The sequence below is a fragment of the Rhodococcus globerulus NBRC 14531 genome, from assembly GCF_001894805.1.
GTDB lineage: Bacteria > Actinomycetota > Actinomycetes > Mycobacteriales > Mycobacteriaceae > Rhodococcus_F > Rhodococcus_F globerula.
Map to the genome: position 1 here is coordinate 1,383,499 of NZ_BCWX01000002.1, position 57,671 is coordinate 1,441,169.

At 61.9% G+C, this 57,671-nt stretch carries 53 protein-coding genes, 3 tRNA genes, 2 pseudogenes and 1 riboswitch (2 of these 59 only partly in view); of the genes and pseudogenes, 18 read left to right on the forward strand and 40 right to left on the reverse strand.

Going from position 1 to position 57,671, the window contains the following annotated elements:
• Positions 1-325 carry the 5' portion of a M20/M25/M40 family metallo-hydrolase gene (locus RG2_RS14905; protein WP_033231920.1) on the reverse strand. Its footprint begins 1,028 nt before the window's first position, so only the first 325 of its 1,353 coding nucleotides appear in the window; its start codon is at positions 323-325; its stop codon lies off the left edge, out of view.
• 117 nt (positions 326-442) lie between these two features.
• Here RG2_RS14905 and RG2_RS14910 point away from each other — a divergent pair.
• From RG2_RS14910 to RG2_RS14950, 9 genes are all read left to right on the forward strand, one after another.
• A tRNA-Leu gene (locus tag RG2_RS14910) sits at positions 443-528 on the forward strand.
• A 105-nt stretch (positions 529-633) separates the two neighbouring features.
• A complete protein-coding gene (locus RG2_RS14915) occupies positions 634-1,155 on the forward strand; it encodes an Rv2253 family sensor-like surface protein (protein ID WP_072782541.1) in 522 nt (173 codons plus the stop codon).
• A gap of 97 nt (positions 1,156-1,252) precedes the next feature.
• Positions 1,253-1,338 (forward strand) — tRNA-Leu (locus tag RG2_RS14920).
• Between the two features lie 181 nt (positions 1,339-1,519).
• Positions 1,520-2,962 (forward strand): SDR family NAD(P)-dependent oxidoreductase, encoded by a 1,443-nt coding sequence (locus RG2_RS14925; protein ID WP_033232183.1) that lies wholly within the window; start codon positions 1,520-1,522, stop codon positions 2,960-2,962.
• A 144-nt stretch (positions 2,963-3,106) separates the two neighbouring features.
• A complete protein-coding gene (locus tag RG2_RS14930; protein WP_033232182.1) occupies positions 3,107-3,520 on the forward strand; it encodes a universal stress protein in 414 nt (137 codons plus the stop codon).
• Positions 3,521-3,564: 44 nt separating this feature from the next.
• Positions 3,565-4,857 (forward strand): saccharopine dehydrogenase family protein, encoded by a 1,293-nt coding sequence (locus tag RG2_RS14935; protein ID WP_033231919.1) that lies wholly within the window; start codon positions 3,565-3,567, stop codon positions 4,855-4,857.
• Between the two features lie 106 nt (positions 4,858-4,963).
• The gene (locus RG2_RS14940; protein WP_033231918.1) at positions 4,964-7,147 is read left to right on the forward strand and encodes a malate synthase G; all 2,184 of its coding nucleotides are present in this window, start codon (positions 4,964-4,966) and stop codon (positions 7,145-7,147) included.
• A 130-nt stretch (positions 7,148-7,277) separates the two neighbouring features.
• The gene (locus RG2_RS14945) at positions 7,278-8,939 is read left to right on the forward strand and encodes a VWA domain-containing protein (RefSeq protein WP_033231917.1); all 1,662 of its coding nucleotides are present in this window, start codon (positions 7,278-7,280) and stop codon (positions 8,937-8,939) included.
• A complete protein-coding gene (locus RG2_RS14950) occupies positions 8,939-10,084 on the forward strand; it encodes a metallophosphoesterase (protein ID WP_033231916.1) in 1,146 nt (381 codons plus the stop codon). The genes RG2_RS14945 and RG2_RS14950 overlap by 1 nt, the downstream gene beginning before the upstream one ends.
• 22 nt (positions 10,085-10,106) lie before the next feature.
• Here the strand turns inward: RG2_RS14950 and gcvP are convergent, their stop codons facing one another.
• From gcvP to RG2_RS15005, 11 genes are all read right to left on the reverse strand, one after another.
• Positions 10,107-12,965, reverse strand: coding sequence for an aminomethyl-transferring glycine dehydrogenase (gcvP, locus tag RG2_RS14955; protein WP_033232181.1), 2,859 nt, complete (start codon positions 12,963-12,965; stop codon positions 10,107-10,109).
• Positions 12,966-13,017: 52 nt separating this feature from the next.
• A riboswitch (glycine riboswitch) is annotated at positions 13,018-13,146 on the reverse strand.
• Between the two features lie 213 nt (positions 13,147-13,359).
• The gene (locus RG2_RS14960; RefSeq protein WP_230590041.1) at positions 13,360-13,911 is read right to left on the reverse strand and encodes a MerR family transcriptional regulator; all 552 of its coding nucleotides are present in this window, start codon (positions 13,909-13,911) and stop codon (positions 13,360-13,362) included.
• Between the two features lie 407 nt (positions 13,912-14,318).
• Positions 14,319-14,792: a bifunctional nuclease family protein gene (locus tag RG2_RS14965; protein ID WP_033231914.1), complete on the reverse strand. Its 474-nt coding sequence runs from the start codon at positions 14,790-14,792 to the stop codon at positions 14,319-14,321.
• Positions 14,793-14,881: 89 nt separating this feature from the next.
• Positions 14,882-15,619 carry a transcriptional regulator FtsR gene (gene ftsR / locus RG2_RS14970; protein WP_033231913.1) on the reverse strand — a complete coding sequence of 246 codons (738 nt, stop codon included), beginning with the start codon at positions 15,617-15,619 and terminating at the stop codon, positions 14,882-14,884.
• The gene (gene garA, locus RG2_RS14975; protein ID WP_033231912.1) at positions 15,619-16,110 is read right to left on the reverse strand and encodes a glycogen accumulation regulator GarA; all 492 of its coding nucleotides are present in this window, start codon (positions 16,108-16,110) and stop codon (positions 15,619-15,621) included. The genes ftsR and garA overlap by 1 nt, the downstream gene beginning before the upstream one ends.
• A 199-nt stretch (positions 16,111-16,309) precedes the next feature.
• Positions 16,310-16,714, reverse strand: coding sequence for a glycine cleavage system protein GcvH (gene gcvH, locus RG2_RS14980; protein WP_033231911.1), 405 nt, complete (start codon positions 16,712-16,714; stop codon positions 16,310-16,312).
• A gap of 46 nt (positions 16,715-16,760) precedes the next feature.
• A complete protein-coding gene (locus RG2_RS14985; RefSeq protein WP_033231910.1) occupies positions 16,761-17,513 on the reverse strand; it encodes a DUF881 domain-containing protein in 753 nt (250 codons plus the stop codon).
• A gap of 3 nt (positions 17,514-17,516) precedes the next feature.
• The gene (locus tag RG2_RS14990; RefSeq protein ID WP_033231909.1) at positions 17,517-17,867 is read right to left on the reverse strand and encodes a small basic family protein; all 351 of its coding nucleotides are present in this window, start codon (positions 17,865-17,867) and stop codon (positions 17,517-17,519) included.
• Between the two features lie 14 nt (positions 17,868-17,881).
• Entirely contained in the window at positions 17,882-18,748 is an 867-nt protein-coding gene (locus tag RG2_RS14995; RefSeq protein WP_033231908.1) for a DUF881 domain-containing protein, read from the reverse strand.
• Positions 18,745-19,278, reverse strand: a complete 534-nt coding sequence (locus RG2_RS15000; RefSeq protein ID WP_371851319.1) for a CDP-alcohol phosphatidyltransferase family protein — start codon at positions 19,276-19,278, stop codon at positions 18,745-18,747. Before RG2_RS15000 ends, RG2_RS14995 begins: the two co-directional genes overlap by 4 nt.
• 202 nt (positions 19,279-19,480) lie before the next feature.
• Complete coding sequence (locus RG2_RS15005; protein ID WP_033231907.1) at positions 19,481-20,095, reverse strand: NUDIX hydrolase; 615 nt, start codon at positions 20,093-20,095, stop codon at positions 19,481-19,483.
• Positions 20,096-20,196: 101 nt separating this feature from the next.
• Between RG2_RS15005 and RG2_RS15010 the strand changes: the two genes are divergently transcribed.
• Positions 20,197-22,413, forward strand: a complete 2,217-nt coding sequence (locus RG2_RS15010; RefSeq protein ID WP_033231906.1) for a DUF2254 domain-containing protein — start codon at positions 20,197-20,199, stop codon at positions 22,411-22,413.
• A gap of 1 nt (position 22,414) precedes the next feature.
• Here RG2_RS15010 and pepN read toward each other — a convergent pair whose 3' ends face one another.
• The 5 genes from pepN to RG2_RS31820 all read right to left on the reverse strand — a co-directional run bounded on the left by pepN (position 22,415) and on the right by RG2_RS31820 (position 28,561).
• Positions 22,415-24,901, reverse strand: a complete 2,487-nt coding sequence (pepN, locus tag RG2_RS15015; protein WP_033231905.1) for an aminopeptidase N — start codon at positions 24,899-24,901, stop codon at positions 22,415-22,417.
• A 38-nt stretch (positions 24,902-24,939) separates the two neighbouring features.
• Positions 24,940-25,740, reverse strand: coding sequence for a bifunctional hydroxymethylpyrimidine kinase/phosphomethylpyrimidine kinase (gene thiD / locus RG2_RS15020; RefSeq protein ID WP_033231904.1), 801 nt, complete (start codon positions 25,738-25,740; stop codon positions 24,940-24,942).
• 97 nt (positions 25,741-25,837) lie between these two features.
• Positions 25,838-27,142 (reverse strand): DUF1254 domain-containing protein, encoded by a 1,305-nt coding sequence (locus RG2_RS15025; RefSeq protein ID WP_116538738.1) that lies wholly within the window; start codon positions 27,140-27,142, stop codon positions 25,838-25,840.
• 88 nt (positions 27,143-27,230) lie between these two features.
• Positions 27,231-27,851, reverse strand: coding sequence for a class F sortase (locus RG2_RS15030; protein WP_230590018.1), 621 nt, complete (start codon positions 27,849-27,851; stop codon positions 27,231-27,233).
• Positions 27,848-28,561: a hypothetical protein gene (locus RG2_RS31820; RefSeq protein ID WP_033231902.1), complete on the reverse strand. Its 714-nt coding sequence runs from the start codon at positions 28,559-28,561 to the stop codon at positions 27,848-27,850. Before RG2_RS31820 ends, RG2_RS15030 begins: the two co-directional genes overlap by 4 nt.
• Positions 28,562-28,973: 412 nt before the next feature.
• Here RG2_RS31820 and RG2_RS15040 point away from each other — a divergent pair, with 412 nt between their 5' ends.
• Positions 28,974-30,419 (forward strand): UDP-N-acetylmuramoyl-L-alanyl-D-glutamate--2,6-diaminopimelate ligase, encoded by a 1,446-nt coding sequence (locus tag RG2_RS15040; protein WP_230590017.1) that lies wholly within the window; start codon positions 28,974-28,976, stop codon positions 30,417-30,419.
• A gap of 38 nt (positions 30,420-30,457) precedes the next feature.
• On the opposite strand, the gene RG2_RS15045 is transcribed toward RG2_RS15040, so the two are convergent.
• Positions 30,458-30,814, reverse strand: a complete 357-nt coding sequence (locus RG2_RS15045; RefSeq protein ID WP_033231900.1) for a hypothetical protein — start codon at positions 30,812-30,814, stop codon at positions 30,458-30,460.
• A gap of 299 nt (positions 30,815-31,113) precedes the next feature.
• Here RG2_RS15045 and RG2_RS15050 point away from each other — a divergent pair, with 299 nt between their 5' ends.
• Entirely contained in the window at positions 31,114-31,785 is a 672-nt protein-coding gene (locus RG2_RS15050) for a HemK2/MTQ2 family protein methyltransferase (RefSeq protein ID WP_033231899.1), read from the forward strand.
• Positions 31,786-31,790: 5 nt separating this feature from the next.
• On the forward strand, positions 31,791-32,012 hold the full coding sequence (locus tag RG2_RS15055; protein ID WP_033232178.1) for a CDGSH iron-sulfur domain-containing protein: 222 nt from the start codon (positions 31,791-31,793) through the stop codon (positions 32,010-32,012).
• A gap of 136 nt (positions 32,013-32,148) precedes the next feature.
• Here RG2_RS15055 and RG2_RS15060 read toward each other — a convergent pair whose 3' ends face one another.
• Positions 32,149-32,460 (reverse strand): MerR family transcriptional regulator, encoded by a 312-nt coding sequence (locus RG2_RS15060; protein WP_033231898.1) that lies wholly within the window; start codon positions 32,458-32,460, stop codon positions 32,149-32,151.
• 804 nt (positions 32,461-33,264) lie between these two features.
• On the opposite strand from RG2_RS15060, the gene RG2_RS15065 reads away from it, so the two are divergent.
• From RG2_RS15065 to RG2_RS15080, 4 genes are all read left to right on the forward strand, one after another.
• Positions 33,265-34,410, forward strand: a complete 1,146-nt coding sequence (locus tag RG2_RS15065) for an alkane 1-monooxygenase (RefSeq protein ID WP_045067861.1) — start codon at positions 33,265-33,267, stop codon at positions 34,408-34,410.
• A complete protein-coding gene (locus RG2_RS15070) occupies positions 34,407-34,736 on the forward strand; it encodes a hypothetical protein (protein WP_051730309.1) in 330 nt (109 codons plus the stop codon). The genes RG2_RS15065 and RG2_RS15070 overlap by 4 nt, the downstream gene beginning before the upstream one ends.
• 129 nt (positions 34,737-34,865) lie before the next feature.
• Entirely contained in the window at positions 34,866-35,576 is a 711-nt protein-coding gene (locus RG2_RS15075) for a GAF and ANTAR domain-containing protein (protein WP_033231897.1), read from the forward strand.
• Positions 35,577-35,752: 176 nt separating this feature from the next.
• Positions 35,753-36,208, forward strand: a complete 456-nt coding sequence (locus RG2_RS15080) for a hypothetical protein (protein ID WP_230590040.1) — start codon at positions 35,753-35,755, stop codon at positions 36,206-36,208.
• Positions 36,209-36,302: 94 nt separating this feature from the next.
• On the opposite strand, the gene RG2_RS15085 is transcribed toward RG2_RS15080, so the two are convergent.
• The 4 genes and pseudogenes from RG2_RS15085 to RG2_RS15095 all read right to left on the reverse strand — a co-directional run.
• Entirely contained in the window at positions 36,303-36,701 is a 399-nt protein-coding gene (locus RG2_RS15085) for a hypothetical protein (RefSeq protein ID WP_033231896.1), read from the reverse strand.
• Positions 36,702-36,722: 21 nt separating this feature from the next.
• Entirely contained in the window at positions 36,723-37,166 is a 444-nt protein-coding gene (locus RG2_RS15090; protein ID WP_033231895.1) for a DUF6389 family protein, read from the reverse strand.
• 114 nt (positions 37,167-37,280) lie between these two features.
• Positions 37,281-37,493, reverse strand: a complete 213-nt coding sequence (locus RG2_RS32825) for a response regulator transcription factor (RefSeq protein WP_443096518.1) — start codon at positions 37,491-37,493, stop codon at positions 37,281-37,283.
• Positions 37,494-37,507: 14 nt separating this feature from the next.
• Positions 37,508-39,790: pseudogene (locus RG2_RS15095) on the reverse strand (protein kinase domain-containing protein); the annotation flags it as partial.
• A gap of 134 nt (positions 39,791-39,924) precedes the next feature.
• Here RG2_RS15095 and RG2_RS15100 point away from each other — a divergent pair.
• Positions 39,925-40,755, forward strand: a complete 831-nt coding sequence (locus RG2_RS15100; protein ID WP_172935593.1) for a class II glutamine amidotransferase — start codon at positions 39,925-39,927, stop codon at positions 40,753-40,755.
• 83 nt (positions 40,756-40,838) lie between these two features.
• On the opposite strand, the gene RG2_RS15105 is transcribed toward RG2_RS15100, so the two are convergent.
• The 17 genes and pseudogenes from RG2_RS15105 to RG2_RS15185 all read right to left on the reverse strand — a co-directional run.
• Positions 40,839-40,912: transfer RNA gene (locus tag RG2_RS15105), tRNA-Pro, on the reverse strand.
• Positions 40,913-41,013: 101 nt separating this feature from the next.
• Positions 41,014-42,441 carry a ribosome biogenesis GTPase Der gene (gene der, locus RG2_RS15110; RefSeq protein ID WP_033231894.1) on the reverse strand — a complete coding sequence of 476 codons (1,428 nt, stop codon included), beginning with the start codon at positions 42,439-42,441 and terminating at the stop codon, positions 41,014-41,016.
• Positions 42,438-43,118: a (d)CMP kinase gene (cmk, locus tag RG2_RS15115; RefSeq protein ID WP_174557368.1), complete on the reverse strand. Its 681-nt coding sequence runs from the start codon at positions 43,116-43,118 to the stop codon at positions 42,438-42,440. The genes der and cmk overlap by 4 nt, the downstream gene beginning before the upstream one ends.
• An 11-nt stretch (positions 43,119-43,129) precedes the next feature.
• Positions 43,130-43,999, reverse strand: a pseudogene (locus RG2_RS32710) (pseudouridine synthase); the annotation flags it as partial.
• Between the two features lie 751 nt (positions 44,000-44,750).
• The gene (scpB, locus tag RG2_RS15125; protein ID WP_033231890.1) at positions 44,751-45,458 is read right to left on the reverse strand and encodes an SMC-Scp complex subunit ScpB; all 708 of its coding nucleotides are present in this window, start codon (positions 45,456-45,458) and stop codon (positions 44,751-44,753) included.
• Positions 45,455-46,270 carry a segregation and condensation protein A gene (locus tag RG2_RS15130; protein WP_051730308.1) on the reverse strand — a complete coding sequence of 272 codons (816 nt, stop codon included), beginning with the start codon at positions 46,268-46,270 and terminating at the stop codon, positions 45,455-45,457. Before RG2_RS15130 ends, scpB begins: the two co-directional genes overlap by 4 nt.
• Positions 46,270-47,148, reverse strand: a complete 879-nt coding sequence (locus tag RG2_RS15135; protein ID WP_371851320.1) for a ParA family protein — start codon at positions 47,146-47,148, stop codon at positions 46,270-46,272. Before RG2_RS15135 ends, RG2_RS15130 begins: the two co-directional genes overlap by 1 nt.
• A 277-nt stretch (positions 47,149-47,425) precedes the next feature.
• A complete protein-coding gene (gene xerD, locus RG2_RS15140) occupies positions 47,426-48,349 on the reverse strand; it encodes a site-specific tyrosine recombinase XerD (RefSeq protein ID WP_033231888.1) in 924 nt (307 codons plus the stop codon).
• Position 48,350: 1 nt separating this feature from the next.
• The gene (locus RG2_RS15145; protein ID WP_033231887.1) at positions 48,351-48,983 is read right to left on the reverse strand and encodes an NUDIX domain-containing protein; all 633 of its coding nucleotides are present in this window, start codon (positions 48,981-48,983) and stop codon (positions 48,351-48,353) included.
• Positions 48,984-48,990: 7 nt separating this feature from the next.
• Entirely contained in the window at positions 48,991-50,751 is a 1,761-nt protein-coding gene (pyrG, locus tag RG2_RS15150; protein ID WP_033231886.1) for a CTP synthase, read from the reverse strand.
• Between the two features lie 143 nt (positions 50,752-50,894).
• Complete coding sequence (locus RG2_RS15155; protein WP_033231885.1) at positions 50,895-51,842, reverse strand: copper transporter; 948 nt, start codon at positions 51,840-51,842, stop codon at positions 50,895-50,897.
• Positions 51,839-53,023 carry a putative cytokinetic ring protein SteA gene (gene steA / locus RG2_RS15160; RefSeq protein WP_033232172.1) on the reverse strand — a complete coding sequence of 395 codons (1,185 nt, stop codon included), beginning with the start codon at positions 53,021-53,023 and terminating at the stop codon, positions 51,839-51,841. Before steA ends, RG2_RS15155 begins: the two co-directional genes overlap by 4 nt.
• 88 nt (positions 53,024-53,111) lie before the next feature.
• On the reverse strand, positions 53,112-54,887 hold the full coding sequence (gene recN, locus RG2_RS15165; protein WP_033231884.1) for a DNA repair protein RecN: 1,776 nt from the start codon (positions 54,885-54,887) through the stop codon (positions 53,112-53,114).
• A gap of 3 nt (positions 54,888-54,890) precedes the next feature.
• The gene (locus RG2_RS15170; RefSeq protein WP_033231883.1) at positions 54,891-55,838 is read right to left on the reverse strand and encodes an NAD kinase; all 948 of its coding nucleotides are present in this window, start codon (positions 55,836-55,838) and stop codon (positions 54,891-54,893) included.
• Positions 55,835-56,665 (reverse strand): TlyA family RNA methyltransferase, encoded by an 831-nt coding sequence (locus RG2_RS15175; protein WP_033231882.1) that lies wholly within the window; start codon positions 56,663-56,665, stop codon positions 55,835-55,837. The genes RG2_RS15170 and RG2_RS15175 overlap by 4 nt, the downstream gene beginning before the upstream one ends.
• A gap of 1 nt (position 56,666) precedes the next feature.
• Complete coding sequence (locus tag RG2_RS15180) at positions 56,667-56,909, reverse strand: hypothetical protein (RefSeq protein ID WP_033231881.1); 243 nt, start codon at positions 56,907-56,909, stop codon at positions 56,667-56,669.
• 75 nt (positions 56,910-56,984) lie between these two features.
• Positions 56,985-57,671, reverse strand: the 3' portion of a protein-coding gene (locus RG2_RS15185; RefSeq protein ID WP_033231880.1) for an HAD-IIA family hydrolase. The gene runs 297 nt beyond the window's last position; the window shows 687 of its 984 coding nt (coding positions 298-984); its start codon lies off the right edge, out of view; it ends in the stop codon at positions 56,985-56,987.

Below are 57,671 nucleotides of genomic sequence, written 5' to 3' on the forward strand. Positions count from 1 at the left end.
CGGAGAAGGGGTGAACACTCCAGTCGGCGGGCTCGGCCGGGACGACGTCCAAGTGCCCGTGCAGCATGAGAGCCCCACGGCCGGACTCGGCGCCTTTCAACCGGGCAAACACATTGCCGCGTCCGGGCGCGCCGGATTCGACGTACTCGGTCTCGTATCCCACTTCCTGAAGTTGGGCGGCGACCCATTCCGCGCACGCCCGTTCACCCTTGGTTGTTTCGAGTTCTCCCGTATTGGATGTGTCGAACCGGATCAGTGAGCTGACAAGTTCGACAACTTCGCTTTCAGCGCGAGAAGGACCTGAGTTATTCGGCGATAAGGACATGTCACTTTCCTACCACCGAAACACCCGCCGCGGCGGCATGGACGTGGTCCGACCTGGCGATTTGGGCAACCTCACCGAATCGGATACTCTTTCCCAGCACCGAGAAATCGGGGCCGAGTCCGAGTGGCGGAATGGCAGACGCGCTAGCTTGAGGTGCTAGTGTCCTATTAACGGACGTGGGGGTTCAAGTCCCCCCTCGGACACTCGAATAAACAACCAATGACTCCAGCTGATGAAGCTGGGGTCATTTTTTGTTCACTATGTACCGAATGCCGGAAATCCGGACATTCCGTGTGCTTGACTCGTTTATGCGCAAATCACTGCTGGTCGCAGCGTTGCTCGGTACGTCCGTGATTGTCACGGCAATGCCGGCGGGAGCCGCTACGCAGACCTGGGACGGTGACTACTCGGTCAAGCGGTTCGCAGCCTCGAAAACGGGCACCAGTCTCGCGGCGAGTCAGTGGGAACCGGACTTCTCTGATATCTACACTTTCGAAACCGATTGCTCCGCCGAACCCTGTGTCGCCACCGTGATCGCCGGGCCGGCGCCGGCTAATCCGACTTTGCCTCAGCCTGCGCAATACACGTGGGACGGCACCAGTTGGGTTCATCCGTACGACTGGGAATGGGACTGCTATCAGGGTGAGGGTGTACCCAAAGTGATGGCGCCGGCTCATTCCTTGGCCTATTACACGCCACAGCCAGACGGCACCCTGGTCGGTTCGTGGCGCACCGACATCTACGGCGGCCCCTGCGACGGTTCGGTGATCATGGACGTCGCGGCCTACCCCGTCGCTCCGAATCCGGGACCATTCGGCAGCGGCAGCTGACACGTCTGAACAGGACAAACGTCCACACCGCCGACGCGATTTGGGAGAGCGGGACAGCATCGGATACTCTTTCCCAGCACCGAGAAATCGGGGCCGAGTCCGAGTGGCGGAATGGCAGACGCGCTAGCTTGAGGTGCTAGTGTCCTATTAACGGACGTGGGGGTTCAAGTCCCCCCTCGGACACTCTGTGTTGAGACAGACAGGAAAAGCTCCGGTTCATTGAACCGGAGCTTTTCTCGTAAAAGGCCAAGTTCCCACACCGGGAACAGACCGCGCGAGCGGCGATCGAGATGGAACAGAAGTTCACGTGGATACAGACACACGGCAGTTCGACGTAACGGATACAGAATCTGCGGGAGCAGAACTGGCCGGACTCGACCCCGCAGAACTCGAAATCTGCTTGAAGGTTCTGCGCGAAGCAGCCGAACTCGACGACGAGCATCCCGACTCGATCATCATGCAGCGTGCCGTCGGCCACCTGTTCAAACGACTCAAGAAGAAGCGTCGCCTCGCCTCGCGTGCGGCGGTCAACGACGCCGACCGCAGTGTCGTCGCCGCAACGGCGACGGGATCACCGGATCGAATCGACGACGAAACCGCCGGCATACCCATCACGTCCAACACTGCCGGGGCAATCGCGGGCACCCTTATCAAGGCGCGTCCCTGCTACATCTGCAAGCAGCGCTACACCCAGGTCGACGCGTTCTATCACCAGTTGTGCCCGGACTGCGCCGCAACTTCCCGCGCCAAGCGTGACGCCAGCACAGACCTGACCGGACGCCGCGCACTCCTGACCGGTGGCCGCGCCAAGATCGGCATGTACATCGCGCTTCGCCTCCTGCGCGACGGCGCCCACCTGACGATCACCACGCGATTCCCCAACGACGCGATCCGGCGCTTCAAAGCGATGGAAGACAGCGCCGACTGGATTCATCGCCTTCGCATCGTCGGCATCGACCTCCGCGACCCTGCGCAGGTAGTCGCCCTTGCCGATTCCGTTGCAGCACAAGGCCCTCTCGACATCCTGATCAACAACGCCGCCCAGACCGTGCGCCGCTCCCCCGGCGCGTACGGCGCTCTGGTCGACGCCGAATCCGGCGCACTGCCGGCGGGCGAACTCCCCGATGTCGTGACCTTCGGCAAAACCAGCGACGCGCATCCCGCAGCGCTCGCAGGCTCACTGTCCGACGTCGCAGCCATCACGTCCGGAAATCTCTCCGCCGACGCCGTCAGCTCGCTCGCGCTGGTCGCGAAATCCGCGTCACCCGATCGCATCGAGCAGGGCATCGCCATCGATGCCGGCGGACTCCTCCCCGACCTCGCACACACCAACAGCTGGGTTCAGACCGTCGAGGAAGTTGATCCGATCGAGCTTCTCGAAGTGCAACTCTGCAATTCGGTTGCTCCGTTCATTCTGGTCTCGCGCCTGCGCCCGTCGATGGCGGCAGCAGCAGCGCGTCGTAAGTACGTCGTGAACGTCTCCGCGATGGAAGGCCAGTTCAGCCGCGCGTACAAGGGTCCTGGTCACCCGCACACCAACATGGCGAAAGCAGCACTGAACATGCTCACTCGCACCAGCTCCAAGGAAATGCTCGAGGACGGCATCCTCATGACTGCCGTCGACACCGGGTGGATCACCGACGAGCGCCCCCACTTCACCAAGATGCGCCTCGCCGACGAGGGTTTCCACGCTCCGCTCGACCTTGTCGACGGCGCCGCCCGCGTGTACGACCCCATCGTTCAGGGCGAACTGGGCGTCGACATCCATGGCTGCTTCCTCAAGGACTACAAGCCCTCACCCTGGTGAGAGAGGTGACCGCACACACCTCACCGTCTCGATGTGGCGATCTCGACACCCCATATACGCCGTGTCGAGTACCGCATTTGAGGTAGCGCTCGGCAATACCGCGCGATAATGGACCCCGACACTGCCCACCGCCTCGGAGGAACCATGACGATTGCCGTCGTACACAAGGACAGCCCGGAGGGCCGCGCGGCAATTGTCCACGGAGCACGAGAATCCGTGAATCGGCGCGAGCAACTTGTTGTCCTGCACGTACTCGACGACGTCAATGTCCCGGACACCGACGAAGACAGCGCGGCTTTACGCGGCGAGATCCAGTCTGCGCTGGACGCCGGCGGATTCGCTCAAACACCGTGGGAGCTCCGCACCACCGAACACGACGGCGATCCAGTGACCGCGCTGGTCGAGTTGGTCGATGCCGTCGAAGCCGATCTGTTGATCGTGGGAACGCGTCGTATGTCCCCGATCGGCAAGTTCCTACTCGAGCGCCCGCTGCAGCGGCTACTGCTCGAAGTCGAGGTCCCGATCCTCGTCGTGAAGGAACCTCTACCTGCGGAGTGAGCTCACTCACACGCATTCGGGTCCCGCATTTGTAGGCTGACTACATGACCGGACCCGTGAGTGACCGCAATATCGACAGTCGACCCGAGCGCGAACTCGACATCATCGTCTACGGAGCTACCGGCTTCGTCGGCAAACTCCTTGCCGAATACCTCGTTCAGCATGCACCCGCCGGAACGAAGATCGGCCTCGGCGGGCGTTCCCTCGAGAAGCTGACCGCCGTGCGGGCCGGATTGGGTGCTGCGGCAGCCGAACTCCCCCTCGTTGTCGCCGACGCCGATGATTCGACCGCCTTGAAGGCGCTTGCCGAACGAACGCACGTCGTAGCTACGACGGTCGGTCCGTATGCCAAGTACGGCCATCAGTTGGTTCACGAATGCGCCGCCGCGGGAACCCATTACGTCGACCTCACCGGTGAGGTTCTCTTCCACCGCGAGAGCATCGACGCCAATCACGAACTTGCCGTGTCGACAGGTGCCCGCATCGTCCATTCGTGCGGCTTCGATTCCGTCCCTTCCGATCTTGGGGTCCATGTTCTTCACAAGCTGATCGAAGCGGACGGCGCCGGGGAGTTGACGGACACCACGCTGGTGGTCACGTCACTGCGCGGCGGCGTCAGCGGCGGGACCATCGATTCACTCCGCACGCAGATCGACGTGTCGAAACACGATGCACGGTTGCGGAAACTCGCGGCCTCGCCTTACTCGCTGAGCCCCGATCGCGCCAGCGAACCCGATCTGGGAAAGCAGAGTGACGCCACGGTGGTCGACGGCCGAAAGATCGATCCGTCGCTGCACGGCTGGAAGGCGCCCTTCTTCATGGCGTCCTACAACACCCGAGTCGTGCGACGCAGCAATGCCCTTCGCGAGTGGGCCTACGGCCGAAAGTTCAAGTACACCGAGGTGATGAACGTCGGTTCGTCTGTGGTCTCACCGGTGATCGCCGGCGGCGTTGCCGTGGGACTCGGCGCCTTGATCGCAGGCCTCGCACTGCCGCCGACGCGTTTCCTCCTCGACAAGGTTCTGCCGTCCCCGGGCGAGGGACCAAGCGAGGACACTCAGAGCAAAGGCCACTTCACCCTCGACGTATTCACGGTGACCACAACGGGCGCGCGCTACACCTCGCGTGTCCGGGCCAAAGGCGACCCGGGATATAGTGCTACCGCAGTGATGCTCGGCGAATCAGCGCTGAGTCTTGCTGTCAGTAACGCAGAATTGCCCGATAACGCAGCATTACCCAACGCTGCAGGCGTCCTCACCCCGGCCACAGCCTTGGGGGATGTCCTGGTCGAACGTCTGCGTCGTAGCGGTTTCGAGATCTCCGCAGGCCGGTTGTGATGTATCCATCGAGGCTCTGTCCACCTGCGAGATACTCACGAGTAACATTGATTGTGGTTCATGGCACCCGTCGTGGTGCTCCGATTTCGGAAAAGTGAGGCTATTCATGACTGAGCGCGTTCAGGTCGGCAGTCTGCAGGTTGCCAAGGTTCTCTACGACTTCGTGGTCGAGGAGGCTCTGCCAGGCACCGGTGTAGATGCCGAGACCTTCTGGGCCGGCGCTGACAAGGTCATCACCGAGCTCGCGCCGAAGAACCGCGCCCTGCTTGCCAAGCGCGACGATCTGCAGGCGCAGATCGATCAGTGGCATCGCAACCAGGCCGGCGCTCCCATCGACGCCGCCGCATACAAGGCGTTCCTGCAGGAAATCGGATATCTCCTGCCCACACCCGCCGAGTTCTCCGTGACGACCACCAACGTCGACACCGAGATCACCTCAACCGCGGGCCCGCAGTTGGTCGTCCCGATCCTCAATGCCCGCTTCGCGCTCAACGCCTCCAATGCTCGCTGGGGTTCGTTGTACGACGCGCTCTACGGCACCAACGCCATCTCCGAGGAGAACGGCGCCGAGAAGGGTTCGGGCTACAACAAGGTCCGCGGCGACAAGGTCATCGCCTGGGCTCGTGAATTCCTCGACGCGGCAGCACCTCTCGCGTCGGGATCGCACGCCGATTCGACCAAGTACTCGATCGACGGCAGTGAGCTGAAGGTCACCCTGGCGGATGGCACTGTCACGACGCTCGCCCAGCCGGAGAAGTTTGTCGGCTACCTCGGTGAGAAGGACGCGCCCACCAGCATTCTGCTGCGCAACAACGGACTGCACGCCGAGATCCAGATCGACGCGTCCTCCCCGATCGGCAGCACCGACGCGGCCGGCGTCAAGGACGTCGTTCTCGAATCCGCGGTCACCACGATCATGGACTTCGAGGATTCGGTCGCCGCTGTCGATGCCGACGACAAGGTCGTCGGTTACCGCAACTGGTTGGGCCTGAACCGCGGCGACCTGTCCGAGGAGATCAAGAAGGGCGCCAAGTCCTTCACCCGCACGCTCAACGGCGACCGTAAGTACACGGGGGTCGACGGCAGCGAACTCAGCCTGCACGGTCGTTCACTCCTGTTCGTCCGCAACGTCGGTCACCTCATGACCAACCCGGCGATCCTCGACGCCGACGGCAACGAGGTTCCCGAGGGCATTCTCGACGCGTTGATCACCAGCGCCTGTGCTGTCCACGGCTTGTCGATCAGCGACGCCAACGGCCCGCTCGACAACAGCCGCACCGGCTCGATCTACATCGTCAAGCCCAAGCAGCACGGTCCCGAGGAAGTTGCCTTCACCACCGAACTGTTCGGCCGTGTCGAGCAGGTCCTCGGTCTTCCGGCGAACACGCTCAAGGTCGGCATCATGGACGAAGAGCGTCGTACGACGGTCAACCTCGCTGCCTGCATCAAGGAAGCCGTCGACCGCGTTGTCTTCATCAACACCGGCTTCCTCGACCGCACCGGCGACGAGATCCACACCTCCATGGAAGCCGGCGCGATGGTGCGCAAGGCCGAGATGAAGAAGCAGAAGTGGATCGGCGCGTACGAGGACTGGAACGTCGACACCGGCCTGGCCTGCGGTCTGCAGGGCAAGGCTCAGATCGGCAAGGGCATGTGGGCCATGACCGAACTGATGGCGGACATGCTCGAGCAGAAGATCGGCCACCCCAAGGCCGGCGCCAACACCGCCTGGGTGCCTTCGCCCACCGGCGCCACCCTGCACGCGACGCACTACCACCGCGTCGACGTGTTCGCGGTTCAGGACGGCCTGAAGGGTAAGCCGCGCGCGAGCGTCGACGACATCCTGACCATTCCGCTCGCCCCCAGCACCGACTGGACGGACGCGGAGAAGAAGGAAGAACTCGACAACAACTGCCAGTCCATCCTCGGCTACGTCGTCCGGTGGATCGACGCGGGCGTCGGCTGCTCCAAGGTTCCCGACATCCACGATGTCGCCCTCATGGAGGACCGCGCAACGCTACGCATCTCGAGCCAGCTGCTCGCCAACTGGCTGCGTCACGGCATCGTCAGCGAGACCGATGTCGTGAGCGCACTCGAGCGCATGGCACCGGTTGTCGACCGCCAGAACGAGGGCGACGCGGAATACCGGAACATGGCACCCGATTTCGATTCCAACATCGCCTTCCAGGCCGCGAAGGAACTGATCCTCGAAGGCGCGAAGCAGCCCAGCGGATACACGGAGCCGATCCTGCATCGCCGCCGCCGCGAGTACAAGGCCGCCAACGCCTGATTCACCTCTCTCAACTCGAACAGCCTCGACGCCGCTCCCGGTGTCGAGGCTGTTCGCGTTGGCCCCGAAGATTCGTCACTAGACTGGCTCTCGGCAGAGATCGTCGAGTGAGCAAGGTAGGGCAGCGTACGTGGGCGAACATCGCGGCGGGTCAGGCGCCAGAGGTATCAGTAAGGGGCCGATCCTTGTTGTCGTGGCGGTCGTCCTGATCGTGGCCGGATTCTTCGGGTGGAAGGCCCTCGGTAATCGCATCGACGATCAAGGTCAGCAAGCAGCGGGGACGTGCGTCGAGGGCAACCGGACGCTCGACATCACGGTTGATCCGTCGATTGCACCGCAGGTCGAGCAGTTGGCCAAGCGATTCACCGACACTTCACCGGTGATCCGAGATCATTGCATCACCACTGCAATCAATGCGGTTCCATCGCCATTAATCGCAAATGCCCTGGCAGCAGGCGCCGAATGGGATTCCGCCGCGCTCGGACCGCGCCCAAATCTGTGGATTCCGACCAGTTCTTTCGAACTCGCCTCACTGTCCGGTAAAGCCGTGATCAACGGAGAGCCACGGTCCATCGCGAACTCGCCGGTTGTGCTGGCGGTTGCGCCGGAGACAGCAACTTCGCTGGAGTCCGCGAACGCGGGATGGCAGTCCCTCAGTGACACAACACTCGCACTTCCGGTTGGCAGCCCGCAGACCGTCATGGCAACGCAGGCAATTGCCGCGGCCGTGGCCGGCGCGGGTTCCGGACCGGTCACCCTCGAACAGGCTCAGTCCAGCCAAGTCACATCGGCATTGAGCGCTCTCGCGTCACAGTTTCAATCCCTCCCGACGCCGCCCGCCACCACCGCCGACGCACTAGCCGCCCTTACCAGCGGCGCCCCTGCCACTGTCACCGCCGTCCCGGCCATCGAACAGTCGATCGCCCAGTCGGCCAACGCTGACATGACGGCATTTTCCCCGAGCGGCGCAACTCCGCTCGCGGACTATCCGGCGGTGATCGTCGCGGGCGGCGGAATCGACGAAACCGCCGCACGCGCCGCCGCACAGTTCTCCGAGTTCATGCGCGATGCGGAGCAGTCCCAGATCTTCGTCGACGCCGGATTCCGCGTCGAGGGTAAGAGTGCCCCAGATCTGGGTGCACTCGAACCCGCGCAGATCACCTCAACCCTGACGCCCGCATCGGCGGAAACTGCCACTGCTCTGAACGCTGTTGTCGCCAACCCTGTTTCCGTTCGCAGCGCAACCATCCTGCTGGATACCTCGACGTCGATGAGCGCCAACTTGTCCGCAGTCGGTGCGGCGATCGAGTCTCAGTTGGTCCGCAGCCCGGACGCCTCCGATGTCGGGTTGCACGCGTTCCCTGGCTCGAGCGCCACGGCATCGGAGCGTGTAATCGTTCCCGGCGCACCCCTCAATGCTGATCAACGAACCAAACTCACCGCCGCTATGAGCAGTCTCAGCGCTGAAGGAAAATCATCGAAGTACCCCGCGTTGGCCGCAGCGTACAAAGACGCGGCAACCGGATACGACGCCGATCGAACCAACTCCGTTCTGCTGGTCACCTCTGCTGCCACCGACGAGTCGACGACGACGCGCGCCGAACTCCTCAGCGCCATCGCTTCGGCAACTGATCCAGCTCGCCCGGTGCGGGTCGACGTTCTGGTTATCGGTTCCAGTGGCGATGCCGCCACGCTGCAAGATGTCTCCGACAGAACTGGTGGAACATTGATTCGCGTGAACCCGGATGACTCCGCCGCGATGTCGGCTGCAGTCGCGGAACTGCTGTCCTGATGGCGCGGATTGCAGTATTTGCCGTTGTTCTCGCGCTTCTCACCTGGTTTCTGCACCGCAGGGTGGTCCGGGCAACCGGCATGCCGACGCGGTGGGCCCGCATCACCGACACCGCATTGGTGCTGTTGGCCGTTCTGACGCTCATCGGCATGGGCAGCGGCGAGGTCTTCGCCACGTCGTGGGCCCGCCCGGTCGGGTTTCTCGGGTGGGTCTGGTTGGCTTCGTGGTTGTATCTGATTCCGGGGCTGCTGATCATCGGAGTGTGCGCCGGGGTCAATCGTCTGGTGCGTAGACGCCGTGAGGAACCTGAGGTGGATCCGGCGAAGCGTCGTACTTTGCAGTTGGCAACCGCCGCGGTCACGGTTGCGGCGTTGGGCACTGCCGCATACGGGGTGTACGAGGCGTCGAACCCGAAGGTCTCCCGGATTCGGGTGCCGTTGGCCCGCCTGCCCGAAGGCTTCAACGGCTACCGGATTGCCTTGATCACCGACTTGCATGTTGGCCCGGCCCGCGGAGTCGACTTCACCCGCAAGGTGGTCGAGATCGTGAACTCGCAGAATGTCGATCTGATTGCGATCGGCGGTGACCTCGTGGACGGCACAGTCGCGAAGGTTGCTCCCGATCTTGGGCCGCTCGCCGATCTTCATGCGCCGGACGGGATCTTCGGGGTCAGTGGCAATCACGAGTTCTACGCCGACGACGGCGGCAAGTGGCTCGACGTGTGGGAAACCTTGGGGATCACCACGCTTCGTAACAGCCGAGCGTCGATCGAGCGTGGCGGCGACACCATCGACATCGTGGGTATCCACGACTACACGTCACCGGCCCCGTACGAGCCGGATCTGACAGCAGCACTGAACGGGCACGATCCGAACACGTTTGCGTTGCTGCTCGCCCACGAACCCCGCCAAGCGCTCGAAGCGTCGGAGATGGGCATCGATCTGCAACTGTCCGGGCACACGCACGGCGGACAGATGTGGCCGCTGCGCTATCTCGTCCCGCTGCAACAACCTTCGGTGCAGGGCCTGGACACGATCGGCAATACCGTTCTGTACACAACGCGCGGCGCCGGAGCGTGGGGTCCGCCGGTGCGCGTCGGCGCGCCGCCGGAGATCACCGTCCTCGAACTCGTTCGCGAGAACTGATGGTCTCCGGCGGGCACACGCCTTAGTTGCCTGCGAACGCTTCGATCGGCGGGCACGAGCAGATCAGGTTGCGGTCGCCGTGTGCACCGTCGATACGACGCACGGACGGCCACACCTTGGGACGAGCCTTACCGCGCGGGAACACTGCGATCTCACGCGAGTACGGGTGATCCCACTGCGCCGCGATGCTTCCGGCAGTGTGGGGAGCGCCGCGAAGCGGGTTGTCCTCCACAGTCCACTCACCGGCTCCCACGCGATCGATCTCGCCGCGAATGGCGATCATCGCGTCGCAGAACTCGTCGATTTCCTCGAGGTTTTCACTCTCGGTCGGCTCGACCATCAAGGTGCCGACCACGGGGAAGCTCATGGTCGGAGCGTGGAAACCGTAGTCGGCGAGACGCTTTGCGACGTCGTCGACGGTCACGCCGGTGTCCTTGGTCAGACCGCGCAGGTCGAGGATGCACTCGTGCGCGACCATGCCGTTCTCGCCGGTGTAGAGAACCGGGAAGTACTCGTCGAGTCGACGCGCGATGTAGTTGGCCGACGCGATGGCGGTCAGGCTGGCGCGGCGCAGGCCCTGAGCTCCCATCATCCGGATGTAGGTCCAGGTAATGGGCAGGATTGACGCACTGCCGTACGGCGCTGCCGAGATCGTGCCTCTACCACCGAGTTCGGGGGCCATCGGGTGTCCGGGCAGGAACGGCGTCAGGTGCGAGCGCACGCCGATCGGTCCGACGCCGGGTCCCCCGCCGCCGTGCGGGATGCAGAAGGTCTTGTGCAGGTTCAGGTGGCTGACGTCGCCACCGAATCGGCCCGGACGAGCAAGGCCGACAAGCGCGTTGAGGTTGGCGCCGTCGACGTACACCTGGCCGCCGGCGTCGTGTACTGCTGCGCAAATGTCGGAGATCTCGTGCTCGTAGACACCGTGGGTGGACGGGTAGGTGATCATGATCGCGGCGAGACGCTCGGCATGATCGGCGATCTTCGCGCGCAGATCGTCGACGTCGACGTCACCGTTGGGGCGGCACGCAACAACCTCGACGCGCATCCCGGCCATGACGGCCGAAGCCGCGTTGGTGCCGTGAGCACTTGACGGGATGAGGCACGTGTCGCGGTGATCGTCGCCGCGGCTGAGGTGGTAGTTACGGATCGCGAGCAGGCCCGCGTACTCCCCCTGGCTGCCGGCGTTGGGCTGGAGGCTGACGTTGTCGTAGCCGGTGACCGCGACCAGCCAGTCCTCGAGGTCCTTGATGATCTTGAGCAATCCGGGTGCGTCGGACGTCGGCGCAAACGGGTGGATTGCGTTGAACGCGGGCCACGTGATGGATTCCATCTCGGCGGTCGCGTTGAGCTTCATGGTGCACGAACCCAGCGGGATCATGCTGCGATCGAGCGCAATGTCCTTGTCGGACAGCGCGCGCAGGTAGCGAAGCATCGCTGTTTCCGTACGGTAACGGGTGAAGGCTTCGTGCTGCAGGTAGTCGGACGTACGCTCCTGATCAGCCGGAACCGAGTTGCCCTCTGCTTCGATGGCAACAACAGCGTCGTCGATACCGAAAGCGTCGAGCACCGCGAGAACGTGATCGGCGGTGGTGGCCTCGTCGCAGGAGATGCCGACATGATCGGCGTCGACCAGACGCAGGTTGATTCCGGATTCCTTTGCGGCAGCGACAACGTCGGCCGCCTTGCCCGGAACCTGAGCCAGCACGGTGTCGAAGAACGAATCGTGGACAACGGTCACGCCGCCCTCACACAAACCGCTTGCCAACGCGTGCGCCCGGGCAGCGACGCGCAAGGCAATCGCCTTGAGTCCCTCGGCGCCGTGGTAGCTCGCATACATCGCGGCCAGGATGGCGAGGAGCACCTGAGCGGTGCAGATGTTGGACGTCGCCTTCTCACGGCGAATGTGCTGCTCACGCGTCTGCAGCGCCAGGCGATACGCCTTGTCTCCGTCCGCGTCGATGGACACGCCGACCAAACGACCGGGCAGCTGACGCGCGAGCTTGGAGTGCACCGCCAGGTAACCGGCGTGCGGTCCGCCGTAACCCATGGGAACACCGAAGCGCTGGGTGGTGCCGAAGCACGCGTCCGCACCGAGCTCACCGGGCGAGGTGATGAGCGTCATCGCAAGTAGGTCGGCACCGACGGCAACCAGTGCGCCACGCTCGTGAGCTTCCGCAATGATCGAGGTGTAGTCGACAACGCGCCCCGAAGCGCCCGGGATCTGGGCGATGACACCGAAGAAATCGCCCTCGGGCAGTCCGGCAGTGAGGTCAGCGGAGACGATCTCGATGCCGAGCGGCTCGGCGCGTGTCTCGATGACAGCAAGGGTCTGCGGGTACAGGTCCGCGTCGACGACACAGCGTGGGGACTTGCTGCGGTTCGCGCGGCGCAGGAGCGTCATGGCTTCGGCAGCGGCGGTGGCCTCGTCGAGCATGGACGAGTTGGCGAGCTCCATGCCGGAAAGATCGGCGACCATGGTCTGGAAATTGAGGAGGGCTTCGAGGCGGCCCTGGCTGATCTCGGGCTGGTACGGCGTGTACGCGGTGTACCAGGCCGGGTTCTCGATGATGTTGCGCAACAACACCGGCGGTGTCAACGTATCGAAGTAGCCGAGGCCGATCATCGACGTGGCGACCGTGTTCTGGGCAGCGAGGGCGGACAGTTCCGCGAGCGCTTCGTGCTCTCCGACCGGCAACGGCAATGCGTCGAGTCCGGCAGCGATTCCACCGGGTGCGGCGTCGAGAATGACCGACGGGACGGCCTTGGTTGCGAGATCGTCGAGGGAGTCGACCCCGATGAGTTCGAGGATGCGCGCGAGTTCCGCGGCGTTCGGACCGACATGGCGGTCGGCAAAATTACGGCTTGCAGCGTCGATCACGACAACTCCCAGGCAGATCGGAGGATCAGGACACACACCGACTGCGGTGTGTTCCTCCCCCTCTGTCGCCTGCTCGACAACGAGCGCCTGAGAGATTCGGTAGTGATCCACCATGCCGGCGGAACCACAGCCTTTCCCCGTCGGCGGGTGGGTTATCCCACCGCTTTCCAGAGGCGTCGGAGCCCGTACGGTCCTTGGTGCCTGAGAGATTGACGGGGAGGTATTGCTCCTTCGGCGCCCTGATAACGCTCACGACAAGTCCGCAAATCGAAGACTGGTGTGTGAAGCACTACCCGAGGCTCTCCCGTACGCCGGCGACGCGTGGACCAGTCTAGTTGACCGGCCGACCTTCCGTCGCCACCACATCGACCGAGCGGGTGTGACGCCCGGAACACTATCCGGTCTTGCGGCTCACACGATTCTTGCGGCGCGACGCCAATTCGTCTTCGGGATTCGGATCACTTTCGCCGCCGTCCGCACGCTCGGCCGGGAAGTCGGCGATGGTTCCGGTGAGTTCACGCATCGCGCCGCTGACGGCGATACCGAATACTCCCTGCCCACCTTGGAGCAGGTCTACGACCTCTTCCGGGGACGTGCACTCGTAGACGGTGGTCCCGTCGGAGAACAGAGTGATGTTGGCGAGATCGCGAACGCCGCGGTGACGCAGGTGATCGACGGCCACCCGGATGTTCTGCAAAGAGATTCCGGTGTCGAGCAAACGCTTGACGATCTTGAGAACCAGAATGTCCTTGAACGAGTACAAACGCTGGCTGCCGGATCCGGCCGCGCCGCGGATGGACGGGACGACCAGTGCGGTCCGTGCCCAGTAATCGAGCTGACGGTAGGTAATGCCGGCGATCTGGCATGCGATGGGAACGCGGTAGCCGACAAGATCGTCAGGAATGGAGTCGTCCGGGAACAATCCCGGCTGCAACTCTTCCGACATGGGTTGGGCAGCCGGATCTGCAGTCAGTTCAGCGACGCCGGAATTCTCCGCCTTGCCTACGTTCGACTGTTCTTCCACTGCCGTCTCCTTCTCGATACGCCATCGTGTCATCACGCTGTGCTATGCGGCAGAGTCTGATACCCGAACAGAAACGGATACCCGCGTCAGCCGATCTCGAACCACCGAACATTTCGAAGCAGTGAATCCGAGGCACGTAATTCCACGAGTGGACTTACCTAGAGTACGCCCCGACAGAGCACCAAGACCAGACTCTATTTCAAGGCTCAACGATCTTCACCGCTCGCAACGGTAAGACCCCGGCGCGATTTTGGTCAACGCAACACGCCGAACGAGACTAAACCTCTACTTGAGAGTTGAAGCCTCAAGCCAGTCTCGGAAACTTTCGGCTAACCGTCAGTTGCCTTGAAATCATCCGGCGAGATCGTGTCCAGGAATTCCTTGAATTTCTCCACCTCGTCTTCACGCTCGTCAGGAATGACCAATCCCGCCTCGGCAAGGACTGATTCCGAGGCAAAGATCGGGACCCCGATCCGAAGTGCCAACGCGATGGAATCCGACGGACGAGCGGAGACCGTAGTTTGCTCGTCGAAAACCAGGTCGGCATAGAACGTGCCTTCTTGCAGATCCACGATGCGGACTTCCTGCAGACTGCGGCCGAAGGATTCGATCAGTATTTTGATCAGGTCGTGTGTGAGCGGCCTCGCCGGCTCGACTCCCTGTTGCTCCAGAACGATCGCCGTGGCTTCCGTCTGCCCGATCCAGATCGGAAGGTACCGATCACCATCTGACTCGCGGAGCAACAAAACCGGCTGATTCTGGGGCTGCTCGACACGAACTCCGATCACACGCATTTCGCCCATCGAGCTTGCCTCCAACCTGAAATGACCCTGGTGGCCGAATTCACGACCGTACTGAGATTCTATTCGCGTGGAACGAGATGATCGAGAACTCAGCGATCAAGACTTCCGCGGACTGCTGATTTGACCAGGCATGTATGCAATGTCAACGACAATGCTGCCAGTTCTCGAACCATTTCCTCGGCTCGATCACGGGCACCCGCATCACGTCCCTTGGCTACCGGTCCGGCGATCTGGGTAACCAACCCGGCTTCACGATCCGCAGCCAACTTGAACGCACGTAGATGTCGTACTTCCAAACCGTATTCCGCCATCGCCTTGGCTGTCCGGGCCAACGTCACTGCGTCTTCGTCGAAGAATCCGGCAGCGCCTGGCACGATCAGGCCGGTGCGAATGAGGTCGGTCAGGAATCGATCGTCGATGTCCGCGCGAGCGAGAAGATCCGCCCGACCCACTCGGACTTCTCGATCCACCCGGAATACCTCGGGCGATACTTCTCCCGGAGCGATCGACAGGACGCGCGGACGTCGCGGCGCAGAGTTGTCTGCGCTGACCGTCGCGGCACCACTGTCGATCGCCTCGAGTTGTTCCTTGATGACTTTCAGCGGCAGGTACTGATCACGTTGAGCGGTCAGTACGTAGCGAAGACGCTCGCAGTCCTCGATGGAGAACCTGCGGTATCCCGACGGCGTCCGTTGTGGGCTGATCAAGCCTTCGGACTCGAGGAAACGAATCTTCGAAATCGTCACGTCGGGAAAATCTGGACGCAACCGATCCAGCACGGAGCCGATAGACATCCCCGGCTGGCTCTGCTGCCGCAATGCCGTCATTAGCTACCAGCACCTGCTGACGCCTCGCCCACCTGCGAACCGCCGGAACGCGGGCCGGTGAGGAAAACCAGACGGAACTTACCGATCTGCACCTCGTCGCCGTTGGCCAGCACTGCCGAATCGACAGGCTCACGGTTGACGTACGTGCCGTTGAGGCTTCCGACGTCGACGACGTGGAATTCGGCTTCTTCCTGACGGAACTCGGCGTGGCGGCGGCTGACCGTCACATCGTCGAGGAAGATGTCACTGTCCGGGTGGCGACCTGCCGACGTGGTCGGCTGATCCAGCAAGAAACGCGATCCCGCGTTCGGTCCTCGTTTGACGACGAGCAGAGCCGCGCCGGCAGGTAGACCTTCGACACCTGAAACCGGCTGCTCGGCGGCCGGTGCTGCTGAGGAGTTGTCGAGCTCGTTGAGGAAATCTGCACGGAATACCGATGTGGTCTCCGCCGGCGTCTCCCCGTAGCCCGCGTCGTTACCGTTCTCGCTCACTGTTTCTCCTCCTCGATCAATCGTCCAGATCAGAAATCACTGGACTACGCAGTGCACTTTTTTCTCGAGCATCTTTCACAGTCACTTACAGATACGACCTGCACCCCGACTTGGCACATGCGTACCCCACGACCGTACCCTGCGCGCACCCTTGTGTGCAGCGAGACTGGCCGCGACACAACGGGTCGGCAGTCAAGCCCTAGCTGGACGTCAGTGCGGTGTATCCCGCAGCATCCAAGGTCTCCGAAATCGCACTGTCCAAAGTGGCTTCGTCGGCAACCTCGAGATCGACGAGCCAACCGTTGTTGTACGGATCGGTGTTCACGAGTTCGGGAGCACCGTCCAATTCGCTGTTAGCCGCAATAACTTTCGCGGTGAACGGCGCAAAGATGTCGGATACGCTCTTGGTCGATTCGACCTCACCGAGCGATTCGCCAGCGGTGACGTCTTCTCCCGCGGCGGGGAGCTGAACGAACACCACATCTCCGAGCTGTGACTGAGCGAAGTCGGTAATGCCCACTCGAACAGATGTCGGGCCGGTTCGCTTCACCCACTCGTGCTCCGCGGTGTAACGCAGATCGGTAGGTGTATCGAGCTCACTCACAGTGGCTTCCTTTCACATGCCGTCCGAAAGTTCCGGACGCAAAAATTCAATTTCCGGGTTGAGCGTATTGGCGCGGATTCAATTGTCGCAAGGCGGAGATCGTGACCTGCTGTGATTGCTCGACGGTGGAACTTCCGCCGCCCCGTGACACGTTGTCGAACACTCCGCCCGGAATGTTCAATGCCGCTGCCAAAGTCGGCGGATCGCCGATCGCGCTCACAGTGTACGGCGCTGCGATCTTGGTTCCGTCCACTTCGATGTCACCGCCGCGGCCACCGACCCACGAGTTCACGCCGATCCGGATCGGTTCGCCTGTGGCTCCGGCAATCTGAATAGCCTCGGCTCCGGCGGCACGTAGTTCCTGGATCAGATCGAGAATCACCTCGGGCCCGACACCGCCCGTCGGATCGGTCAACGTCATGGTGACGCCAGGACCGCTCGCCGGCGCTGTCCCCACCTGGATGGAGAGGGCATTCAAACGGGCCTGCGCTTCACCGAGAGCCGCGTCGGTGCTTCCGCTGCGCCGCAATGTCGCCAGAGAATCCTCGAGCTCCGAGACTTCCTGTCGCAGCGCGGCTTCGCGCCGATTCAGGTTGTCGAGAACCACAAGGAGATCGGCGGGGCGCGCAGAATCGAGCGAGTCCCCCGCAACCGTGCTGCGCACCTGAGTTGCGATTGCCACTCCCAGAACACCGAGCAGAACTGTCGCAAGAATTGCGAACACCACGTTGCTTCGGTGCTTGTTCACCGGTCGCAACTCGTGTCGTCCCTCGTCGTGCTTCCTGACCGCGTCAGCCATGTCTCACGCTCCGAACAGCCGGCGACGCAGTGCCGCTGCATTGCCGAAGATTCGAATCCCCAGGACCACTACGATGGCCGTCGAGAGTTGCGTGCCGACTCCGAGCTGATCACCCAGCCAGACGATCAGCGAGGCAACAAGAACGTTGAAGACAAACGAGACGACAAATACCTTGGCGTCGAAGATCTCGTCCAAGTACGCCCGCAAGCCACCGAATACCGCATCGAGTGCGGCTACAACGGCAATCGGAAGATACGGCGCGAATGCGTCGGGCACCTGTGGGCTGAAGACAACACCCAGGACGATGCCGATCACCAACGCGGCGAGTCCGTACAGGGCGGAACCGGCCTTCATCGAACTCGCTCCATCTATCTAGGTCCTATCGGTTCAGTCGCAACGCGCACCGGGCGCGTTGCGGCGGGCGGAAGGCTCATCGAATTATCCTCGGCCACAGCAAAACCGACGCCGTACAGCTGCGCGATGCTGGACATCCGCAGGTAGGCATCGCTCACGACAAATTCTCGCTGCAACGCACGAGAGTCACCGATTGCCTCGACGACGTACGGCGAGAAGACGGGCTGATTGTCGACCAGCATCGCGCCGCCGGCCTGACGGATCGTCACCGTCGGGCCGATGCGCACGCCGCCCACGGCAACGGCCTCGGCGCCGCCGGCCCACAGTGCGTTGACCACACTCTGTATATCTCGATCGAGTACGACGCTCTTTCCCCCGACGCTGCGTTGCGATGCGTCGGAAAGATTGGGGCGTCCAGCCGGGTCGGTGAGGGTGACGGTGATGCCTTCGCCGTGTACGGCTTCGGCGCCCGCTTCGGATTCGACGCCGCGCAGTTCCCCGAGAATTTTGTTGCCTTCGGTGTCTCCGGCCAATGCGGTGGCTCGGGCGGCGTCGACCTGCTCGGCGAGGGAGTGCCGAGTCGCGTCCAGATCGTCGATCTGATCTTCGGTCGCACGTACCTTCGCAACGAGATCGGAACGGAGATCTTCGGTGCCGGACACCTGCCCAGCTGCCGAGACCGCTGAGACTGTCAGAACAAAACCGAGCAGGAGTCCGCCCAGAGCCAGCCACGGCCCGGTTCGGGGCATGGAGTTCTTGCTGTGTTCATGTTCTCGTTCGAGTGCTGCAGCCTCGTATCCGGGATCGAGGTGTTCGGTCATCAGCGACCGGAGCAGTGACGGCACCGGGTTGCGGCGCACGTCCTCCCCCGTTCTTTTCATCGGGGTACAACCTCGTAGGTCCGCGCAATCCGGGCAGCTTTGAGCACGTAGATCACGGCGGTCCACACGTACAGGACTGTTCCCCAGATCAGGAAGGCAAAACCGAAAGCGTGAGTGAATCCGGCGATCGGCCAATCTCCGTGGCCGGCCAGGATCAGCGGCAACGCAAACATCAGCAGGAATGTCGCGGCTTTCCCGAGATAGATGACCTCGGGCGGCGGGAGGCCGCGTCTGCGGTAGATCGGAAGAGTGAGAGCAAGGATCAAGTCCCGGCCGATCAGGATCGCTGCGACCCACCAGGGGATGAAGTCGCGGGCCACAAACGTCACGAGCGTCGTCACGACGTACAAGCGATCGACCAGTGGATCGAGAACAGCGCCCAATTTCGAGCTCTGATCGAGAATCCGCGCCAGTTTGCCGTCTAGCCAGTCCGTGAATCCGGTGAGCATCAGCAGCGCCAGCGCCCACCCGTCCGAATGTGTCACCAAGAGCAGGTACGCGAACACCGGGAGCAGCAGCAGGCGAGCCATGCTGAGAATGTTGGGAACCGTCAGAACTCGATCTGTCACGACAAGTTCCTGTTCACCTGATGTCACTGCACACACCTCGTATTGTTCCGCACTCCGCATCGAACTGCCCGCCGTTGCGGCGCCGTGGTGCCAGCTTTCCACAGCACTTGCGACATTTTGCTCATGGCCGCTCAGGGAGCCGCTCGCGCCCGTGTGGGTGTTGTTACCGCCAGGCGAAGACGGGTTGTTCGAGGTTGTCGATCCGGGTGTGCCGCCCACTGAGAACTTCCCGGAGTTGGTAGACGACGGCACCGGTCGGAGCATGCACGAGGCTGGTTCGAAACGGCCACTGCACCACAGGATTCGGAGACTCCTCGATCGACACGAAACGCGGGTCCACATCGAGTTCGGCTGATGTGACCGCGTACAACGACGCAACCTCGTCCGGGTTGGGTACCAATTTTTCGATCTCGGCGCCCGACCACACGACAAACGGGCGGATCACGAAGCCTGAGCGTGTGACGTAATCGTCGAGGCGGCCGATGATGTCGGACGTCGCGGCGGTCAGCCCCAGTTCTTCGGAGAGTTCGCGCAGTGCGCCTTCTTCGGGTGTTTCACCGGCGTCGACGCTCCCGCCTGGCAGGGCGAATTGACCGGGGTGCGCGCGCATTTTGCTCGGCCGCTTGGTCAGCGGGAACACCGATGTGCCGTCGGCATCTCGCATCAGGGCAAAGACCACAGATGCCAACCTGCGCCCATCGAGGTCGACAGACCGTGGTTCGAAGGTCGAAAAGGCTGATTCGACATGGGCCCGATCCAGTAAATCCGCGTTCACCATTTCTCGACAGTAGCGCGGCCCCGGCAAGATTCAGACACAGGCCAGTTTCCAATTGAGCGTTTTGCGAGAATACCTGCGGAAAACCCTGTCATGCTGACGTAGTGAAGGCATGGTTCGAGCACACGGTCGTCGATACCGGACGACTACCGTTGTTCTTCCTGCTGGTCGCGTTCCTGCTTACCTTTCTGTTCATCAGATTCAGTGTGCGCATGATCCGCGCCGAGGTGTCGTGGTGGCCGGGCAATGTCACGCCGGGCGGTATGCATATCCATCACATGGTGTTCGGGCTGATGATGATGCTCGTCTCCGGGTTTGCCTTTATCGCATTGGCGGATTTCCACACCCCGGTCGCCAATTGTGTGCTCGCGTCGGTGTTCGGAATCGGTAGCGCCTTGGTTCTCGACGAATATGCGCTGGTTCTGCATTTGCGTGATGTCTATTGGGCCGAAGAAGGTCGGTCGTCGATAGATGCGGTCTTCGTGGCGATCGCCATTTCCTTTCTTTTCTTGTTCGGCGTCCATCCGATCGGGTTTGCCGGCGAGTTCGACCCGTACGAGGAAGATCGCAGTATCGCAACCCTCATAGCAATTGTTGTCGCGCTGATACTCCAATTGGCGCTCGCAATGATCACACTTCTCAAGGGCAAGTTGTGGACCGGTTTGATCGGATTGTTTTTCCCGCCGCTCCTCATCGTCGGCGCAATCCGGCTGAGCCGACCGGGCGCGCCGTGGGCCAGATCCCGGTATCGCGACAAGCCGGCGAAGATGTCCCGCGCGGTCGCTCGCGAGCAACGCGTCAGAGAACCACTGATCAAAGCCAAAATTCGATTTCAGGAAAGCGTCTCGGGGAGTTTCGGGGTACCGGAAGCCATCCCTTCAGCAGCAGCTGAACCGACCACGGTGTCGACACCAGAGCCCCCGGCTACGACTCCGAAGTGGCGGCTATCCGACGCACTGCGGTGGCGTCGTACCCGCAGACGGCTTCGCACCGTCCCCGTGTGGCGGTTACCCGTTCTGCTTGTCGTCGCGGCATTCTTCTTGGCCGACACGCTTATCGATCTCGACAGTTCGGTATTCGACGGGTTCGGTTCAGATTCGCTCGAATATGCCGTAGATCCGGGAGCCACAGCCACCCTGCTGAGCGTGATTGCCGGTGGAATGATCACCCTCACCGGTCTGGTGTTCACTGCGATCACACTGGCCATGCAATTCGGCGCTTCGCAGATATCGGTGCGAGTGGTGCCGATGCTGGCTCAGCAGCGAGTCATGCGATGGTCCATCGGGATGTTTCTCGCGACATTTGTCTACTCGATCATCGTTGCCCTCGATCTTGCTCTCAACACCCAACATTCGGCTCCCCAGATATCCACGTACACGGCGCTGTTTCTTGCGATCATCAGCGCCATTCTGTTTATTGCACTGGTGTCCCGAGTTGGGTCGATTCTCAATTCCAGTCGCCTTCTGCGGTGGATCGCAGCCGAGGGACGAAGCGCGATCATTCGCTCCTACCCGCACTACGACGAGTCGACGTCGGACGCAACTGCTGCACCCGTAGTCGCCAATCCCGCACCGGCCGACGATGAGTCCGCAGACCTCTTGATCGTCCGACTGCGACACCTCTCCCCCAACGGGCGCATACTGCTGGCGATCAACCTGCCGCGACTGGAGCGGTTGGCATCGAAGTGGGGGGTCAGCATCGCAGTCGTGCCCGGCATCGGAGAATTTGTCGCCCAGAACGCGCCGCTGTTCGAAGTCCGTGGCACCTCGATGGCAATCCGTCCGGATTCTCTGATGTCGTGCCTGGTCTTCGGTGACACTCACGGTCCCGTAGTCGGTCCGGCCGCGGCAATCCAATCCATTGTCGATATTGCGCTCAAGGCACTGTCGCCGGCTATCAACGATCCTGGCCGCGCGGTCCAAGCTCTCGACCACATCGAGGATCTGCTCGTTCTGCTGGCACCGCGGGTGCATGCCGACTCCGCGACCTCCACGTTGACTCGGATCCGCGGGCAGCAGAGAACCTGGACGGACTACGTGTCCATCGCGACCGACGAAATTCGGCACTTCAGTACCAATTCCGCTCAGGTGCAGCGCCGCTTGCGCGCCGTGTTCACGACCTTGCTGGCAGCGTGCCCGGTGGATCAGCACGCTCCGCTCCTCAAACGCCTCGACGCCATGGACGCCGAACTGACGCGCGAGTGGACCGGCGAACTGGACATACGCCTGGCCGGTGTCGCCGATCCTCAGGGTCTCGGATCCGAGGCAGGTGCCAGCGGCCGTGTCCATCCCCTGATTGTCGGACGACCAGGAGCGAAGTAATTCAGAGCGCCGAGTTGAACGCCTGAACCTTCAGATCCCGAGCCAGGTTGTCGCGCTTCTCGAGCACCAACCGCCGCAACGACGCCGACGCATCGGCATTGGCGTCGAGCCACCGATCGACCGCAATCAGATCCCCGGACGCCGGGAACAAGCCGTTCACCAGGCGCCGCGCAATCTCGATGCTGCGCCCTGACCACCACGTGCGCAACGAGGCAAAATAGTCCGCCGCGTAGCCCTCGATCAGGGACGCGTCGACGCCGGCTTTGAAGCCGCCGATCATGGCATCGAGATGATCGTTCGACAGTGTGAAGTCTGTGGTTGCGGCCTGCCAGACGCGTTGCTTGGTCGCTGCGGTGGGCAACGACGCGAGTGCGCGAGCGTGGGCGATCCGGCCGGCCGATGTCCCGTCGCTGCGCAACTCGTGGTCGAGGTCACTCGGTTCGGCAAAGCCTGTGGCAGCCAGGGCAATCCACATCGACCACCGAAGATCGGGGTCGAGAGCGAGCCCGATCGGGCCGGGGCTCTCGCCGAGCAGAATGGCACGCAACGCGTCAGCCCGCGAATCGTCGAGCGCCGCCGCGGCGGCACAGGCTCGGGCCCACGCCAACTGACGGCCCGATTCCGGTTCGCTCTCGAACATCGCCTTCCATGCCGTCGCCAACCACCCAGCCGCCGCGCTGGAGCGCAGCTCGCGCGGAACATAGTGCGCGATTGCGAACTGCGCGTCAGCAGTGATCGAACTGAGAATCGCCAGGTCCGGTTCTGAAGGGCCACTTTGTTCGGCCACCGCGAGGTACCGGAATACCGACAGCTCACCGTCACGTACGGAGTTCCACAGCGAGGACAGAATCAATCCACGCGCGAGTGGATCGACAACACGCTCGAGCGACGATTCGACGGTGGCGAGCGACGCGGCGTCGAGCCGAATCTTTGCGTATGTCAGGTCGTCGTCGTTGAGCACGATCAGTGGTCCCGCGGGAACGTCGATCGGTGTGCGCTCCGCCGAAATGTCGACCTCGACACGTGCCGTGCGAACCAGGTCGCCGGTATCGCCGTAGTTGTAGACCCCGACTGCCAGACGATGCGGTCGTGGATCGGTTTGCACCAATTCCCCGCCCTCGAACGTCAACGTCGACACTCCCGTTGTCTCGAGCCAGGCACGTGACCAATCGCGCATGTCTCGCCCGGACGTCGTGCTCAGCGCGTCGAGGAAATCGACTAGCCGAGTGTTACCGAAAGCGTTCGCCCGGAAGTACTTCCGTGACGCCTCGAAAAACGCGTCACGCCCGACAAAGGCCACCAGTTGTTTGAGGACACTCGCACCTTTGGCGTAGGTAATGCCGTCGAAGTTCAGCTTCGCAGCTTCCAGATCGACGATGTCGGCGACGATCGGATGCGTGGTCGGCAACTGGTCCTGCACGTACGCCCAGGCTTTTCGCTTGATCGCAAACGCCACCCAGGCGTCGGTGAACCGCGTTGCCTCGACGCTGACAAGCGATCCCATGAAATCGGCGAACGATTCCTTGAGCCACAGATCGTCCCACCACACCATGGTCACGAGGTCGCCGAACCACATGTGTGCCATCTCGTGCAGGATCGTGTTCGCGCGGCGCTGGTACTGCTCGGCAGTGGCTTTGCCGCGAAACACGTAGGACTCTGTGAAGGTGACGAGGCCCGGATTCTCCATTGCGCCGAGGTTGTATTCGGGAACGAATATCTGGTCGTACTTGCCGAACGGATACGGGTAGTCGAAGGCATCGGCATAAAAGTCGAGACCTTGCCGAGTCACCTCGAACACGTCGTCGGCATCGAGGTACTTGGCCAGCGACGCTCGGCACAGAACACCCAGTTCGACGGTGAGGTCGCCGCGACTCCACCCCGAGCTCACTCGATGGTACGGACCGGCCGCCACTGCCGTGATGTACGTCGAAATAGGCAGTGTCGGAGCAAAAGTGACGGTCTTACTGCCGGTGGAATTCGAATCTGTCTGCACGGGAACCTGATTCGACAGCACTTCCCAGGACTGCGGTGCCGTGACCACAAAAGTGAATGGCGCCTTCATGTCCGGCTGCTCGAAGCACGCAAACACCCGACGCGCATCCGCTGGTTCGTATTGTGTGTAGAGGTACGCCTGCCCGTCGGCGTCGTCGACAAATCTGTGCAGACCCTCTCCGGAGCGGCTGTACTCCGCGAGCGCAGCAACCTGCACGACGGTCACATCCGACAGCCCGTTCAGCGCGATCCGCGCACCGTCGTACTCGACAGCGATACGACGGCCGTTCACCTCCACCGATTCGACCGCCCTACCGATGAAATCGAGCCACGTCGAATCCACGGTCGACGTCATCTCGATCGTGGTGACGGTCTTGAACGTCGCCACAGCAGGGTCGACCGCCGAGCGGAGGTCCAACTCCACCCGATAATCGGTGACCGATACCGCGGACGATCGGAGAGTGACTTCAGTTCGGTTCAGGTTTGCTGTGCTCACCCGTCTGATCCTGCCAGGCCGGGCGAACATCAGGTCCCCTATCCGGTGAAAGCTCCCTGCCACACAGTGTCGAACGGTGTGTGCGCCGAGACCCGGGCCTCGATACCCGCAGTGACAAACTTCTTTGCCAGTGCCACAGCTTCTCCCACGTCAGCGCCCTTTGCGAGTTCTGCGGTCACCGCAGCGGCAAGGGTGCAACCGGCACCGGAGACGCGCTCCTGGCCAACCTTGGGAGCAGAAAGTACCGTCACGTCGGTTCCGTCGAACAGCACGTCGACGGCGTCGTCGCCGGCCAGTTCCACGCCGCCCTTGGCCAGAACGTACTTCGGTCCGAGATCGTGGATACGACGCGCTGCTTCGATCAGTTCGTCGACGCTCGAGATCGCGTCCATTCCGGCCAAGGTGCGCGCCTCGAAGAGATTCGGGGTGACAACAGTTGCGAGGGGCAGGATCGAATCACGAAGTGCCGTATCGGTATCAAGTGCCGCTCCGGGCTCCTGACCCTTGCAGATCAGAACCGGATCGAGAACCACGTGCCGCCACGACTGGCGACGCAGCCCCTCCGCAACAACCTCGATGGTCGCGGGAGTTCCCAGCATGCCGATCTTCACGACGTCGAGATCGTGCGCCGACGTTGCTGCCTCGATCTGGTCTGCGATCACCTCGGGCGCGATGGGGACAAAGCGGTGGCCCCAGTTGTTCTTCGGGTCGAAGGACACGATGCACGTCGTGGTGGCGATTCCGTAGACACCGCGGGCCTGGAAGGTCTTGAGGTCGACCTGTAAGCCGGCACCACCGGTGGATTCGGATCCAGCGATGACATAGGCGAGGTCAACCACGATACAAACTCCTTTTGAGGCTTCGACACCATCCACGGATACCCGCGAACGCCGGAGGTCGAAGTTTATCAACGTTGACCCCGGCGCTTCTCCGCGACTACGTGTCCTGGTTACTCACCCGCTCCACCGGAGGGTACGAATAGGTTTCGTCGAGGATCGCCTCCCCTGGCATATAGAGCCGAAGCACCAGCCTGAATGCTGCATCGGGCGACGGCAGCCAGTTTGCTCGCGCGGTGGCGTCGGTCGGCGCGTCCTTCGAGATGGTGATCCGGAGAGACCCATCTGTTTCGTAGCGGATTCCGGCGGTGCGGTCGCCGATCGAGTACCGGTCTATCGGGTTGTCAACCAGGTAGTAGCGCGGAATGTCGTAGAGCGTGATCGACCAGAATGCGCCGACGGGCGGTTTCTCCGGGAAGTTGATGAGATAGGTGTTCTCGCCGATCAGAGGCGCTCCGGTCACGTCGGTGAAGGCTTGTGCATACACCGCTTCGTAGGCGTGATTTCCCCACAGCCCCAGGCGGCACGCAATCGCCCTTTCGACAATGCGCACCTTCTCGTCCAGGATCTTCCACCGGTCGTCGTCGATCGTTCCGAGGCCGAGGTTGTAGAGGTTGTAGTCGAAGAGATGCAGGCCCACCGTCCATCCGTTGAAGACCGGTGCCTGGCCGTGTTTGGTGGCGTCCTCGAGCTCCGCGACGCCGTCCGCATACCAGGCGCGCAGGTCATCGCTGTCGACATCCGGAGACCACAAACCGGAAAACTGCTCGATCAGGGCAGATTCCGCGGTCGGAGCGGGGAATGCCTGTGACCAGCGGTGTGCCTGCTGCCAGAAGAGCAGTTCATCGGTAAGGTTCGCGTCCACCGCGGGTAGACCGTTCACTGTCGCGGCCGGGTCGAGTAACTCGAGTATCAGCAAATCCTGCAGCTTCGTCACGGCGGGAATGTCGCCAGGGCCGGTGCAGGCAAATCGGCCGACTATCGACACAATGTCGGTTGAGGCCTGGACCACCGGATGCTCCGATTCTCCGGTCCAGCCCGGTGGGACGATCAGAAAACTGCCGGCTTCATTGCCCGTAGCCCGCGTGCCGACATACGCGATGTTGTTCGTCCAGGCGTCGACAAATTGGAGTACGTAATAGCGATCCCCGGTTGCGGGCACGTCCAATCGCAGTGGTCCACCCGAAAGGTCAAGCTGCGCCATCGAATAGACGGTGTCGTTGTTGATCGTGACAAACGTGTCCTCTGGCCCTGCAAGTTTGCGGGCATGCGAGAAACTGTTGAACGGTGTTGCAGGATTGGAGCCGACTCCGGTCGTGACATAACGCTCCACCTGTCGGAGGTTCTCCACCAGCGGGTAGTAATAGAAATACGCAGCGGCCGCGGTCTCTGTCAGTGCACTCACACTCGTGTCCTTCAATCGGGCACTGTTACCAGTGCGGCGAAGACGCTAGTGCGGCCAACGATATCGATAATCGCGACAATGCGTAGAACTACGACAAATCGGGAATCCGTGTCGCCCAGGCTATGTCGTTGTCCTCGTAACCCAGCGGCGGACCCACAAACTCTCCCCCGCACGTGATCAACGCAAGCGTCTCCGGTCCGTCCATCCGGTTCAGGCGCTCGACTGGTAGTTCCCCGTCCTTGCGGTACTCGTCAACCGCATCGATCCGATAGGTCCACTCGTGGCCATCCTCCCCGGTCAACGTCACAACCGACCCCGGAGTCAACGACGAGAATTTCTTTCCGAAACCGTCACCGGCGTACACGTCATTGATGTGGCCGGTGATCACAACAGTTCCCGTACCCGAACCCGGAAATGCGGAGTCCGCCCACCAGCCGACCTTGCTCACATCCTCCGGAGGAATCAGCGAACCACCCGACGTTGTCTTGATCGCAAGAACCACGGCGGCCTCGCTGCCGATGCGCAACTGCGTCGGTGTTGCCGGATTGTCGACTGCCGCCTCCAACGCAGGTGGCAAATCCTCCTGCCCGGTCGCGAGAACCCGAACCGGTTGGTCACTGTCGTCCGAACACCCACTGACACACAACAACACCGTCAGCGCCGCTGCGCCGCACAGGCGCCGAAGCGTCTGGCGAGACGATTGCGTCACCGCGAGATCGGCCCGGACGGAACCTGGGAAATCGGAACTCGATTGCCTACATCGCGTCCGGGCAGTTCACCGTTCTGGTTGCCACCGTTGTTTCCGCCATTTTCGCCACCACCGCCGCCGTTTCCGCCACCCTGGTTGCCGCCATTCCCGCCGCCGTCTGGGCAGTCGGCCCCCGGATCGGTTGTATCGCCCGTCAGCACGATCTTGACCGCGGAGAGGTCGACGGATTGATTCTGCGCCACGAGGTTCGGAGTCGACGCATCAAAGGCGAGGGTTGCTCGGACCGGAATCACTCGTCCGTTGTCCGCATGCGTGACTTTCGTTCCGGACATCCCCAGATCCTGGGTCAGTGTCATACGTGAGCGGAGTTCTGGGTCGCCGGCGAGTCCCGCGCCGTCGATCCGCAAGGTGCCGCTGACCGGGCTGCCATGCGCGCGGATGGTTACCGAGGCTCGAAACTCGAGAGTGTCGCCTGGGACAGCGCGCCAGGACTCGATGGAATTGATCTTCGTGCCGGGTGTGCCGGTCGAGACGTCGTACCAGCCGTCGACGACGGCCGGATCGAGCGACATGGAGTTGTCATTGATCTCGGGAACGCACGTCTGCGTCAAAACGGGCGCGGCGCCGGCTACTCCCGGCAGCGCCGTAGTGATCAGGGCTGCGGTGGCAAAGATCGCTGCGCACGCACCTGCGGTACCAAAAGTTCTCATTCCCGCTACCCTCACCTACGGTCTGACAATCTGGTCAATTCAGTCAAAATACCAGTACAATCGCATATATCGGCACGATCGGACTGACAAAATATTCTTGTGGTGCCATCGGGCAATTATTCCGCAGCCGATCCCGACATTGGGTACATCGTTTCGGCGCGATTCAAAAGTTACAGTTCACCCGAGTAACCGCCGCGCGGCAATTGTGCTCACGCAGGCCTGATCATCCGCGCGTGTGCATAATCGGCGAGCGGCAGCGGAATGATTGCGGTGTGCAGTGCCGCGTGACGTGTTTGGCGCAACTCGCAAATGTCAAACCTGAGACATGCCACCTCGAGCACAAACGCCGTGATCCGACATGCGCACCGTGTCGAATAGACCCAGCAGACAACCGAAATGGTCGCTCGAGGCGGTGGCTGAATATCTCGGCGCGGACGGCGAGTTACTGCACGAGCAAGGAACCCTGGTTGTTGCCGGCGTCTGTCAGGACTCCCGTCAGGTTCGCCCTGGCGATATTTACGCGGCGCTGCCAGGCACCGAACACCATGGTGGCGAGTTCGTCGCCGAAGCAGCGCAGCGGGGTGCCGTCGCTGTGGTCAGCGATCGACCCACTGAAATATTGCCGGCGTTTGTGGTGAAGAACCCCCGAAAGATCCTCGGCCCTTTGGCCGCTTGGATATACGGCGATCCCTCCACATCGCTCGACGTATACGGCGTTACCGGCACCAACGGCAAGACCAGCACTACATTCATGCTCGAAGCCGGTCTAGCCGCGGCCGGACTGCGCACCGGCATCATCAGCGGAATCTGCGTTCGGGGACCAGACGGCGTATCGGAAGCGGAGCGAACGACACCTGAAGCGTGCACGTTGCAACGTACGTTGTCCGCTTTCGTCGACAACCGCGTCGACGCTGTCGCTATGGAAGCGTCGAGTCATGGTCTTGCACTACACCGAGTCAATGGGACGTTCTTTCGCGTCGCTGCCTTCACGAACCTTTCGCGTGACCATCTGGATTTCCACAAAACTATGGCGTCGTACTTCGACTCGAAGGCGCAGCTTTTCTTACCCGAACGTTGCGCCCGCGCGGCGATCAGTGTCGACGATCAGTACGGCAAAGCCCTCGCTGAACGCGTCACTGTTCCTCGTTTGACCTTCTCATCGCTTGGTGCCAGCGCCGATGTCACCGCCACTGACATCGAGGCCGATCAAACGGGAACATCTTTTGTTGCACGCCATGGGAGTTGGGAGAGGAAAATCCGGCTGCGCCTGCTGGGGTGTCACCAAGTTGACAACGCATTGGCGGCAATTGCCGCTCTTCGCATCGGAGGAGTCGATATCGCGGCGGCGCTCGACGGTATCGAAAATCTCGACACCGTCCCCGGGAGATTGGAAAATGTGGAAATAGGACAGAATTTCCTGGCATTCGTCGACTACGTACACAACGCAGGTGCGCAACTCCGCTTGTTTCCGTACCTGCGCTCGTTGTCGAAGGGAAAGATCATTGTCGTCATCGGCGCCACTGGGGGCCGGGACCCCGGCAAACGCGAGCCTCTGGGTCGTAATGCCGGCAGTCATGCCGACGTCGTTGTCGTCACCGACGAAGGTCCGTACCACGATGACGCAACAGCCCTCAGAAATGACGTGGCCGCGGGGGCGCGACTCGCGAATCATGCAGAGGTGCTTATCATCCCGAATCGGAGTGACGCTATACGGACCGCCGTATGCTTGGCAAAAGCAGGCGATATCGTTGTCGTTGCGGGGCGTGGGAACGACCACGTGATGAACTACGACGGTACGGAGATAGTGTTCGACGATCGCCAAGTACTCGAGCGCGCACTCGTCAAGTATGCAAAATAGTTGTCAGCGCACTGTCGTCCATTCACCCTTCGGATCGGTCAGAACAAGAAGGAAAACGACGCCGCACCGTACGCTACGGCCAACCCTACGAGAATCCATCCGACATACGATCTGATGGACAGCCTGCGAGTGCGATGCCATCGCGGCGACGCTCGTAAGAATGCCCCTACGGCGCCCACCAAGAGCGTCACGCTCGGCAAGAACACCAAAAGGCGTCGATCCTTACGCGAGCAGACCAGCACGTCGGTGTCGAAACACTCGCCCCGCCGAGAACCCAACACCACAAGTGCCACTATCATCACAATCACAACCAGGACGATCGAGACTGCGTAAGTGATTGTCCTCCTGCCGATTTCCCGCTCGGCCCCTGCGGCAAGACCGGGTTGTTCAGTCATCGAGGAAACCCTCCGCTGTATTTCACGCCGACCCATTCAGTATCGCAGTAGCGTTTCGCTCACGCTCGGCGCCCAGAGGCATTCGTGGGCCAATCGACCGCGCCGTCGTGATGATTGATCTGTAACCAGTCATACCTCCCGCCATACTCGCCTTGTCCTGATTTCAAATCGACTCTTGTCATCCAGTCTAAATGTAGCTTATCTACATCAGTGGATGCAGATAATTGACCGTTTGGAGTATAGGATTGCTTCAGTTAAACGGCCGCGTCACCACAACGCACAACCTCGAGGAGTCACCGATGCTCTTGCGTCTGCCAGGTGTTTACCCTCCACAGGAAGATACGTGGCTGCTGGCCGACGCACTGGCTGCAGAGAGACTAGGACGGGACTCTCGGGTACTGGATCTCTGCACCGGGACGGGGGCGCTGAGCTTGCGCGCCGCTGCAATCGGAGCCAGACATGTCACCGCCGTCGACATATCTCGTCGCGCAGTCGTCACCACCCAGTTGAATGCCATCCTGCATCGGCATTCGATTCGAGTGATTCAAGGCGATCTGACTACACCCGTTCAAGACCAACGTTTCGACGTAGTCATTTCCAACCCCCCGTACGTTCCTGCGCACGACGACGTCCTACCCACTCGCGGCGTGGAGCGGGCGTGGGACGCGGGCGTAGACGGGCGGGTGCTTCTGGATCGGATATGTACACACGCACCCCGAGTGCTTGCCGAGTCAGGTGTTCTCTTGATCGCGCAGTCTGTGCTCAGCGGGATTGAGAAAACTCAGTCCATGCTGGAAGAACAGGGATTATCTGTGGAAGTCGTGGCTCGCGCGGAGATCCCTTTCGGGCGCGTACTCTCCGCGCGGGCGGCACTGTTCGAGGCCCGCGGCCTCATCGCTCCGGGCCAGCGCACCGAAGAGATCGTTGTCCTTCGGGCCGCGAAACCAAGTCTCGACAAGGAGGTCATGTGAATTCCATGTCCGATACCGAACGCGACATGAGCTCGGTCACCGTCACCGTGTGCCCGGACGGACCGATACTTGTTCGTGGTCCTGCAACCCTGATCGATGGCGCGGGCAATCCGATCGAACGAAAACGGGCAACGGTCGCGCTGTGCCGATGCGGTGGTACGAGTATCTCTCCGTTCTGCGACGGCACACACAAGAAAAGGAAGTCCATCCCTCGTGACCAGCGCTGAATGTGGACGTGATGTGGCAAAGCCATGTGAGCCCTCGGCGCGGCCTAGTCGACCAGAGGACGTGAGGTTCGAGAGTTGTAGCGAGCCATCATGATTCGCGGTGGGCCTGCAGAGGAAACCGGAACCAACTCGCCGGTCAGACTCGAACTCCAGTTTGTTCGCTCAACTGTGCAACCCTCGCCGCCAGAATTGAATTCTCGGCCTCGAGCGACAGTATTAACCGGATGCCGACCAAGTTGACACCGTCGTCGATCAGCGCAGTGATACGGGCCAGCGTCTCCAGGTCCGATTCGCTGTATCGGCGGGTTCCGCCTCCGGTGCGGGTCGGTGTCAACAACCCTCGTCGCTCATACAATCTCAACGTTTGCGGCCCGACTCCGGAAAGTTCGGCCATCACCGAGATTCCGTAAACGCCTCGAAGCGCGCGCGCCTGGGTCTCTGACGTCACGGTATACCTCCTAGGCGTCTTCATTGACCGTGCAACCTTAACATTCTCTGCATTTCAATCTAACGTCGCCAGCACAGATTTCATGAGTCCAGCAGTGTGCAATGCGAGCGCGCATTTGTCCCGTCAATTTTCCACCTCAGCTGTTGCCAATTATCTGCAGCTGCTGGTATAGATTTTGAGGGAAGGCGATGGGCGCAACCGTCGAATGAACAGACAGATCTGAATGAACAGGCAGATCTAGTGTCACATCTGCAGAACGACGCCTCAGGCAGTGTTAACCACGCAACTCCAGGAGGCCCTATGACCAATCACGAGGGAAACCGGACCAAGGCTTATCCGACAGTGTCGAGAGAGCCTGCGTTGATCGGGTTTCGAAACACGGACACCAACTCCAAACCGACCTGCCTGACACTGTAACGTGGTCCGAAGATGGGCGGTGCGATAAGCGCAGTGCTACAAGCAAACTGAACAGCACTAGTTATTTTGCTGTCCAGTCCAGAGAAGTGTCGTCCAGATCCTGAAGTTTCTGCTTGATTTCCTGCATGCTCGGCGCGTGACCGCACATTTCCTCGCGGCACCATTTACCTCTGTGAACATTCGTGTACGGACACGTCCCAAATGGCGTGACACAAGACGCCGCAACACGAGACTCTGTCGATAGACACAGCGCCGAGAATGCTCGGGGACCACCCATCAGTCGCACGAATATCCTTGTAACTTATTGCGACGGAAAGGGATACATAGGTTGCATGCTCAGCAAACGACCGGAACACCCACGACTGTGCAGCACATGTTGGAGACACCATGACGACCGACAAAGATATCGCTACCGAGACAGTTGATCTACCCAGGTGGCGGGATCGAAAACGGTATTGGTGGCCCGTGGCCTTGTTGATCCCACTGAGCCCATTCCTGTCCTGGTTGCTCGTCGATCGTCTGAGCTTGGGATTGTTCTGGGCGACCGGGGCATGGATTCTGGTACTGATCATTCCGATCATCGACTTGATTTCAGGTAGAGACGGCCAGAGCCCGCCGGATCATGCAATTCCGCCGCTGCAAAAGGATCGCTATTATCGTTGGTGCACCTACCTTTTCGTGCCACTACAGTATGCCGGGTTGATGTTTGCGTGCTGGTGCTGGGTGAACGCCCCCATGGCGATGGGTGAGAAGATCGCCCTCTCCATGACAGTCGGAGTCGTAGCCGGCGTAGGAATCAATGCCGCACACGAGCTCGGACACAAAAGCGAAGCCGTCGAGCGATGGTTGGCAAAAATTGTTCTCGCACAATCGTTCTACGGGCATTTCTTCGTCGAACACAATCACGGGCACCATGTCCGAGTGGCAACACCTGACGATCCAGCCAGCGCTCGGTTCGGCGAATCATTCTGGATGTTTTTGTCACGCAGTGTAATCGGCGGATTGAAATCGAGTTGGGCGATCGAAACAGCGCGTGCGCGCCGACGCGGAAAACTCAGCTGGGGTGCGCAGAACAGCATCGTTCAGACATGGGTGATGAGCATCGTCTTATTCGGTGGACTGATCGCAGTGTTCGGCTGGCAGATCGCCCCTTGGCTAGCACTCCAAGCAATCGCCGGGATCTCATTTTTGGAGGCGGCAAATTACATCGAACACTACGGACTGCTACGCAAGCGCAGATCCGACGGCAGTTTTACGAAAGTCCGACCGGAGGACAGTTGGAACAGTGATCACATCGTCAGCAATGTGTTCCTTTATCAACTTCAACGTCACAGCGATCATCACGCCAACCCACGCCTGAGATACCAATCATTGCGAAGTAGCCCGGCGGCACCGCAACTGCCGGCGGGATACGCGGTAATGATCGTCTGCGCTTGGATACCCCCGTTGTGGAGGTGGCTCATGGATCGCCGTGTTCTCGCCTACTACGACGGTGATCTCACCCTCGTCAACACGAAAGCGACTTCACGATGAACGCGCACACCGGTGAGGAAAGGCAGGGCTCCACTCCCCCTGCAGGAACGACGGACCGCAGTAAAATACCGCCCGCCCCGGAGATCATCGCAGCGGTGGAATTCCTCCGCACGCAACCTGACGCAGCAAGCATCCGGCGCCGATATCTTGAACTGATAACACCAGGCAACGAGCGTGACGGCACCACCATCGACTACACCGCCGCTGAGCGCTACCTCCTCGCGACCGCTGCACGATACAAACGACAAGTACGCCTCGGTTCCCGCGCAGAGCAGGGTTCCGGAGAGCAAGGTTTCACGAAGCAGGACGACACCGACGGAAGATGATTCACAGCATTTCAACCGTCGAGATCCGGGAAGCGTCGAGCCGCAAAAAGCTTCTGACGACGGGAAAGTAGGATCTAGTACCGTTCGATGCAGGTAGGACTTAACAGCAGACCCCGAGGTGCACAAACGATGTCTTGGCCAGACAATGCCCTGACAGAACCCGCAGCTGTTTTTGCGGCGTTGGCCCAGATTCTTTACTCCGCGACAGACGATGCCGACGTGTACAACGCGATCTGTTCCGCCGCGGTCGAATTGATTCCCGGTTGTGATCATGCCAGTTTGATGCTGCGCCGTGGGAACACCACCGTCACCGTCGCTGCGAGTGATGAGATGGCCGCTTTTGCAGATGATTTGGAGCGCGCCACCGGAGAAGGTCCGTGCCTTGACGCTCTCGAAACCGAAACACCACAGCTCGAGTCGGATCTGCGCACTCCGAACCAGTGGCCTGAATTTGCGCGGCAAGCTCTCTCGAAGACTCCGATCCGTGGAAGCATGGGGTTCCGCCTACTCGTCGACCGACGCAAAATCGGTGCTCTCAACCTCTTCTCCGATACACCGGGAGCGTTCACGGAGGACATAGCCGACGTGGCTATTGTTCTCGTCTCCTTCGCGTCTGTGGCAGTCACTGCGTTGTCGCGAGGAGAGGATGCCGAATCGCTGCGGCGAGGTCTGACCGGTAGCCGTGAGATCGGCCAGGCCGTCGGTTTGCTGATGGGATTACACGGGGTATCGAGCGACGCAGCATTCGAGATTCTGCAGAGGACTTCGCAGAACATGAATGTCAAGGTCGCAGACCTCGCTCGCGACGTCATCGTCCGGCATCGATCTACTCTCGACTGACCGGCTCGCTGCCTCCTGAGAAAGTTGGCGCGAGACGGTTGCCTGGCAGCCGGCAGCATCATGTCTGGCCCGCTGGGATAGGATCTGTTTCAGTTCTTCGTCAAGCATCGGCAACGGACGTTTAATTCCCATGCCGTGCTGCCCTGCAACGGCCACCTCGAACAGGTAGGTCAATCATTCCCCTTACGTCGAAGCACTCGGAAACATATAACGACGCATTGATCGCACTGGCCGCTGCAACCCAGCGTCCGGCCAATGTTGTCAACCTCGCCGGCGATTACGCCATCCGTGTCGATCTCGAGTACAGCCGCTACGTACTGGCCACCAACACTGCCGAGGGTCTGTCGGACGAAACCTATCCCGCCGGCTCGTGGTTGGTTCGTATCTTCCAATCTCAAATCGGCGGCCTCCCAGACGAACTACTCGCCGACGCCACCGATGAATGGCTTATCGACGCATTCGATTCCGTTCTCAGGCGCCTCGAAGCCGACGGAAAGAAGATCTTCGCGGACGCGGACTTCGGAGACGTCAGCCTCCTGAAGCCGGCAACACACGTGATATCGGTGCACTCACAGATCACCCCGGCCCCTCGGCTGCGTTGCACGACTGAGGGATCTGCTCTGCAGGAATAAGTCTCACTCGATCGAATACGAACCAGATCGAAACTGTGTCGCTACAGCCGTTGCTCCGAACCACGCGCTTTGCCGCATTCCAGCAATGTGGATGTCAGCCGAGCGCTTCCCCCACCAAGAACGCGACCTTCTGCCGTTCCACATCCACGTCGAAGTCGGCGTCGCGGGCGGCGATGCGCGCGATCAGCTCCGTCACCGCAGCGTGGATCGTCTGTCGCAAGAATCCGCGTGGGTCGGAATCTCCCAGGACGTCGGCACTGTTCATCTGGATCTGCGCAGTGATCGTGCGCCGCGCCAGAAAAACACGCGGGGACCGGACACCGGTCGGATCAGTCACCGTCGTGATGTCGCCACCGACGATGACAAACAGGTCGAAGTCGTACTGGAACTCCACGTTCCGCAGCTGCCACTTGATCCGACTCAACTCTTCGAAGTAGGTCAGCGGTATCGACGGGCCGCCGAACACCGATCTGAACCTGAGCCGATGCGTCATCCGGCCACACCGATCGAAGGCTCACTCACGGTTCGCTCCGACGGGGCGCGGGTCGACAGCACCGTCCGGCGTGGCGACCTCCCAGTACAGGTTGGATGGCCCGACCAAGATGAGTGGGTCGACCCACTCGGCAACGACCTCGACGATGACGTCCTCGAGTTCCACTCGTGACCAAATCCGCGGCCGGACCGGAACCGCAGGCTCCCAGCCGTCCTCACCCCAGATGACCCCGAACAGTTCCCGCTCATCACCGAGCTGCCTATCCAACGTGAACGCATCAGGGCCGTCGAATCGCGCCCAGACATCGAACGTGCCGTGCGCGTCCTGGTCGACGAATACCTCGATGATCACGCCATCAATTCGGGCAGACGCTGTGTTGCGTATCGTTTCGAGCCGAGCGGCCACGACCAGCGACGCGGTGTCGAGGACGGCTCTCAGTGCGGCGCGGTACTCAGTTGCTTCCACGGACTCAGCATATCCGTGCCGTTCCCGGAGCAGTTCACCCTCGGAGCAACAGCATGCCCCTACAGCAGGAGAACACTAAATCTATTGATCGGCAACGGATCTCGCGAGATCGTGTCAAGATGTCCGATCACGGTCCCTCTCCACAATCCAGGCTGCAACCTGCGCCCGCGAGGTGAACCCCAGTTTTGTCAGTATGTGCTCCACATGCCCCTGGGCGGTGCGCGGTGAGATCACCAGCCGATCGGCGATGGCCTGGTTGGTCAGACCTTGGGCGATGAGATCGGCGACTTGGCGTTCCCGCTTGGTCAGTCGCGTCGAGGCGTCCATGCCGGATCCGGCTGCTGACGGGCAAGCAAGTGGTCGATCCAGTGCCGGCACTCGTTGTACAGGCCTTGGGAGCTCCAGAAGAAGGACAACGCGACAGCGGTTCGCAGGCCGGCGACGGGATCGTCGACGACGCTGAATTCGAGGGCTTCCCGCAGGTTCGGTTGCTCGCGCTTCAGACGCGCGATCCAGTCGAGTTGGCGGTCGCTGACCCACTCGGCCTCCGCGTCGAGCGCCAACCGTTCGTACCAGTCCCGGTGCCGGCGGCGCAGTTCCGTTAGATCGCCGGACTGCTCGAGCTTCTCGTAGCCGTACTCGCGCAACGTCTCGAGCATCCGGAACCGCACCACCGACCCATGTTCCTCGCGAATCAGAATCGACTTATCGACCAATGACGTCAACGTGTCGAGAAGCGCGCCCGGATACTGGTCCGCGCTGCACACCTGCTCCGCAGCATCGAGTTCGAAACTACCCGCGAATACCGCCAACCGACCCCACACCAGTTGCTCACTGGCAGTACATAACTCGAAGCTCCAGTCGATACAGAGCCGCAACGTCTGCTGCCGCGACGGGGCGCCCCGGATACCTCGAGTCAGCAGCGCGTATCGATCAGTCAATCGCTCGAGAATCTGCTCGAGCGACATCGCCCGCAATCGCGCCGCCGCCAGCTCGATCGGCAACGGCAGCCCGTCGAGCCTGCGGCAGATCCCGGCCACCGTCTCCGCGTTCTCCTCGGTGAGCACAAATCCCGGAACTGCCGACGCGGCGCGCTCGCCGAACAACGACACTGCATCGTATTTAGACAATCCCCGGAGCGACGGCTTCCGCTCGGGCTCAGGGACGCCAAGCGGCGGAACCCGCAGCACCGCCTCCCCACCGATGTCGAGGGGTTCGCGGCTGGTAGCCAGAATCCGTAGCGACGGACAGACGCGCACCAGGGTCGCGGCCAATTCAGCGACGGCATCGACCAGCTGTTCACAGTTATCCAGAACCAGCAGCAATTCCCGCGGTTCGAGAAACTCGATCAGCATCTCCGGTACCGGTCTCGCCGACTGGCCCCGCAGTCCCAGCACACCAGCCACTGTTTCGATCAGCAACGACTCGTCACGCAGCTCGCCCAACTCGACGACCCGGACGCCATCGTCAAATTCGCTGTGCATCCCCGCCGCGAGCCGCATCGCCAGCCGCGTCTTTCCGACCCCGCCGATCCCGGTCAACGTCACCAACGGGCCAGCGGCGAGCAGGTTCTTCGCTTCGGTCAGCTCGCGTCGGCGGCCCACAAAGCTGGTCAGTTCCAGCGGAAGCTCCCCCGTCGTGCTCGGAGTAAAGGCACCTGAACGTCGCAGTCGACCTTCAGGGCCAGGTCGCCAGCCGCCGCCCGGTTCGCCGGGTTCGCCGGGTTCGGCACGTAGGGACATCTCGTCGACCGGGAAATCGTAGTGCCGTTGCAGTTGCCGCAGTTGCTCGCCGAACTCCGCGGCAGTGACTGGGCGCGCGCCGGGCGTCCGCGACATCGCGCGAGAGATTACTTCGGCCACGTCGTCGGGGATCCCATGGTCACGCAAGTCGGGTACCGCTTGCTTGGTGATCCGCAGAAACTGCGCGACAACTTGCTCACCGCTACGACGCTCGAACGGGGCGTGACCGGTGAGAGCGCTGAACAGGACAGCGCCAAGACCGTAAATATCGGCCGCTGGACTCGACGGATCTCCCCCCAGCACCTCCGGCGCCGTATATGCCGGCGACCCGGTGACGACCCCGGTGGCAGTCTCGAAACCACCGGTGATATGCGCGATACCGAAGTCGGCCAACTCCGGTTCGCCGTACTCGGTGAGCAGGATGTTGGCGGGTTTGATGTCGCGGTGCAGGATGCCGAGCCTGTGCGCCGACTCCACCGCGCCCGCCATCTTCACCCCCAGGCGGAACGCCTGATCCAACGGCAGCGGACCGTCGCGTCGAATCCGAGCATCGAGGGAATCCCGCGGGTGATACGGCATCACGATGAACGGACAGCCACTGTCGGTGGCGCCGACCTGCAAAATGTTGACGATGTTCGGGTGTCCGGTCAGCCGGCCCATCGCTTGCTGTTCCCGGAAGAAGCGAGACCTGTTCTCCTCGTCGAGATCAACCGTGAGCACCTTCACCGCAACCGGGCGATCCAAATCTGCCTGCATGCAGCGGTAGACGACGCCGAATCCGCCGCGGCCGATCTCCTGGACATCGTCGAAGCCGGCACTTCCCAGTTCCACGGCCGACGGCGGCGGGTAACGCTGAGTGCCGAGCGAATCACCTTCACCCATCGGACGGCCTACTCACTCCGTCGGCACCTAACTCCTGGCCACTGGTCCCGACGGCACGACCAGCGCCCTTCAACCCTATCCCTCACCAGTCGTAGAGGATCGTCATCACTGCCGCAATCTGATTCAATGGAAAGATGTGCAGGTGGCTGGCATATTCAGGTGAACCGATCCTTGCGCATGACCTCTTGTTCCGGCCGAAGCACTCGCTAATCGACCAGAGCCTGCATTCCCGTCTCGGTGCGACGACAACCAATGGCGACGGCTTCGGAATCGGTTGGTACGGGGAGGGCAGCGAGCCTGCCCTGTTCAAGAGCATTGAACCCGCGTGGAACGACTCGAACCTCCGCGAGGTCACCAGCCAATTGCGCACTCCGTTGCTCTTCGCTCACGTCCGCGCATCAACCGGTACTCCGGTGCAGCGCAGCAACTGTCACCCATTTCGGCACGGGAATTGGATGTGGATGCACAACGGTTCCCTGCACGGGTTTCATGAGATCAAACGCGAATTGGTGACCGCCATCGATCCATCGCTCTTCCCCGACTTGGAGGGCTCCACGGACTCGGAAACTCTGTTCTTTCTCGCGCTCACCTTCGGCTTGACCGATGATCCGTTCGACGGGGTTGCCAGAGCGGTCGGGTTTGTCGAGCAGACAGCCCGCGCCCACGGAATCGACAATCCAGTACAGATGACGGTCGCTACGACGGACGGAACATCAACCTGGATCTTCCGCTATTCGACTGAAAGACAATCAAGGTCGCTCTTCTTCTCCACCGAGATCTCCACGCTGCGGAAACTCCATCCCGAAGTGGAAGCATTGCACCACCTTGGTGAAGAAGCACGAATCGTCGTTTCCGAACCACTGCGCGACCTTCCGGGAGCGTGGAACGAGGTGCCGGAATCGGCTGCGGGTGTCGTTCAAGCGGGACGGGACGAAATGCGGGAGTTCGAGCCAATCCCTACGTGAGTGTCGGTTCGACATCGACATCCACTCAGACAAACAAAAAATGCGGTTCCGGATTTCTCCGGAGCCGCATTTTTGTTCTTCGGTCGGGCTGACAGGATTTGAACCTGCGACCACTTGACCCCCAGTCAAGTGCGCTACCAAGCTGCGCCACAGCCCGTCCGCGCCCTTGTTTCGGGCGCTTGGAAAGATTACATCAGAGACGGGCTGAAGTACCAATCGGCTGGTCAGAGCCTTTTTAGTACTGTTTGGACGCAGAAACTAGCGGCTCTTACGGTCGCGCTTCTCGCGCACTCGGACGGATACGCGGATCGGGCTGCCGTCGAAGTTGAACTCTTCACGCAGACGCCGCTCGATGAAGCGGCGGTAGCCGGCCTCGAGGAAGCCTGTGGTGAAGAGAACGAAGGTCGGCGGGCGTGTGCTTGCCTGGGTCGCGAACATGATGCGAGGCAGTCGGCCACCGCGCATCGGCGGCGGTGTTGCTGCCACAACTTCCTTGAGCCAGGTGTTCAGGCGACCCGTGGGGATGCGCTTGTCCCAGGACTCCAGAGCCGTGTCGAGAGCCGGCACGAGCTTCGCCACGGCGCGACCGGTGTGGGCGGAGATGTTGACTCGCTGAGCCCATGGAACGCGGACTAGATCGCGGTCCACTTCCTTGTCCAGCATGAGTCGACGGTCCTCGTCCACGAGGTCCCACTTGTTGAATGCGATCACCAATGCGCGACCCGTGTCGGCCACCATGCTCAGAACACGGAGGTCCTGCTCGGTGATCGGCTCGTGTGCGTCGATGAGCAGGATCGCGACCTCAGCGGCCTCGATCGCGCTCTTCGTGCGCAGCGACGCATAGAACTCGGCGCCGCTGGCATGGCTGACGCGCTTGCGCAGACCAGCCGTGTCGACGAAACGCCAAGGGCGCCCGCCGAGTTCGACGATCGAGTCGACCGGGTCGACGGTGGTGCCGGCAACGTTGTGTACGACGGACCGCTCGTCGCCGGACAGCTTGTTGAGCAAGCTGGACTTTCCGACGTTCGGCTTTCCGACCAGAGCAACACGACGCGGGCCGCCGCCAGGGATGCCTTCACGCGGGGTTTCCGGAAGCTTCTCCAGAACCTCGTCGAGCAGGTCGCCGGTACCGCGGCCGTGCGTCGCACTCACGGAGTACGGCTGACCGAGACCCAAGGACCACAGTGCGGCGACCTCGGACTCGGTGCGTCCGTCGTCCACCTTGTTGGCAACGAGAATGACCGGGGTCTTGGAACGACGCAGCACCCGAGCCACAGCTTCATCCGTCGCGGTGGCCCCGACAACAGCGTCGACGACCAGGAGAATGGCGTCAGCCGTTCCCATGGCCAACTCGGCCTGACGCGCAACGGCCTGCTGAAGGCCCTTTGCGTCGGGCTCCCATCCGCCAGTGTCCTGGACGAGGAAGCGTCGTCCGGCCCAGTTCGCCTCGTATGAGACACGGTCACGGGTAACGCCGGGGATGTCCTCGACTACCGCTTCACGGCGGCCGATGATGCGGTTCACGAGCGTCGACTTGCCGACGTTCGGTCGACCGACAACAGCCAAGGTCGGAACGGCAATGTGCGCTTCGCCTTCGCCGTCCGCTTCGAGATCGGCGTAGTCCCACTCCGATTCCTCGGACCAGGTTCCGTCGCCGGCAAATTCGGTTACCAGATCGTCGCTCACTGCACTGCTCCAGTTCTGTCGCTGACCACCAACAGCAGCTTGGCGATCACATCTTCAATGCCCAATTCGCTCGTATCCACCAGGATGGAATCCTCGGCAGGGCGCAACGGCGACACTGCCCGAGTCGAATCGAGATGGTCACGGCGCTGCACATCAGCCAGCACCGCTTCGTAATTGTCTTCGCGGCCTTGGCCGACATTCTGCGTATTGCGCCGTGCCGCACGGGTTTCCGCCGATGCGGTCAAGAAAATCTTGACGTCTGCATCAGGGAGTACGACGGTTCCGATATCGCGTCCTTCGACGACGATCCGCTCTGCGCCCGCCGCCAGCTCACGCTGAGTAGCGACCAACAGGTCGCGAACCTCGGGCACGGCGGACACAGCGGAGACAGCCTTGGTCACCGCGTCGCCGCGGATCTCTTCGCCGACGTCGTCGCCGTCGAGCAGAACCTGCTCGCTGACGGGATCGGTGCCGATGGACCAGGGCAACGCCGCAACCGCAGCGGTAATCGCCGCAGCGTCAGCCAGATCGATTCCCTGACGCAGCACGTGCAGGGTCGCGATCCGGTAGATAGCTCCGGTGTCGAGGTAGCGGGCGCCCAAACGCTGCGCCAACGCACGGGAGACGCTGGACTTGCCGGTTCCGGACGGTCCGTCCATCGCGACCACCAGCGGCATGGACGAATCGGTCACAGGCCGACCGCCTCGTAAAGTCCACCGACCTCGCTACGACCGAGTACGCGCTGCGTTCCCGGACGCTGATCGCCGAGAGCGACAACGCCGACGTTGGTGCGAACCAGACGGACAACGGGGTGACCGACCGCATCGAGGAGGCGACGCACGATGTGCTTGCGACCTTCGTGCAGAACGAGCTTGACGAGAGTCTTGCCCTCGTTGATCTCGAGCACGGTGAACGCGTCCACCTTGGCCGGACCGTCGTCGAGGGTGACACCGTCACGCAACTGCTTACCGGTGCTGCGCTCGACAACGCCGTGAACCGTGGCGAGGTACGTCTTCGGAACCTCGAACGACGGGTGCATCAGGCGGTGAGCGAGATCGCCGTCGTTGGTGAAGAGGAGCAAGCCCTCGGTGTCGGCGTCGAGACGGCCGACGTGGAACAGTCGCTGACCAGACTGAACGCGCTCGGAGACGATGTCACCGACACACGGGCGACCGAGGTCGTCAGACATGGTGCACTGCCATCCACGCGGCTTGTTCATTGCCAAGTAGACGAGGTCCTTCTGCACGACAACACGAACGCCGTCGACGCGGACTACTGCGTTCTCGGGATCAACACGCAGACCCTGCTCCACCACGATGCGGCCGTCGACCTCGACGCGACCCTGGTCGATCAGTTCTTCTGCTGCACGACGTGATGCGACGCCGGCCTGAGCCAGCACCTTCTGCAAGCGGACGCCGTCGCCCTTCGGCGGGCCGTCGTGCTTGGTGACCTCGGCGTGCTGATGACGCGCCGGCTTGGCGTTGGACACCAACGGGTTCTGGGAGACGACGCGCTGCGGCTTCTCCGTCTTCGGCTTGCCACGCTTGTTGGTTGCCGCCGGTGTCGGGGCTGCCGGGCGCTTGCGCGGAGGTCCGTCGAATTTGGATCCACGAGGAGCGTTTGCCCAGGCAGTGCCGCGAGGGGCCTCGGGGCGTGCGCCGCGCTGATCGTCGCTGCGACGGTCAGCACCACCGCGCGGTGCGCGACGGGCATCAACGTGAGGGGTACGACGGTCATCGCTGCGGGGGCCGCGACGATCGTCATTGCGCGGGCCTCGGCGGTCGTCATTGCGCGGGCCGCGCCGGTCATCGTTGTAGCCACCACGACGGTCGTCGGTGCGTGCCGGACGACGGTCGTCGTTGTAACCACCACGACGGTCGTCGGTCCGTGCGGGACGACGATCATCACTACGTGCGGGACGACGATCATCACTGCGCGGAGGGCGACGATCATCACTGCGCGGGGGGCGCCGATCATCATTGAATCCACCGCGACGGTCATCCGTGCGGGGGCGGTCGGATCCGGCATTGCGGTCGTATCCGGAAGTACCGCGGGAAGTGTTGCTGCGTCCACCACGCGGGGCTTCGCTGCGTGCGCCACGGGGGGCGTCACTGCGTCCACCACGGGGGCTGTCGCTACGACCACCGCGGGGGGCATCGCTGCGTGCGCCGCGGGTGTCGCGGGAGTTGTTACGGTCCGGTGTGCCATCTCGGCGAGCGGGATTGTTCACTTTTTTCCTGTCAGTTTTCAGCTGTTTCCCGACTGTGGTCGGGTCTTTTCTTTCTGCTGACGACGGCGGGTTTTCCCCGTCAGTCGTCGTCGACTTCGGTGTCCACCACGTCGGTGGGCACGTCGGCCTTGTTCATTCTCGCAAATCGCGGATCGGATTCGAGGCTTTCGCTGATGTCGTCGATCAGGTCGACATCAGGCAAAAGCGGTGCCAACTCCGGGAGATCGCTCAGCGAGCTCAATCCGAGCCGTTCGAGGAACAGTTCGGTTGTGGAGTACCGTGTCGCGTTGGTGTCCGGGTCTGGCCCGGCTTCCGCGATCAGTCCGCGGGCGAGGAGTGTGCGTACCACCCCGTCCACGTTGACGCCTCGTACTGCACTGATCCGCGCACGAGTCAACGGTCCACGGTATGCGACTATCGCCAAAGTTTCCAATGCTGCGCGGGTCAGTTTGGTACGTGCGCCGTCCAGCAACAGCCGTTCGACGTAGGGGGCGAATTCTTGCCGCGTGTAGAAACGCCATCCGTCGCCTGCGTATCGCAGGTCTATGCCGCTGCCACGGGCGGTAAGTGCAGCCGACATCAGTTGCAGTCGCTGCTCGACGCGAGCCGGATCGGTACCGGTCACGGAGGCAAGTTGCGCCACCTCTGCCGGTGAATCGACTACGAGCAGCAACGACTCGAGCACAGCGTCGAGTTGAGTGTCGTCCAGCTCGAAAGCCAGAGCCGAATCACCCTCACCGGAGTCATCTACCTGCACAGATTCCGTCGCGGCCGGATTGAGACTCATCGGTAGTCCTCCTCGGTGACGGGGGTTGATTCCTCGCCGGTCCAGGTAACGAGCAGTGGCCCGAGCGGCTCGGGTTGGTCAAAGGCAATGGTGCGCCGACGGTACAGCTCGAGCAGCGCCAGGAAGCGGGCGACAATCGGGGCGGCGTCGTCACAGTCCTCGATCAGGTCCGGAAACGGTACCCACTCCCCTGTGCCGCGGGCACGCAGTAGTTCGAGGATGAACTCCGCTTGTTCGGGGATCGAGATATTGGACACATGCAGGTGATCGAGGCTGACTGTGGGCACCGGCCGGGGTGCGAAAACGGCTGCGGCGATCTCGGCGAACTTGTGCGAATCCACTCCGAGCAGCACTTCGGGAAGGAGATCGGCGAACTGGTCCTCGACGGCAACGGAGCGGGGGTATCGCCGCAATGCTGCTTCCTCGAGTTCACCGAACAGCGTCGCAACTTGCTTGTAGGCGCGGTACTGAAGGAGCCTGGCAAAAAGAAGGTCACGGGCTTCGAGCAGAGCAAGATCCTCGGCGTCCTCGACTTCTCCTGCCGGCAGGAGCCTGGCGGCTTTCAGATCGAGAAGTGTCGCGGCGACAACAAGAAACTCCGTCGTCTGATCGAGCCCCATCGCACTGCCGAGTTGCCGGGTGTACGCGATGAAATCGTCGGTGACGGTGTGCAGCGCTATCTCGGTGACGTCGAGTTGGCGTTGATTGATCAGGGAAAGCAACAGATCGAACGGCCCTTCGAAGTTACGAAGTGTTACGCGAAACTCTGCAACTGCTGGGGATGAATCTTCTTGCGGTGGAATCAGTTTCACTAACGACCAGACCGGTGGATTACTTCGCGGGCCAGCGCCCGATACGCCTCGGCTCCGGCAGATTTGGGTGCCCAGGTGGTGATCGGCTCGCCGGCCACGCTGGTTTCGGGGAAACGCACGGTGCGGTTGATCACGGTGTCGTAGACAACGTCGCCGAACACCTCGACGACGCGCGCCATCACCTCACGGGCGTGGAGTGTGCGCGAGTCGAACATCGTGACGACGATACCGGCCAACTCGAGTTTGGAATTGAGCCGGTCGTGAACCTTTTCGACGGTGTCGTTGAGCAGCGCCAGACCGCGCAGGCTGAAGTACTCGCATTCCATCGGAATGATCACGGAATCAGCGCAGGCCAAAGCATTGACCGTCAGCAGACCGAGCGACGGCTGGCAGTCGATCAGGACGTAGTCGTATCGATCCAGAACCGGATGCAATACGCGGCCCAGTGTCTGTTCACGTCCCACTTCGGTAACCAGCTGAATCTCGGCCGCCGACAGATCGATATTGCTCGGCAGCAGATCCAGTCCGTCGATCCGGGTGCGCATCAGTACGTCGTCGATGGACACACGCGGTTCGACGAGCAGGTTGTGAACCGTCAGTTCCAGATCGTGGTGCTGCACGCCCAACCCTGCGGACAGCGCGCCCTGCGGGTCCAGATCGACCAACAGCACGCGGCGGCCGTACTCCGCCAATGCGGCCCCCAGATTGATCGTGGACGTCGTCTTGCCGACGCCACCCTTCTGGTTACACATTGCGATGATCATCGCGGGACCGTGGTGCGGCAACGGGGTCGGCAGCGGGACTTCTCGTACCGGCCTACCGGTTGGTCCGAGTTCTTCGACTGACGGAGCGTCCGAAGAGGTCGGTAGGTCGAATATCGCCTCGGAATCGGTGGCTGGGGCAGGTTCGGTAGAGGGGTCGAGGTACTGGGTTGTGACATACGGCGGCGCTGACTCCGCCGCTGCTCGCTGCGATGTCGACACGGTCCGATGCTCCCCTGTTCTTTCGACGGTTGCTCTCGGCGCCGGCAACCCGTGGAATACCCGGCAATACCGAATTCCGACAGGCCGAATACTCACAAGAGTCGCTCGCGCGCCTTGAACGCTACCGCTTATTTCTCCGATTTCTCACGCAACACGCATTACACGCAGCCGGCTAGCGCGCCCGGGGGTGTGCTTGCGCCCACACTTCACGCAGCGCTGTGACGGTGACCAAGGTGTAGATCTGGGTTGTGGTGACCGACGCGTGGCCCAGAAGTTCCTGCACAACACGAACGTCGGCACCGCCGTCCAGCAGGTGTGTGGCAAAGGAATGTCGCAGCGTGTGGGGCGAAACGTCAGCCGTGATTCCTGCCGATGCCGCCGAATCCTGAAGGATCTGCCAGGCACTTTGCCGGGACAACCGTCCACCTCGCGCGTTGAGGAACAGGGCAGGCAAGCCCCTGGTAGCCAGCGCGGGCCGGCCACGCACAAGATAAGCGTCGACGGCCTCGATCGCGGGCCGACCGATGGGCACCACGCGTTGCTTTCCGCCCTTGCCGTGGAGCACAACGGATCGAGAGTGGGTGTCGATGTCGTCGACATCGAGGTCGATGGCTTCCGAGATACGAGCTCCGGTGGAGTAAAGCAGTTCCAGGAGTGCGCGATCCCTCAGATCCCGGGGACCGTCTCCGGCAGCGCCACCACCGGACGCTTCCAATAGCGCGATGATCTGGTCGAGCGGGAGCGCTTTGGGGAGTTTGCGTCCGGGGGTCGGCGGTTTGACTGCCCGGGCCACGTCGACCGTTGTGAGTCCTTCGGCGGTCGAGAACTTGTGGAAACCGCGTACCGCGATCAGGGTCCGCGCGGCAGAACTCGGCGCCAACGCGACAATTCCGGCGTCCTTGTCCCCCAGCCGCAAATTCGTCACGAATTCCGTGATGTCGTTTTCAGCAACTCGAGAGACATTGTCGATGCCCCTGGCATTGAGGAATTCGACGTAGCGATACAGATCCCGGCGGTACGAGAGAAGAGTATTGCGAGCGGATCCCCGCTCGACCGCTAGGTGGTCCAGAAATGAATCCACCTGTCTGGCAAGCATTTCAGGCCCTGGACTTGCGTTCTCCGAAGGCGGTCGGACGGTCCGGCCACGGAGCGTCGGCTGGTCGCAACTCTGTGCCGACAGCGCGTGCTGCCGCCAGCGCCATGATGCCGGACACCGCGGTGGCGTTCACCAGATCGCCGCGCAAGGCCATGTCGACGGCCTGCGCCAACGGCACCCGCGCAATCTGCAGGTCCGCCTCTTCGTGTTCGGGATCTTCCCGGTCCACGTCGTGCAACCCCTCGGCGAGGAAAATTCGCACAGCTTCGTCGGTGAACCCCGGCGAGAGCGCAACGTCGACAAGCACGGACCAACGATCCGCGCCGAGTCCGGTTTCTTCGCCCAACTCGCGCGCAGCAGCGTCCAACGGGCTCTCGCCAAGTGCGTCGAGAAGACCGGCCGGGATCTCCCACAGCCGATGACCGAGCGGATGCCGGTACTGATGAATCAGAACAAGATTGTCGTCGGCGTCGATCGCCACCACCGCAACAGCGCCGTGGTGTTCGACGACCTCCCGGTCGGCGCGCTGACCTCCTGGCATCACCACAGAGTCCTTACGCAGCGCGATGATCGCGCCGGTGTAGATCGTGGTGGAGTCGAGGGTGTCGAATTCGTGCCGACCGGGGTCGCTCATGTGATTGCTAGACCTTTTCCGAGGATTCGGTGGCGGCGTCGAGTTCGGTCTCGGTTGCTGCGGTGTCAATGGTCTTCTCGGCGTGAACGTCAACGGGCAGACGCTCTTCGAGCTTGTACTTCAACGCCGCATCGATGAACGCCGAGAACAGCGGGTGCGGACGCGTCGGGCGGCTCTTGAGTTCCGGGTGTGCCTGCGTTGCAACGAAGAACGGGTGCTGCTCGCGCGGGTACTCGACGAACTCGACGAGATGGCCGTCGGGCGACGTACCGCTGAACTGCAAGCCGGACTTGGCAATCCGCTCACGGTAGGTGTTGTTGACCTCGAAGCGGTGACGGTGACGCTCGGACACATTTTCGGTTCCGTAAGCCTGCGCCGCAACCGAACCCTTGGTCAGCACTGCCGGGTACGCACCCAGACGCATCGTGCCGCCGAGGTCGGCCTCGCCGGCAATCACGTCTTCCTGATCGGCCATTGTGGAGATGACGGGGTACTTGGTGTCCGGTTCGAATTCAGCCGAGTTGGCGTCCGTCAAACCGACGCTGCGTGCGGCTTCGATGACAACACACTGCAGACCGAGGCAGATACCGAGCAGCGGGAGCTTGCGTGCGCGGGAGTACCGGATCGCGCCGAGTTTGCCTTCGATACCGCGGATGCCGAAGCCGCCGGGGATCAGAATGGCGTCGACGTCGCCGAGGGCGGCCTGAGCACCTGCTTCGGTCTCGCACTCGTCGGAAGCAACCCACGAGATCTCGACCTTGGAACGGTTGGCAAAGCCACCGGCACGCAGCGCCTCGGTCACCGACAGGTACGCGTCCGGCAGGTCGACATACTTGCCGACCAACGCAACTCGGACGGTCTCACGCGGCTGGTGAACCCGATCGAGCAGATCGCCCCATACAGTCCAGTCGACGTCACGGAAGGGCAGACCCAACTGACGCACGACGTACGCGTCGAGGCCCTCGCGGTGCAGAACCTTCGGGATGTCGTAAATCGACGGAGCGTCGGGAGTGGAGATGCAGGCATCGACGTCGACGTCGCACATCAGGGCGATCTTGTTCTTGAGGCCCTGCGGGACGTCACGATCGCAACGAAGGATGAGCGCGTCGGGCTGAATGCCGATGCTGCGCAACGACGCAACAGAGTGCTGCGTCGGCTTGGTCTTGAGTTCTCCGGACGGGCCGAGGAACGGCACGAGGGAGACGTGCAGGAAGAACACGTTGTCGCGGCCGACGTCGTGGCGGACCTGACGGGCGGCTTCGAGGAACGGCTGCGATTCGATGTCGCCGACAGTTCCACCGATTTCGGTGATGACGACGTCGGGGCGCACACCCTGCAGATCCGGGCCGCTCATCTCGAGGATGCGTCGCTTGATTTCGTCGGTGATGTGCGGGATGACCTGAACGGTGTCGCCCAGGTACTCGCCGCGACGCTCCTTGGCGATAACCGTCGAATACACCTGGCCGGTGGTGACATTGGCCTGACCCGAGAGATCGCGATCGAGGAAGCGTTCGTAGTGTCCGACGTCGAGGTCGGTCTCTGCGCCGTCTTCGGTGACAAACACTTCACCGTGCTGGAACGGATTCATGGTGCCCGGATCCACATTGAGATAGGGATCGAGTTTCTGCATGGTCACGCGCATGCCCCGCGCGGTGAGCAACTGTCCCAAACTGGAGGCGGTCAAACCTTTACCGAGCGAAGAAGCAACACCTCCGCTGACGAAGATGTGCTTGGTGGCGGTACGCGTGGTGTTGCGTGACTGTGGCAAAAGGGGCTCCCGTGACGACTGTGCAGGGCTTGGTCTGTTGAAGCAATGCTGGGGCCTGCCGACCCACGGGATTTCACGGTAACACCTATGGGGCCCCGACGCCTACTACGCGCCGAGTTTCGCCCCACGATGTGACCGGGGTATCAACTCGCGGGTGCACCGACGGTGATCGCCGCGGCTCCCGGGCCGGTTCCGTACCGTCCTGCTCCGCCGTTCAACTGCTCTTGCAAAGCCAGCGAGGTAGTGATCTTCCCGGCTTCACGATCAACGTTGTCGATGGTCGTCAGACCCGCTGAGAGCGCCGCATCGGCCCGTACAACCGCAATCGGACCATTGCCATCGGCCGAGCCCGGTCGACCCGCCAGGACCGTTCCTGCGCCGCGTCCGTCCAGCGCACCGGCAAAGCGGGCGATCACGGCGCCGCGATTACCGGAGGCCCCGTCGTCCGATGCGTTGTCGCCCGTGAGGACCACCGCGAGCTGAGCCGGCTTGACGACGCCGTCGTACGTGACGAAACCTGCGCTGCGCAACGTGTCGAGAGCCAGATTCAGCTCGTCCGGCGTGCTCTGCGGCTCACTGGTCGATCCGTTGAGCAAGAGGACTGATCCGAGCAGGTCACCGGCGAGGCTTCCCTGGTCGACCGCTCCCGTCTTGAGAGTGATGCCCGCGGGGATCACGTTGTTCACGACCGTCCGCAGACGGTCACCGCCGCTGGCATCGGCAAACGAATCCGTCAACGACACGCGACCGGTCACCGCGCCGCCCGATGCCGCGATCAACCGCGTGACACCGTCCAGATCGCTCGGATCAGCGTCGGGTGCGGTCACCAGCACAACGGTCCGACCGGCGAGAGAATCACGTACGACGCGTCCGCCCACTGCCGAGTCGAAACCGTCGGCGGAGTTGAGTTGCTCTTCGAGATGATTGTTCTGTTCGTTAAGATTTTCGATCTCGTTCTGCAGATCAGCCTTGTCGTCGCGCAGGCCGGAGAGCAGCCCACTCGACAACATTCCGGATCCCAGAACAACGCCGATGGCGAGTGCCAAGAAAATAGCCGCAATCGAAATTGCGTGTTGACGCATAGAAATCACTTGAAGAGCCCCTGAACCCACAGCGCAAAGCTGTTCCATGTTGCGATTGCCCAGTCGAGAACTTCACTACCGGCATTGGATACGACCAGCGCGACGATCACCGCGACCAGTGCGGCGAGCACCAGAAGAGCAATAGCTCCCCCGGATACCCGACTGCGATACAGCGTTGCGACGGCTTTGGCGTCGACAAGTTTCGGACCGACCTTGAGTCTGGTCATGAACGCCGACGGATTGCTTTCGCGGCGAGCACGATCGAAGAATTCGTCGAGCGAGACGACGTTACCGACCGTCACGATCAGCGACGCGCCATGATGGTCCGCAAGCAACAAAGCCAGATCCGTCGGTGACCCCGTTGCCGGGAACGTCATCGCTCCGATGCCGAGATCCTGGATACGCGAAAGACCGGCAGCATGACCGTCCTGGTCCGCAGGCAGAACCACCTCGGCGCCGGACTTCAGAGTGGCACTGGTGATTTCTTCCGGGTCGCCCACGATGAGGTCGGGGCGGTAGCCGGCTTTGCTCAGTACATCGGCGCCCGCACCGACGCCGATCATGATCGGCGAGTACTCCTTGATGAACGGCTTGAGGTTCTTGAGATCCGCCTCGTGATCGGGCCCGTCGGACACCACCACGACATGGCGGTCCTTGAGATTGATGTCGACGTCTGGCACGCCGATGCCGTCGATGAGGAGCGGACTCTCGGTTCGGATGAACTCGATTGTGTTGCCGGAGAACGCTTCGAGGTGGTCGACGAGTCCGGTTTTTGCCTCGATCATCCGGTCGGAGATCTCGGCCTCGGACTGTTCCTCACCCTTGAGGAGGCTCTTTGTTCCGTTGAAGACCTCGCCTTCGTGCAGGCGAATCTTGCTGCCGTCCTTGATCGACTTGAATACCTCGCCGTCCGGCGCGTCGATCAGGACGATGCCGTTGGCGACGATCACCTCCGGGCCGAGGTTCGGGTATCTACCGGAGATGGACGGCGATGCGTTGACAACCGCGAGCACTCCGGCTTTCACCAGAGCGTCGGCTGTTCGCCTGTCGATGTCGAGCTCGTCCAGGACGACGATATCCCCGGGACCGACACGGCGTAAAAGCTTGGCCGTATTCCGATCGACCCTGGCGATGCCGCTGATCCCTGGCAACGACGTGGTGTTACGGGAGAGCAATGCGGGCATCTTCATGGCTTCGATGATGAACCCGAACCTGCCGCTATCGGTGGAGGCGCGCCGAACCAACTACCACATCAACCACAACTGCACCACGTATTGTTCAATCTGTGACGCGTGCCGCATTGGCTATTTCCAACAGTTCCTCGGCGTGCGCACGACCCGTCTCAGTATCGTCCAAACCGGCCAACATCCGGGCCAGTTCCACGACTCGATCGCTGTCCGAGAGTGTCCGAACACCACTGTTGACGACGCCGCCCTTGTCGTCGACTTTGTCGACTACGAGATGGGTATCAGCGAATGCCGCCACTTGCGGAAGGTGCGTCACCACAATCACCTGATGTGTCCGAGCAAGTTTGGCCAATCGGCGACCGATCTCGACGGCCGCACGACCACCGACTCCGGCGTCCACTTCGTCGAACACCATCGTCGCGCCCGTGTCGCTACCGGCAAGAACAACTTCCAAGGCGAGCATCACGCGTGAGAGTTCACCGCCCGACGCGCTTTTACTGATCGGCAACGACGGAGCGCCGCTGTGCGCCGACAACCGGAACTCCACCTCGTCTACGCCACCGGAGCCGGCATGCAGTTCCGCTCCCCCGACGTTCAGCGGAGCCGAATCCTGAGGACCGGCAACCTGCTGCCGAACACTGACTTCCAAACCGGCCCGGCCCATCGCCAGTCCGGCCAATTCCGCGCTGACGGCTTTCGACAGTTTTGCTGCCGCCTTCACTCGCGCCGCGCTGAGTTTGGTGGCCGCATCTGCTGTCAGTGTGGCGGATTCCTCGACCTGCTTGCTCAACAATCCGAGAGCATCCGACGATACGTCGAGTTTGGACAGTCGAGTACGAGCAGTGTCGGCCCATTCCAGAACTCCGTCGACGTCAGCGGCATACTTGCGCGTCAGCGTCTTCAGTTCGGATTGACGTGACAGCAGTGTGTTCAGAGCATTCGGATCAGACGGTAATCCAGCGAGGTAGGTATTGAGATCGCCGGCTACATCGGTGACAACCGCGATGGCATCGGCCAGCCGCGCACCCAATCCGTCCAAATCGGAATCGACGACGGACTCGATCCGCGCCCTGGCCTCCGACATCAGATCCAGTGCGGGCGAGACTCCGACATCAGCACTGGCCATGTCGTCACTACCGGCGAGCGCTGCATGTGCTTCCTCGGCTGCCGAGCGCAACGAATCCAGATCACTGAGGCGCCGAACCTCTGCCACGATGGTGGCGTCCTCGCCCGGTTCCGGTGCAACACCGTCGATTTCGTTGAGTGCGAAGGTCAGCTGATCCGCTTCCTGCGCCAGTTCGCGGGCCTTCGACGTGCGTTCGATCAGTTCCGAACGAGCGTCAAGCCATTCACGGCGATGCTTCCGGTAGCGCGTCAGGAGCGTTCCGATTGTCTTGTCGCCGAAGCGATCCAGAGCATTACGCTGCTGGTCGGGACGAAGCAGGCGGAGCTGATCGTTCTGGCCGTGCACGGTCAACAACGGGTCGGTGAACTCCGAGAGCACACCGGCCGGAACGCTGCGACCACCGAGATGAGCTCGCGATCGTCCGTCGCTACCGACGGTCCGGACCGCGATGATGCTGCCGTCCTCGTCACGCTCTGCACCGGAGGACTCGAGAATCCGCGCGATCTCTCGTTCCGACGCCGGCGACAAGTCCGTGACGAACCTGCCCTCGACAACTGCGCGGGAGGCGCCCAAGCGCACCCGCCCGGCATCGGCTCGCGCACCACTGAGCAAGTGCAGGCTGGTGACAACCATCGTCTTACCCGCACCGGTCTCACCGGTCAGGACGGTCAATCCCTCGTGGAATTGCGCTGACGCCTCGGAGATCACACCCAGGCTGTCGATTCGGATCTCTGCGAGCACGTTTTAAGGCTTCCTTCCCCGCCACCCGGTCACCGGCAATTCGAACTTTCGCACCATCCGATCGGCAAACGGCGCCGAATCCAGTCGTACCCACTTGACCGGAGTGGCACCCCGAACAATCTCGACGCGTCCGCCCGCAGGCAGTTCCAGCGTGCGGCGACCGTCGCAGAACACCAACCCGTCGTGACTGCCGGCAACGGTCTCCACCGCAATCAGAGACTCCGGACTGGTGACGAGTGGACGCGCGAACAGTGCGTGAGCGTTGCTCGGAACCACAAGTAGCGCTTCGAGTTCCGGCCACACCACCGGACCACCGGCAGAAAACGCATAGGCCGTCGACCCCGTCGGCGTGGACACCAGCACACCGTCGCAGCCGAATGCCGACACCGGCCGCCCGTCAACTTCGAGAACCACTTCGAGAACACCCAGACGCGAGCGGTTTTCGATACTCGCCTCGTTGAGAGCCCACCCGCGATCGATGATCTCGTCATCGACGCGAATCACAACGTCCAACGTCATCCGGTGTTCCACGCGGTATTCCTTCCGGACTACCTGCGCGAGAGCCTCTTCGAGATGCTCGGCCTCGGTCTCCGCCAGGAACCCGATGCGTCCGAGGTTGATTCCGAGAACCGGAATCGACGCTTCCTGAGCTAACTCAGCGGCACGGAGAAAGGTGCCGTCGCCGCCGAGAACCAGAACCATCTCGCATCCGACTGCCGCTTCGGGACCTGGGTGAACAACTGTCACATCAAGATCCGGCGCCGAGAATCCCTCAGGCGCAGTCATTGCCTCGATACGCGAGCTGTCAGCTTCGTCGACCAGCACCCGCAGGCCAATGCCCGCGCTCTCGAAGATCTTTCCGACTCGTCTGGCAGTTTCGGCGATATCACGGCGACCCGGGTGTGCCACCAGGAGAATTTCGCGTGACTCACCTCCGGCAGTTGCATTCACTGCGGACCTTCCTCTACAGCTCTGCGGATAAGATCCTCGACCGACGGCGCATCGTCAGCCTGCTCCTGCGGCTCGGTTTCCTTCTTGAGCCACAGGAAGTACTCGACGTTTCCGGACGGGCCTGGCAACGGACTCGCAACAACACCGGCGGTACGCAGGCCCACCTTGGCGGCAGCTTCGGACACTTCGAGGACAGCGGAAATCCGAAGCTCAGGGTCACGAACAACCCCACCTGCCCCGACTCGATCCTTGCCGACCTCGAACTGCGGCTTCACCATCGGAACAAGATCGGCGCCGTCTGCGGTGCACGCGACAAATGCCGGGAGCACAAGCTTGAGAGAGATGAACGAGAGGTCGGCAACAACCATGTCGACGGTCCCACCGATGGTTTCGGCGTCGATGGCGCGGACATTGGTGCGGTCGATGACGTGAACCCGCTCGTCCGACTGCAGTCGCCACACCAATTGGCCGTATCCGACGTCGACAGCAACCACTTCTTTGGCACCGCGGGTCAACAGAACGTCGGTAAATCCACCGGTCGAGGCACCGGCGTCCAGGCAGCGACGCCCCTCGACGCTCAGCCCTGATTCGCCGAAAGTGTCAAGAGCGCCAATCAGTTTGTGTGCTCCGCGGGAGGCCCAAGAGACTTCCTGCTCGACCTCGACCACGCGCAGCGGTGTTCCGGCTTCGATGGCCGTAGCTGGTTTGGTGGCAACGGCACCCGAGATGAGGACCCGGCCGGCCGAGATCAACTCTTGTGCATGTTCGCGTGAACGTGCCAATCCACGACGAACGAGTTCAGCGTCGACGCGTGCTCTACGTGCCATGTCAGACCCTGTCCACAGACGCCAGTGCTTGGACCAGCACCTCGTGTGCTTGTTCCAGTAATTGCGCCTTGTGTGGAATCACGCCTGCTCCGTGCTGATCGTTCGGATCCTGATCGAGTTGCCCGAGACTCACGAGCAAAGCGTCGACGTCGGACCGAATACGCTCCGGGTCAACACCTCGCGACGGCCCAGGCACACCGGTGCCGGGGCTCGTGTTTTTGTTGTTCGATATCGGGGTGCTCATCGCGCACAACGCTAGTGCATGACCATTGGTTGCGCACACATCCCCACCCCGCGAGTCGAACACTCTTGCGAGAATTTACGCCAACCACGAATCTACGACGCGTTGCACATCGGCGTCCGATGCCTCGACGGTTTCGAATGCCGGATGTTCCCATGCCACGGGAGCGAGTGCGCGCAGCAGCGACGTCTCGTCTCCCACCATGGGTCCGTCCACGACCAGTGCCGTCCCGGACGTGGAGATGGTCCACTTCGAGTCGGTGCCGACCTTCGACAAGGCGGCAGGCTGGTTCAGTGCGTCGAGCGTTGCAGCAATGTAGGTGGGGTGCTGTTCGAGTGGAGCGCGCAGAACATCAGCGGGTGTACTGACACCGGTCAGAACAAGCAGTGAATCGATCGAAACAGCATGCGCGCCTTCAATATCCGTATCGAGGCGATCGCCGACGACCAACGGTTTGGTGCAACCGCTGCGGAGCAATGCATCGTTCATGAGCGGGGCCGCGGGCTTGCCGGCCACCAATGGTTCTACCTTGGTCGCTGCGCGCAGCGCCGCGACCATCGAACCGTTTCCGAGCACCAAACCACGCTCGGAAGGCAGCGTGGTGTCGAGATTGGCCGCCACCCACAGTGCGCCTGCGCGAATAGCAAGGCACGCCTCGGCGAGGATCGACCAATCGGTTGCGGTCGAATGCCCCTGTACGACGGCAACTGGAGATTCGGCAAACTCACGAACCGGACGCAGTCCGACCCGAGTCACCTCGTCGGC

Excerpts from the sequence above, each read along its gene's own strand:
- RG2_RS14915 (WP_072782541.1), top strand. The coding sequence starts at position 634 with ATGCGCAAATCACTGCTGGTCGCAGCGTTGCTCGGTACGTCCGTGATT.
- RG2_RS14930 (WP_033232182.1), top strand. The coding sequence starts at position 3,107 with ATGACGATTGCCGTCGTACACAAGGACAGCCCGGAGGGCCGCGCGGCA.
- RG2_RS14935 (WP_033231919.1), top strand. The coding sequence starts at position 3,565 with ATGACCGGACCCGTGAGTGACCGCAATATCGACAGTCGACCCGAGCGC.
- RG2_RS14940 (WP_033231918.1), top strand. The coding sequence starts at position 4,964 with ATGACTGAGCGCGTTCAGGTCGGCAGTCTGCAGGTTGCCAAGGTTCTC.
- RG2_RS14950 (WP_033231916.1), top strand. The coding sequence starts at position 8,939 with ATGGCGCGGATTGCAGTATTTGCCGTTGTTCTCGCGCTTCTCACCTGG.
- RG2_RS14960 (WP_230590041.1), bottom strand. The coding sequence starts at position 13,911 with ATGTCGGAAGAGTTGCAGCCGGGATTGTTCCCGGACGACTCCATTCCT.
- RG2_RS14965 (WP_033231914.1), bottom strand. The coding sequence starts at position 14,792 with ATGGGCGAAATGCGTGTGATCGGAGTTCGTGTCGAGCAGCCCCAGAAT.
- ftsR (WP_033231913.1), bottom strand. The coding sequence starts at position 15,619 with ATGACGGCATTGCGGCAGCAGAGCCAGCCGGGGATGTCTATCGGCTCC.
- RG2_RS14985 (WP_033231910.1), bottom strand. The coding sequence starts at position 17,513 with ATGGCTGACGCGGTCAGGAAGCACGACGAGGGACGACACGAGTTGCGA.
- RG2_RS14990 (WP_033231909.1), bottom strand. The coding sequence starts at position 17,867 with ATGAAGGCCGGTTCCGCCCTGTACGGACTCGCCGCGTTGGTGATCGGC.
- RG2_RS14995 (WP_033231908.1), bottom strand. The coding sequence starts at position 18,748 with ATGAAAAGAACGGGGGAGGACGTGCGCCGCAACCCGGTGCCGTCACTG.
- RG2_RS15000 (WP_371851319.1), bottom strand. The coding sequence starts at position 19,278 with ATGGCTCGCCTGCTGCTGCTCCCGGTGTTCGCGTACCTGCTCTTGGTG.
- RG2_RS15005 (WP_033231907.1), bottom strand. The coding sequence starts at position 20,095 with ATGGTGAACGCGGATTTACTGGATCGGGCCCATGTCGAATCAGCCTTT.
- RG2_RS31820 (WP_033231902.1), bottom strand. The coding sequence starts at position 28,561 with ATGAGAACTTTTGGTACCGCAGGTGCGTGCGCAGCGATCTTTGCCACC.
- RG2_RS15045 (WP_033231900.1), bottom strand. The coding sequence starts at position 30,814 with ATGACTGAACAACCCGGTCTTGCCGCAGGGGCCGAGCGGGAAATCGGC.
- RG2_RS15050 (WP_033231899.1), top strand. The coding sequence starts at position 31,114 with ATGCTCTTGCGTCTGCCAGGTGTTTACCCTCCACAGGAAGATACGTGG.
- RG2_RS15055 (WP_033232178.1), top strand. The coding sequence starts at position 31,791 with ATGTCCGATACCGAACGCGACATGAGCTCGGTCACCGTCACCGTGTGC.
- RG2_RS15065 (WP_045067861.1), top strand. The coding sequence starts at position 33,265 with ATGACGACCGACAAAGATATCGCTACCGAGACAGTTGATCTACCCAGG.
- RG2_RS15070 (WP_051730309.1), top strand. The coding sequence starts at position 34,407 with ATGAACGCGCACACCGGTGAGGAAAGGCAGGGCTCCACTCCCCCTGCA.
- RG2_RS15075 (WP_033231897.1), top strand. The coding sequence starts at position 34,866 with ATGTCTTGGCCAGACAATGCCCTGACAGAACCCGCAGCTGTTTTTGCG.
- RG2_RS15085 (WP_033231896.1), bottom strand. The coding sequence starts at position 36,701 with ATGACGCATCGGCTCAGGTTCAGATCGGTGTTCGGCGGCCCGTCGATA.
- RG2_RS32825 (WP_443096518.1), bottom strand. The coding sequence starts at position 37,493 with ATGGACGCCTCGACGCGACTGACCAAGCGGGAACGCCAAGTCGCCGAT.
- RG2_RS15100 (WP_172935593.1), top strand. The coding sequence starts at position 39,925 with ATGTGCAGGTGGCTGGCATATTCAGGTGAACCGATCCTTGCGCATGAC.
- cmk (WP_174557368.1), bottom strand. The coding sequence starts at position 43,118 with ATGCCGCTGGTGGTCGCGATGGACGGACCGTCCGGAACCGGCAAGTCC.
- scpB (WP_033231890.1), bottom strand. The coding sequence starts at position 45,458 with ATGAGTCTCAATCCGGCCGCGACGGAATCTGTGCAGGTAGATGACTCC.
- xerD (WP_033231888.1), bottom strand. The coding sequence starts at position 48,349 with ATGCTTGCCAGACAGGTGGATTCATTTCTGGACCACCTAGCGGTCGAG.
- RG2_RS15145 (WP_033231887.1), bottom strand. The coding sequence starts at position 48,983 with ATGAGCGACCCCGGTCGGCACGAATTCGACACCCTCGACTCCACCACG.
- steA (WP_033232172.1), bottom strand. The coding sequence starts at position 53,023 with ATGAAGATGCCCGCATTGCTCTCCCGTAACACCACGTCGTTGCCAGGG.
- RG2_RS15175 (WP_033231882.1), bottom strand. The coding sequence starts at position 56,665 with ATGGCACGTAGAGCACGCGTCGACGCTGAACTCGTTCGTCGTGGATTG.
- RG2_RS15180 (WP_033231881.1), bottom strand. The coding sequence starts at position 56,909 with ATGAGCACCCCGATATCGAACAACAAAAACACGAGCCCCGGCACCGGT.